The organism is Billgrantia sulfidoxydans (assembly GCF_017868775.1).
Taxonomy (GTDB): domain Bacteria; phylum Pseudomonadota; class Gammaproteobacteria; order Pseudomonadales; family Halomonadaceae; genus Halomonas; species Halomonas sulfidoxydans.
Map to the genome: position 1 here is coordinate 1,060,245 of NZ_CP053381.1, position 56,120 is coordinate 1,116,364.

Below are 56,120 nucleotides of genomic sequence, written 5' to 3' on the forward strand. Positions count from 1 at the left end.
GACCTCCGGAGAGAATTTTATTTTTCAACCCAGGTACAATATGGGGAGAGTCTGAAGATTTTATGATGGGAATGGCTTGCAATGAAATTCACTATGGGGCTAGCTGGTCGAAGGAGGCGCATGAACTACCTAGCGGTTTAGGTAATATTTATTTTGCAATAAATGCAAAAAGTTCGAACACTGGTTATATGATTATTGAGTATGAGTTTGATAATCATGAGCAAGGTGAGAGAGAGGTTGAAGAAGTTGAAGATGGAGCTCTTTAATCCATGCTTTCAGGGTAATTAAAATGATGTGTGCCAGGTGACAAATTAACAGTAGCTTTTCACGCTTTTTGTTGGTGACCTTATTATGCAGGGAAATCGTTTGACAACCAAGCTTGAGCTCGCTCGCCATGAGCTCCTTGACATGGGCCTGCGGGGTAATCCACTGCTTCATGTACCCAGCAACAAACGCTTTCTGGAAATCGTCGATGAGCGATCGACCGAGGTCGCCAACATTCTGGTCGAGGAGCGCAAGGCCATGCGCTTCCTTGCCCTGCCGGAGGCCTACACGCGGGACGAGGAAGGGGAGGATGCAGAAGCCGAGGGAGAAGATGCTGCTACGGAACCCCTCCCACCCCTGGAGGAATATCTCGAACAGGATAAAGGCGAAGACCGTTTCAGTGACCTCTACTTGCAGACCCGTCTGCCGGCCCGAGAGCTCGACACGCGGCTGATCAAGTTGGAGAACGAGGCCCATACCCTGCTGCAGGAGCAGGGCATCGAAGTGCTCTATCTGGCACTGGGGTTCCTGGAGTGGTACGAGGATGAAAACGCAAATACCCCACGCTTTGCGCCCTTGGTCCTTGTACCCGTGGAGCTGCAACGGGAATCTGCCCGCGCCGGTTTTACCTTGTCGTTCACCGACGCCGACATGGGCGGCAACCTGGCCTTGACCGCCCGGTTGAAGCAGGACTTCCGGCTGATCCTTCCCGACTTCGATGATGCCACACCGCTCATCGACTATTTCGGCCGTGTAGATGAGATGATTGCCGATCGCCCGCGCTGGCGAGTCCATGCCGACCAGATTCGACTGGGGCTCTTCTCGTTCGGCAAGTTCCAGATGTACACCGATCTTGACCCGGCCAATTGGCCGGAATCCCACGCTCTACTGACGCATCCCCAACTCGAAAAACTATTCGAGACGGGATACCGAGAGGATGCCGAACGCCTTGCGGCGTCTTCCGACCATGATCTGCTCAAGGCACCCGAGTCGCTACACCTGGTCAAAGATGCCGACTCCAGCCAGCTCGAGGCAATACTGGCGGTGATGGAGGGCGCCAGCCTGGTGGTACAGGGGCCGCCGGGGACCGGCAAGTCACAGACTATTACCAACCTGGTCGGCGAAGCCTTGGCGCGCGGCCAGAAGGTCCTGTTCGTGGCGCAGAAGATGGCCGCCCTGGAGGTCGTCAAATCACGCCTAGACGAATGCCATCTCGGCGATGCGGTTCTCGAGCTGCATAGCCACAAGAGCAACAAGAAGGCGGTCCTCGACTCGCTACGGCGGGTATTCGAGAATGGGCGCCCCAAGATTCCGGACCGTACCCACGAATATCAACGCCTTGGCGAGGTCCGTGAATCTCTGGATGCCTATGTGGAGGACCTCCGCACCCCTATCCTGTCCTCACAAACCGACTACGTGACCGCCCTGGGGCGAATGCTAGAGCTCCAGCGCGATGAGCGCCTGCAGGCATTGTCACGGATCGACTTTGAGCATCTTCGCAACTGGGGACCTCAGGACCTGGCCCTGGGGCAACGTGTCATGGACGCCATAAGTGACTACCTCGCAGAGTATGGTCCCCCTTCTGAAAACCCTTTCCATCTTTCCCGTCGTCATGCCTTGTCGCCGGGGGAAGAGCAGGAGCTACGCAAGCTTGTACATCGGGCATCTGATCGGCTAACGGCGCTGACCGACAACGCGGTCGCCTTGGCCACGGTCATGCAGCTTCCAATTCCCAAAGACTTTGACGACATCGCCATCCTGCAGCGTGCCGGTACACGGGCACTGCAGGCCCCCCACCTTGCCGGCGTGCGGGTCAACACCGAGGAGTGGCAGGCAAGACGGGACGAAGTACGCCATGCGATTGCCGCTGGTCAGGCTCTGGCGCGTACGCGTGATGCCATGCAGTCACGCTTCATTGACGCCGTGTATGACGCCGACCTGCTGCCGGTCCGTACGGGTCTCGCTGGGCGAGCCGACAAGTGGTGGCGGGTCTTTTCAGGCGAGTACCGACGGGCTACGGGAGCCCTGAAAGGTTACGCCCGTCATCGGCTGACGGGGACTCCGGTGGAGTGGCTAGCCTGGGTGGACGAGCTGCTGGAAGCCCAGCAGCACCGTCAGACCCTGAAGCGTCTCTCACTGACCTGCCATACCTTGTTCGGCGCACAGTGGCAGGGCGAGGAGAGCGACTGGCCCGTTCTCGCGCAGCTCGCCGACTGGATCATTGATCTGTACGAGGCAATCGGAAAAGGCGAGCTGCCGGCGGGGCTGGCGGCCTTTCTGGATGGCAACCCCGATCTTCGCGAACACAGCGAGCAGGTCGAGGCCCTGCAGGCCCAATCCGAGAGTGTCCAGGGATTACTCCAGGAATTGTGCCATCATATCCAATGGCAGGAGGAGGCATTGTCGATGGCTCTGGGCACCTGGCATCGCCGCTTGAACGAATGGCGAAATACCGAGCAGCTGTACTCGGTGGTGCGTTTCAATCAACTCAAAGAAGACCTCGAGAAAGCCGGGCTGGGGCACCTGGTCGAGACTCTGGCCGGCTGGCCGCACGCTCCACGTGTGCTCACCTCTTGGCTGGCGCTGAGCTACTACGGCGGCCTAGTCGATCATGCCTATGTCGAACGCCCGCGCCTTGGGCGCTTCGATCGACTGAGCCATGAACGCCTAATCCAGGAGTTCAATCAGTTGGACGAAGCCTGCTTTCGCTATGCGCAGGAATCGCTGGTCGAGCGATTGCACGATACCCTTCCGTCCTACCATGCGGCCGGAGAGATGGAAATACTACGCCGGGAATTCACCAAGAAGCGACGTCACCTGCCGATTAGGCGCTTATTGCGTGAGGCTGGCACGGTCATCCAGCAGGCCAAGCCCGTCTTCATGATGAGTCCGATGTCGGTAGCCGGTTACCTCGCCCAAGGCAACCTTGAATTCGACCTCGTGATCTTCGACGAGGCCAGCCAGATCCCAGCCCCTGAAGCTTTGGGGGCAATCCTGCGTAGTCGACAGGTGGTGGTGGTTGGTGACAGCAAGCAGATGCCACCTACTAATTTCTTTGGGCAGTCGGTAGAGCTCACCGACGAGGAGGCTGACGAGAGCGCTACCGCCGATGTTGAGAGCATTCTTGGCATGATGAAGGCCCGCGGCATGCCGGAACGTATGCTGCGCTGGCATTATCGCAGCCGACATCATTCGCTCATCGCGGTCTCCAATGCGCAATTCTATGATAACCAGTTGCTGATCTTTCCCAGCCCCGGCGTGCACCCTCATGCCCGCGGGCTAGGATTCCGCCACCTATCTGATACTCATTATGATCGTGGCGGGTCGCGTACCAACGGGGGCGAGGCCAGGGCAGTGGCCGAGGCTGTCATTGAGCATGCGCAGCGTCATCCTGAGTTGTCGCTAGGCGTTGTGGCCTTCAGCACCGCTCAGCGCGAGGCCATCCTGCTCGAGGTAGAGCGCTTACGGCGCGAGCATGATGAGTTAGAGGAATTCTTCCGTCATCACGATGGCGCAGACGAGTTTTTCATCAAGAACCTAGAGAACGTTCAGGGCGATGAGCGCGACGTAATCTTCATTAGTGTTGGCTATGGACGCACCGTGGCGGGCCGCCTGAGCCAGAACTTCGGCCCTCTCAACAAGCCTGGCGGTGAGCGAAGACTCAACGTGTTGATCTCCCGTGCGCGTCTGGCTATGGAAGTATTCGCCAACTTCCAAGCTGATGATCTCCGTGTGTCCGAGGATTCCCCTTTTGGTGTGCGTGCCTTCCAGGCATTCCTGAAGTACGCCGAGACGGGTGAGCTGCCAGCCTATGAATTTACCGCTAAGGAGCCAGATTCCCCCTTCGAAATCGAGGTCATGCGCGCCATCCAGGATCTGGGCTATGAAGTGCAGCCCCAAGTCGGCAGCCAAGGATTCTATATCGACCTGGCGGTAAGGGACCCGGAAGCGCCGGGCCGTTTCCTGCTGGCTGTGGAATGCGACGGCGCCAGCTATCATAGCAGTGCGGTGGCCAGGGATCGCGACCGGCTGCGACAAGCGGTTCTGGAGGGTCTTGGCTGGCGATTCCATAGGATTTGGAGCACAGAATGGTTCCGAAACGCGCCGGCCGAGACGCAGCGCCTGAAGGAGGCGATCGAAGCTGCCCGCCGCCACCACAAGGCTCTTGAAGCGGGGCGGCTGGAGGCAGCCGAGCAGGAAGCTGTAGAGGTCACCCGCCAAGGCATAGGAGAGTCAGAGGTCGCAAGCGTAACTTTGGAGCCGGCCTCGGCCAACATCGAGAGAGATGCGCCCTCACAAGAGCTGCCCAGCATCCCGATGTACTCTCCTGTAGACACGAGTACATTAGGGCTTTCATCAGCCGATTGGCAGTTTGAAGAGATCCCGAGCCATAGACTTCAGGAAGCCATTCACCAGGCAGTCGCTCATGAAGGGCCAATGCACCTCAAGATGCTGTTATCACGGCTGACCGATGCCACTGGGTTGCAACGCGCCGGCGCACGTATCCAACGGCGTGTTGAAGCCGAGAGCCGTACCCTGGAGCGCCAGGGACGCCTGCACCGTCACGGCGAATTTCTGGATACCCCGGAGCGGGAGGTGCCGCCCCAGCGTGACTGGAGCAACCTACCAGCCAGCCAGCGCAAGTTCGAGCTAGTGCCACCTAGCGAACTGGAGCAAGCCATCCTGCTCACAGTAAGAGACAGTTTCTCGATCGAGCCAATGGATGCCATGGGGGCCGCTATCAACCTGCTCGGCTTCAAACGCCTGACCCAGCCGATCCGCCAGCGGGTCGAAGCAGTACTCCATGACCTGCACGAACGTGGTTCGATCCAGGAACGCAACGGGCGATTACAGTTGGCCAAGCACGACGAGACGATATGATATATCTGGTCTTAGTGCGCTTCGATGTCTCTATCGGCCCCTGCCGGAAGAACCGTAGTGCGACTCTGGCTAAAGCGCACGCAGCTTTGGTTGAGATGCTTGGTAGCATGATGGAGCGTAGCTTCCCGGGTATAGCAGAAGCGCTCCTATGGGGGCATAAGCGGGGGCATGATAAACAGTCAAATTTCAAGAAGGCTATATTTATGAAAAATTTAAAGCCATTTTTCTCGAGTGAAGCTGGGCCCACCATCTTTAGTTACCTTCCGCTCTTCTCTGCTGCTGAGTTCACTGGTCCTGGTCGGTCAGCGCCTGAAATATGGTCTCGCTGGAAATTGACTGACCGGGCTATTCGCCATCCGCATGTCGGTAGGCACGGTGTCACAGCCTGACACTTCGGCCTTAAGCGTTGGTGAGTCGACGGTGGCCTCAGCCAGGCGCTCGCAGCCCGTCTGGCCAGCATTCAGCACCGTCCAATTGCGGGTTCGTCCAGCGTCCAATTGCGGGTTGACGGCTCGCCCGAGCCGTTTCGCCACCATCCTCCCAGCTCGCCACCGGATGCCATCAGCTGTCGTCATTTTGATACTCAAGTGCCTGAAATTCTCAAAGAGTGTGGATCGTTACCCGGTCCATGAACCCTCGTCCTCCCGAAGCTGTATAAGGGATACAGCGCATCGGCAACCAGTGGCCCCCATGACATGCGATTGATGCTGCGCTGCGCGGTTTCGCCGACTTGCGGTTCGCCAAGGCATCGAGTGGATACCGAGGCCGGGCGCGATTGCCTGGTTGCCAACGAAATCAAACTGGATGATTGGTCGTAATTGACCCTGCAAGGAGGGAGATGACATGCGAATGCTATCTATCGGGCTGTTGACCGGTGTGCTGGCCCTGGGACTCACTGGCTGCGGTACCACCACCGGCGAGCGAGCGCTGAGTGGCGCCGGCCTGGGGGCAGCTGCCGGTGCCGGCACCGCGGTCATGACAGGCGGCAGCGTGACCAGGGGGGCGGTGATTGGTGGTGGCCTGGGCGCTGCCGTCGGCGCGGCCACCAACCGCGACGACATCGACCTGGAACGCTGGCGTCGCTGATTGACGAGTAGGAGCGCTTCCCCGGAACCGAAAGCCTCATTCCATAATTGCCGGATGCGTCAGCTGCCTTGCTTCTGCTAACGCCACTCCAGGTCCACCGCGATGGGATCATGGTCCGAGGAGCGGAAGGAGTCGGGACGGAAGTGGGGCGCTGCGTTGTCCGGCCCGTCGTAGCCGAGGAATGCGGGCTCGTCGGCATTGATGGGCCACGGGCGCACTTCTTCCACTGCCGCGGCCAGCTCGGGGCTTGCCAGGGCATGGTCGAGATAGCCCGACTCACCACGGAACACGTAGCTGTAGCGGCGCTCTGGCGGCAGCTCGCGGGCTATCAGGTCGACCAGGCCCGCGTGGGCCAGGGTGCGGACCGGGTCTTCGGCGCCGTAGGCGTTGAGGTCGCCGGTCAGCAGTAGGCGTTCGTGCCCCTCGGCTTCCGCCAGGCGGGCGAGGAAGGCACTCATGGCCTCGGATTGTTCCACCCGGCGCTGGTTCCAGCAGCCCTGGCCGCGGTCGACATCGCCCCGGGGCGGGCAGCCGGACTTGGACTTGAAGTGGGCGGTAACGACGCCGAAGGCCGGGCCGCCGTCCATGCTGCGGAAGAAGGCCGCCAGCGGCGGGCGGTGATGGGCGGGGTCGTTGTCGGTATAGAGCTCGCTCATGGCCTCTAACCGGTCCGGCCGGTAGAGCAGGGCGAGCTTGATGGCATCGCTGCCGCGGTCGGCGTTACCGTCCACCGCACGATAGCGGATGCCGGTCCGTTCGCCGAGCTGCTCGACCAGGTCGGCCAGGGCGCGCGGGTCGTTCTCGACCTCCACCAGGGCCAGGATGTCGGCCTGCAGGCCCTCGACCGCAGCGGCGAGCTTGGCCCGCTGGCGCTCCAGCTCGGTAGCGTTGGCAGCACCGCGCTGGCCCAGGCTGATGAAATAGTTCTCGACGTTGAAGGTCGCCACCCGTAGCCGCGCTCCCGGCGCCGGCAGCGGCCCCGGGCGCGGGTTGGCGTCCTCGAAGCGCGGCTCTAGGGTCGGGTGCAGGCGGTAGGCGTCGAAGGCGTGAGTCAGTATCCCGGTCAGCCCCTCAACGGTGCTGCCGACACGGCGAGTGCCATTGGCATCCAGGTAGGGAATTGGGTCCGGAAAGGTGCGGTAGCTGCCGTCGTCCAGCGCGAGGGTATCCCGCTGCTGGGTCTCGCCGGGTGTGTTCGTGGGCCGAAACAGGCGGGTGGCGGCCAGCCTCAGGGAGCCGTAGCGGGCCAGCTCGTCGTTGCCGGTGACGGTCAGCGCCTGCGGAAACGTCAGAAGCAGTCCCTCCTTGCGTGACAGCTGCTCCTCGCTGAGCGGCCAGTCGACCGCAAGCGGCTCGGGCAGTTGGTCGTGGGCACAGGTCTCTATCCGCTCGACCCGCTGCAGTTGGATCTGGCCGCGGTACTCGCCGGTGCGGGCGTGGAGTTGCAGGTGTGTGCCGGGAGCGATGAGCGCCCCGTCGCTCGGCGTGGCGCCAGGCATATAGACGAACAGGCCAACGGGGCCATGCTTCGTTGCCTGCTGCAAGTAGAAACCGTTCAGCCGTTCGCGGCCGAGAAACTCGCCGGTCACCACGCCGTCGACGATCACCTCACGGTCGGCGGGCAGGGCCGTGCGTTCACCAATACCCTTGATGGCGGCGAGGTCGGTGCTGGAGGGATCGGGGCAACTGGCTGCCGCCGGTGCGGCCAGCAGCAGCGCCAGCAGCAGGGTCAGTGGGCCTGCCTGGCGGGTCACGCCAGGGTGTCGGCGCGTGCCGGGAGTGCGCGGCGGGGCGGCGAAGGTCATGCGTTCATTCCTCACCCGAGCAGCATCAGCACCACGCCATAGGCGGCCACGCCCGCGGCCACCGGCCAGCCCAGGGTGCGCTTGTACCACCACACGGCCAGGGTCGCCAGTACGCCGATGGCGGTGGCCAGCCAGGAGGTGGCGCCGGGCGTCACCGGCATCAGCGACACACCGAAGAGGGCGGCGATCATCAGTGGGCCGAGCAGGCTCAGCCATTGGGGCATGGCCTCGAGGCCGTCGTCGCCGCCCTGGCGCTCGAGACGGCGCTGCATCCACAGCAGTGGCAGCAGGCGTATCAACAGGGTACCCAGCGCCGAGGCCAGGACGGCGATCCACAGGGCGCTACTCATGCCGCTCTCCTTGCGCTGCGTGCTCTGTTTTTTCGCCGTGGCCGAACTTGACGAGCTGGAAGCACAGCGCGCCACAGACGGCGGCGAGGGGAATCGCCACGTTGGTCAGGCCGAGGAACGTCAGCAGCAGGGCGCTGAGGATGGTCAGGCTCAGGGCCAGGCTCCAGCGCCGCGAGGTGAAGCGCGGCGCCACCAGGACCAGGAAGAGCGCGGGCAGGGCGAAGGGCAGGATCTCACCCATCAGGGCCCAGCGGGCGACCAGTTCACCGCCGGCCAGGGCGCCCAGCGCCGTGCCGCCGATCCAACTGAGCCAGGCCAGCAGGGCGGCGCCGGTGTACCAGCCAAGGCGCTGGGCGGCGGGCAGTTGCGGCAGGCGGGCATGGGCCAGGGCGAAGATCTGGTCGGTGAGGCCGTGCATCAGCCAGGGCCACAGGCGGCTGGGCGTCAGCCAGGGGGCCAGGTTGGGGGCGTAGACCACATGGCGCAGGTTGATCAGCAGGGTCATGGCCACCACCAGCCATAGCGGCGCGCCGGCGGCCACCATGCCGACGAACAGGAACTGCGAGGCACCGGCATAGATCAGCGTCGAAATCGCCACGGCTTCCCAGGCGCTGAAGCCGGCCTGGGTCGCGATCAGGCCGAAGGAGATGGCCACCGGGACATAGCCGCCGAGCAGCGGGATGGCCTCGCTCATGCCGGTCAGCCAGGGGCGGGTGGGCGAAGAGGCGGCTTGCAGGCTCATGACGTGGATTCCTCGTGGTAGACGACGCTGAGCAGCAGCGTGGCCCAGGTGTCTCCGGTGCGGTAGAGGTGGGGGCGGTCCGCGGCGAAGGTGAAAGTCTCGCCGGCCGACAGGGTGCGGGTCTCGCCTTCCGGGCCGGCCTCCAGCGTGCCGCTGATCAGGGTCAGCGACTCCCGGGCACCGGGGGTGTGGGGCTCGGCAAGACGCAGGGTATGCGGCGCGCAGCGCATCCAGTAGGCGTCGACCTGAGGGCGATCCTTGCCCTGGTCGAGCAGGCGGACCTCCACGCCATCCTCGCCCAGGGGCACGGCGATGGGCGCCACCAGGGTGCCGAAGGGCACCTTCAACTGCACCGCCAGGCGCCAGATGGTATCCAGGGTGGGGTTGCCGTTGCCCTGCTCGAGGCGGCACAGGTTCGACTTGGCGATGCCGGCGGCGGCGGCCAATTGCGACAGCGACCAACCTTGCGCCTGGCGCAGGTCCTGAAGATGGCGGCCCAGGGTGCCGAGCGAGAGCTTGTCCAAGGGAGGTGGTCTCCAGCTGTTCCTTTTAATGAACGTTCTATAAAAGGAACGACTGGCTGTCAACCCTCACGCTCGGCTCTTGTCGCTTAGCACAGGTCGCTCGGCTCTGGTGTCGTGCGGAACCGTCAGACGAACTCCGAATCGTCGGTTCTCACGGTCACGCCACCCTCCTCGCCGGGCACCATGATCATGAACTCGCCGTTGCCGAGGTAGGTAGCGTCGTGGCCGTCATGGGTACGAAAGGCGGACGCGCCACCGGTGGCGCCGGCATGCTGCATTTCGCTGAGCTCGCGGGCGCTGGTGAAGATGTCGATCATGTACTCGCGGCCCTGGTCGTCGAAGGCCATCACGGTCCTCTCGCGCTGGGTCATGGCGTTATCCTCCCGGAAAGCTGCCTCCCTTACCCATAGCAACACGGCGCCGGCTTGGCGAGCGCCGCGTCACTTGCAGCAGCAGAGTGCTAGCGTGCCTTCCGGTCGGCCAGAAACGACACGGCGGCCCGCAGGCCGCCGTGTCGAGGGGTTGGCTGTCCTGCCGGATCAGAACTCGAGGCGGGCCTCCAGCATGTAGGCGCGCCCCGGCATCGGGACACGGCCCACCGGACTGACGTCGGTGCCGCGGAAGTAGGCGTCGTCATCGAGCAGGTTGGTGGCCGCGAGGCCCAGGTTCAGGGTGGTGTCGGCATCCAGGCGGAAATCGCGACCGATGCGGGCGTTGACCAGGGTGTAGGCGGGCAGCTCGCCGGCATCGCCGTTGACGGTTTCGTCCCGGGTATTGAGGGCGTCGCTGTAGCTCTCGCTGACCCGGTTGACGCTCACGCTCGCCAGCCACTGCTCCATCTCGTAGCGGGCATTGGCGCTGACGTGGTGCCTCGGCGCGTTGGGCAGATCGTTGCCGGCGTTGTCCCCGGTGAGCTGCTCGGTCGCGAGGTAGGTGTAGCCAAGGCCCAGCGACAGGCGGTCGGTGGCCTGCCAGTCGGTACCCAGCTCGATCCCCTGGTGGCGTGTCTCACCCAGGTTGACGAAGCGATCGCCTGCCTTGTTGAACTGGATCTGGTCTTCGTAATCGATGCGGAACAGGGTCGCCGAGGTGGTCAGGCGCGGCGTCACGTCGACGCGTGCACCCAGCTCGTAGTTCCAGGCGGTCTCGTTGGCCACGTCGCCCTCCAGCGTGGCCTGGGCGATCTGCACCGGCACCAGCGATTTCTGGGCGTTGGCGAACAGGAAGAGCTCGTCGGTGGCGGCGAAGCCCACCGTCAGGCCCGGCAGGATCTCGTCGGTATCGTTGGTCGAGGCGGTATCGTTCACTTCGTCCCGGAAGTCCATGCGCACGTCTTCGTAGCGTACCCCGGGGGTGATCTCCAGACGGCCATCCATCAGGCTCAGGGTATCGCTGGCGTAGAGCGCCACGGCGTCGGTTTCCAGGTCCCAGCGGCGCACCTCGGTGTAGCTGTCGTCGCTCAGGTTGCGGCGATTGACGTCGAAATCGACGTCCTCGTTCACGTAGCGGGCGCCCAGGGTTACGGTGTGGATGCCCTCGCGCACGGTCAGGCGCGGCTCGGTGCCCCAGACGCGGAAGATCCGCGGTGAATCGGCCACGTGGCTCGATTCGGCCTCGGGGTCGGACCAGGCGCCGCCGCTGACCAGGTCCTGACCGAAGAAGAAGGTGCGATCCGCGCGGTGGGCGAAGTTGCGCCAGGTGAACTCGACGTCGTCGCTGGGGTTGAACGTCCACGCCAGCGTGCCGCGCAGCATGTCCGCTTCATAGGCTTCGTAGGGGCGCTGGGAGTCGGTGCGGTCGCGCTCATAGGCCTGGGGGCTGAGCGCGCCGGGCAGGTCGGCGTCCACCTCGTAGTACTGCAGGCTCGCGTCCAGCGTGTGGCGGTCGTCGATGTAGTACTCGGCGTCGAGCTGGAAGTTCTGGACGTCGGTATCGGCGTGCTCGCGGAAGCCTTCGCCACCCTGGAGGTTGGCCTGGAACTGCAGCGCCAGGTCGTTGCTGACGAAGCCGCCGACGCGGTAATAGGTGTCATGGAAGACGTTGCCGGTCTCCTCGGCAATGGTCACCCGCTCCGACAGGGTCTGCGTGACTTCCCCTGGGATCGGCTTGGTCAGGAAGTTGACCACCCCGCCGACGTTGTTGGGGCCGTAGTGGACCGCCGCCCCGCCCCGCACCACGTCGATGGTGTCGATGCTCTGCAGCGTCACCGGGAACAGCGAGACCCCCACGTTGCTGTAGGGGCCGATGGCGATCGGGTAGCCGTCCAGCATCATCTTGAGACGCTCGCTGCGCAGCGGATTGAGGCCGCGCAGGCCGATGTTGGGCAGCACGCCGGTGCCGGTCTCGTCGAGTACCTGAACGCCAGGCACCGAGCGCATCGCGTCCTCGAGGTTCAGGGCGCCGCTGTCGTGAAGTTGTTCCGGTTCGATGACGGTGCGGGCACCTGGGTAGACGCGCACTGCGTCTTCGGTGGGGTTGCCGAGCCAGTCGCCCTGGACGACCAGCGTGTCGAGCTCGGCGGCATCCTGGGCCAGGGCGCCGGCGCCGACCAGGGCGGAGGCAAGGCCAACGGCGGCGGCAAGGGGAGTCCTGCGGGAAAAGCCTGCGCGGGAGGAGCTGACGAAGCGGGAGTCTGTCATGTCGAGTCCGTTTTTTAGAAATCTAAATGAAAAAGCGTCTCAATACTATATGAGGCAAAGCATGTTGTACAGACTCGCGTGGGCGTCTCGGCCTTCGCTACAGCGTCGGCGGGGCGAGTGAGGAGAGCGCCACGAAGTAGGGCGCGGAGGATGCCGCCGCATTGCCCAGGGTCGCTGAGGCGTCATCGACGATACGCGCCCGGATGCGGAAGACGTCGAGCAGCAGGCGTTCGGTCAGCACCTCGGCGGGCGGCCCCGCCTGAACCAGCTGGCCCGAGCGCATGGCGACCAGGCGGTGGCCCACCTGGGCCGCCTGGTTGAGGTCGTGCAGCGACATGATCACCGTGAGCCCCTGCTCGCGGTTGAGTGCCTGCAGCAGCTCCAGGATCTCCAACTGGTGGCCCAGGTCCAGGTAGGTGGTGGGTTCGTCCAGGATCAGCAGGTCGGACTGCTGGGCCAGGCACAGGGCAATCCAGGCACGCTGGCGCTCGCCGCCGGACAGGGCCGACAGCGGGCGAGCCTCGTAACCGGCCAGGCCCGTGACCCGTATCGCCCAGCGTACCTGGGCGTGGTCATGCTCGGTGAGCGGGGCAAACAGGCGCTGGTGGGGAAAGCGGCCGTAGCGAACCAACTGTTCGACGCTGAGCCCCTCCGGGGCCTGGGGATGCTGGGGCAGCATGGCCAGGCGCCGGGCCAGGTGGCGGCGTGGCCAGGCCGTGACCGGGCGACCGTCGAGCAGCGCCTCACCGGCCTGGGGGCGCATCAGCCCGGCAAGCGCACGCAGCAGGGTACTCTTGCCACAGCCGTTGGGGCCGATCAGGCAGTGAATGCGCGCCGGTTCGAAATCCAGCGTCATGTCCGGCACGATGACCTTGTCGGCGTAGCCCAGGCGCAGGTTGCGCGTCGCGAGCCGCGGGGCCTCGGCGTCGGTACGGAGCGTCATCGTCTAGGGCCTCCTGGCCAGCAGAGCGAGGAAGAAGGGCACGCCGAGCAGCGAGGTGACCACGCCGATGGGCAGTTCGGCGGGCACCAGCACGACGCGTCCGATCAGGTCGGAGGCGAGCACCAGCAGGGCACCGCACAAGGGGCTGACGATCAGCTGGCGCCCGAGCGAGGGGCCGACCAGCAGCCGCGCCACGTGCGCGACGATCAGGCCGACGAAGCCCACGGGGCCGGCGATGCCGACGGCGCTGGCGGCGAACAGCACCGCCACCAGCAGCAGCGCGAAGCGCGAACGCTCGACGCCGAGCCCGCGGGTGGCGGCGACGTCGTCGCCGAGCTGTAGCAGGTTGCCGCCCCGCACCAGCGGCGGTAGCAGGATGAGGCTGACCGCCGTCCACGGCAGCAGCGCGGCGAGATGCTCCCAGTCGCGGCCATACAGGCTGCCCGAGAGCCAGGCCAGTACCGTCTCGGTGGTGGCCTGGGCCCAGCCGGCCAGGACCCCGGTGGTCAGGGCGCTCAGCAGGCCCGCCACGGCGATGCCGCACAGGACCAGCCGCACCGGGGTCGAGCCGCGGTTCCAGCTCAGGCGGTAGACCGCCGCCGCCGCCGCCAGCCCGCCGCCGCAAGCGATCAGCGGCAGCCAGTCGAGGCTCAGGGCCGCCCGCAGATAGGGATTGCCGTCGCCGGCGAGGCGCTCCGCGGCGGCGAAGGCCAGCACCGCCGCGAGGCTCGCGCCGGCATTGATGCCCATCACTCCCGAATCGGCCAGGGGATTGCGCATGACGGCCTGGAGCAGTGACCCGGCAATGGCGAAGTGCACCCCGATCAGCGCCCCCAGCAACAGGCGCGGTAGGCGCAGGTTCCAGATGATGTCCTGGGCCACCGGGTCGCCGGCCGCCGGGCCGCTGGCGCCGATCAGCGCCAGCCACACGCGGCCGGGCGACAGGGTGACGGCGCCGAACAGCAGGTTGGCGAGTGCCCCCAGGATCACCAGGCCCATCAGCACGACGACCAGAAGCCCCAGGCGGTCCCGTGCGGGCGAGTCGGCGGTGTGGTAGGGCTGCGGAGGTGTCCCGGCATGAGCGGAGAGGGTCATGGCGTTCTCGAGCGAATCAGGGCGATGAACAGGGGGCCACCGATCAGCGCGGTGAACAGTCCCAGCGGCAGTTCCTGTGGCGCCGCCAGGGTGCGGGCGAGCAGATCGCTCAGGGTGACCAGCAAGGCGCCGGTCAAGGCCACCAGGGGCAGCGCCTGGCGCTGGTCGACTCCGGCCACCAGGCGCACCAGGTGGGGGGCGATCAGGCCGATGAATCCCACCGGGCCGGCGACCGCCACCGAGGCTGCGGTCAGCGCCACGGCGAGCGTTACGAAGCCCAGGCGCAGCAGGGTGACGGCGCCGCCCAGGGAGCGCGCCACGCTATCTTCCAGGTGCATCAGGTTGAGCCAGCGGCCGGTGGCGAGCGACAGCACGAGGCCGCCAGCGGCCCAGGGCAGGATCTGGCCGACATGGGCCCAGCCGCGCCCCTGCAGGCCACCGGCCAGCCAGCCGTAGAGCTGCTGTGCCTGGGCACCGGAGAACAACAGGAAGGCCGTGACCAGGGCCGACGCCAGGGCGGTGACCGCCATGCCGGCCAGGGCCAGCATCAGCGGCGAGAAGCCGCTGCGTGCCGCCAGCAGGAAGGTCAGGGCGGCGGCGCCCGCGCCGCCGAGCATGCCGATGGCGGGGAGCCAGGTGGCGTCCACCCGCCAGCCGACTTGTGCCATGACCACCGCCATCGAGGCCCCGGCAACGACGCCGGTGATACCGGGTGACGCCAGGGGATTGCGGGTCACCGTCTGCATCAGCTGGCCGGCGAGACCCAGGCTCGCGCCTACCAGCAGGCCGGCGACGAAGCGGGGCAGGCGCAGCTCCATGACCAGGACCGCGGCCATGCCATCGACCCGGCCGGCCAGCACCTCGAGCAGTTCGTGGGGCGACAGCGGCACGCCGCCGACCGACAAGGCCAGCGCCCCGGTAGCGGCGATGGCCACGCCGAGCAGGGTGCAGCCAAGGGCGAGGCTCGGGCGGCTTGGCCCCGGGGCCAAGCCCGTACTGGGCGAGGGCAGTGGGGCGGTGCTCATGGATAGGGGCGACTGGCAATGGAGGGGGGGAGCTCGGGGCGCTCGAAGGCCTCGGGATAGAGCCGCCAGGCCATCTCGTCGAGAATCAGGCGGCGAGCGATGGGACCGCCGCCCTCCTTCCAGTGAGGGCCGACCTCGTAGACCCGATCGTTCTTCACCGCCTCGAGATAGGGCCACACCGGATTGTTGGCGAAGGCCCGCTCGCTGCCGGTGTTGAACAGGAAGATGACGTCGGGATCCAGGGCCAGCAGCTGCTCCAGGTTTATCGCATAGCCGAAGGGGATGGTCTGGCCCGGCGTCGGCGACGGGCCGGCGGCGTTGGTCGCCTTCAGGCGTTCGAGCAGCGCGGCGCTCAGGAAGTGATCGTAGTAGGCGAAGGGTGACTCGCCGGCGCCGGCCAGCAGGATGGCACTGACGCCCCCGGGGGCCTGCTCGCCGAGCTCGGCGAGGCGCGCGTCGAAGGCCTGGTTCAGCGCATCGCCCTCGGCTCGCATGCCGAGTACGGCGGCGATGCCCGCCACCGCTCGCCGGCTGTCCTCCAGGCCGACCACGTCGAAGGCGTAGAACGGGGCGATGGCCTCGAGCTGGCGGGCGTGGGGCTCGGTGTAGCGGTGAATGCCGACGATCAGGTCGGGGTCGAGCTCGGCGAGCAGCTCCAGGTTGGTGCTGGCGCGCTGGCCGAGGCTTCGAGTGCCGGCCAGCGGGTTGTCAGGAGTGCCGGCCAGCGGATCCTCTGAAGCGCCGTCCAGCGGGGCGCCAAGATAGCTGGGCAGCGGTTCGCTGCCGAAGGTCGAGGCGCCGACCGGCGAGATGCCGAGCGCCACCAGGGTATCGGCGGCGAACGTCGAGATGGCCGCCACCCGCTCGACCGACATGGTGTCGATCGGGGTACCCCGGTCGTCGTGCAGGGCATCGGAAGCAGCGGGCGCCGGCTGTTCCTCGGCCAGGGCCGCTTGACCCGTGCCGATGGCCACGGCGAGCCCCAGGGCGATGACGACCCCGAGCCGCACGCGACACAGGCGGGAGAGAAACTCGCAGGGCATGCGTCGTCTTCCTTCCAACAGGCATGGAGCATGGAGCGCAATATGGCGGGGAATTGTAATTCAAACATGAATGGTTTGCATTGGTATTTGTAAAATCCCCGGCCACATGCCTGCGACCCGGGACAGAGCGTGACGAATGGGACTGGCTGCCGTCAGGGCTTGTCGTCCATCGGCGGGCTCCCGATGGCCGCGGCCGGCGCCGCTGGGTCGGGGTCGAAGGAGCGGCGCAGGTCGCGTAGGCGCCGGAACAGGATGCCGCGGTCCTCGCCGACCAGGAAGCTCGCCACTCCCCGTTCCCGCCAGTAGCGGTGCTGGCCCTCTGCCCGGGGAATCGCACAGAACCGGCGCTGCGCGCGAGCGCAGGCCCGGGCCACCCTATCCAGTGCCTGGCGCACACTGTCGTGCCCCGTATCCGGGGCCACCCCCAGATCGTGGGCCAGGTCCATGGCCCCCTCGAGCACCCAGTCCACCCCGGCTACCTCGACGATGGCATCGATGTTCTCCACTCCGGGGGTCGATTCGATCATCACCACCACCAGGATCTCGTCGTTGGCACGCTTCAGGTAGTCGCCGAGCGGCAGCCGCCCGAAGCCGGTGGTTCTGCCCCCGGTGACGCCGCGTCGGCCGAGGGGCTGAAAGCGGGCCGCCGCGACCGCCTCGCGGGCCTGGTCGGCGCTCTCGACCCGCGGCACCACCACCCCCATGGCGCCGGCGTCCAGGGCGCGCTGGATCGCCCCCGCGTCGACCCCGGGCACCCGCACCAGCGGCGTGATGCCGGCACACTCGGCGGCACGGATCATATGCTCCACGGACTCCGGATTGACGCTCAGGTGCTCCATGTCGAGCACCACGAAGTCATAGCCCGCGTAGCCCAGCATCTCGACGAGCCAGGGCGTCGGCACCGAGTTGAGCATGCCGTAGACGCACTCCCCTTGTTCGAGACGACGCTTGAGCGGATTGGCGCCGAGCATCACGCGCCCTCCTCGTCGTCGATCGATTCATCGTCGATAAAGCGCATGATCGGTGCCGGATGGCACAGGAAGTGCTGGTGGGAGATGTTCCAGGCGTAGGCGCCGGCCAGAGTGAACAGCAGCATGTCGCCAATGGCCAGGCGCTCGACCTCGACCTGGCGCGCCAGCACGTCCTTGGGCGTGCACAGCTGGCCGACGACGCTGACTTTGGCGTTGGTCAGCCCCTCCGCGCCGTCGAGTCCGGGCAGGCGCACGAAGGGGTGGTCGTGGTTCTGTGCCGCCGGGGTGCGGAAATGATGGGTGCCGCCACGGCACACCGCGAACCACTGGCCGTGGTTGCGCTTCAGGTCCATCACCTCCATCAGGTAGTAGCCGCAGGGGGCGGTCAGGTAGCGGCCACATTCGAAGCGGATGCGATAGCGCTGCAGGCGCGGCTCGGCGAGACGCCGCGCGAGCCCGCGGCAGAAGCCCTCCCAGTCGAATTGCCGGCCGGGCTCGCGGTAGTTGATGCCGATGCCGCCGCCGACGTTGATCTGGTCGATGTCCAGGCGGTGCTGCTCGCGCCAGTGCTCGACCTGGCGAAACAGGTCGCCGAGGAGCCTGAGCTGGGCGTCGGCATCGAGCTGGTGGGAGATCAGATGGAAATGGAAGCCGCGCAGTTCGATCCTGGGATGGCGGGCGAGGAAGGCGAGACAGGTCTCCAGGTCCTCGGGATCGATGCCGAAGGGGGTGGGCACGCCACCCATGGTCAGGGGCGTGGAGGGCAGGTTGTCGGTCGCCAGGTTCATGCGCAGCAGCACCCCCTGGCGTCGCTCGCTCCGTTCCAGCAGGTGGGCCAGGCGCTCGAGCTCGGTCAAGCTCTCCACGTGGATGAGTTCGACGCCGAGCTCGAGGGCGAGAGAGAGTTCCGAGACCAGCTTGCCCGGGCCGCCGAACAGCAGGGGGGCCTCGGGGAAGCGCTCGCGGATCAGCGCCAGCTCACCGCCGGAAGCGGCTTCGAAGCCGGCCACCCGGCCCGCCAGGGCGTCCAGGATCGGTGCCTCGGCATTGGCCTTGACGGCGTAGAACATCTCGCAGCGCTCGGGCAGTGCCGCCACCACACGCTCGACGTGGCGACGCAAGGCCGGAAGGTCGTACAGATAGGCGCACAGGGGATCGACGCTCGCCGCCTGCAGGCGAGCCGCTTCCCGGGCCATGGAGTCGAGTCGGAGTTGCATTGCTTGCTCCTGAAGCAGGGAGTCCCGGGTCACTGGGTGTCGCGTGGTTGAGCGAAAGGGCTGGCCAGCGGCACGTACTCGGAAGCGCGGTCGGCGCGCTTGAGGACCCGGTTGAGCAGGTTGGTCTTGTTGGGCCAGGGCTCGCCCTCGAGCCATCGCTCGATCAGCCGTGCAGAGAAGGCGTTGCCGTGACGCTGCTGGTAGCGCACCAGGCTCGACTCGAGGCAGCGCCATAGCCGCGGCTCGAGCCCGGCATCGTCGCGCGCCAGGAAAAACACCGCCTGGGCGAGGTTGTTGATCAGCAGGCAGTAGCCGATGCGCTTGATCCCCAGCTCCTCGGGGTAGCGTACCGAGGCCCTGGCGCGCTCGGTGAGGCTGGTCAGACGCTCATCGGGCCACGGCTCGGGCAGCAGCTTGGTGCCTTCCAGGTCGCGGATATAGATATGGCTGGGCAAGCCGTGGCGCAGCCCCACCACGACGTTCTGCAGATGCGGCTCGAACACCACGCCGAGCCGGCACAGGGCGAACAGCATGGGGTGGACCAGGTGCTCGACGTAGGCCTCGAACCAGTGCAGTGCCGCCTCTTCCCGCGACAGGCCGCGATGACGGGCCAGGCGCATGACCTCGCGCTCCAGCGGTGAACCTCCCGAGGCGGTATCGGCGAACAGCGCCGCTGCCAGCAGCGGTGTCTCGCCCTCCCCCCAGGCCGGGGTCTGGCGCAGGATCAGGCCAAAGGCCTCCTGCAAGGCGATGCGCGCCTCCCGCGGCTGGTCGCGGAAGTCGGCGGTGACGAAACCGGGCTCGGTCATCAACGTCAGCGCCGGGAAGGTCTCGCCCAAGGCGCCGGCCTCGGCATCGAGCAGGCGGCTCAAGCCGACGGCGCTCTCGAGTTCGTACCAGGCATTCTTGCGCACGCAGTTGGTCAGGCGTACGTGCAGCGAGCACTTCAGGAAGCGATCGCGGCCGGGCTGGAACAGGGTGCGCACCGAGGCGGTGGGATACCAGGGCTCGCCGGCCGGCCCCAGGTCGAGCAGGCGGCCGCTGTCGAGCGCCTGGCGCACCACGTCCAGGCTGCGAATATGCTCCACCTGCCAGGGGTGCACCGGCAGCGCCCGATAACCGGGCGGCAAGGGAAGGTCGGGTAGCTGACGCTCCAGCTGCGCATAAGCGTCTTCAGCGAGATGGGAGGCCTGGGCGAGATCGCTTGCCGCCGCGGCGAAGTAGTGCAGCGGGAAGGCTGCGCCGAGCTCGGGCGAGTAGCGCCGGATGGCGTCGAGCGCGACCCCCTCGCGGCTCTTGGGGGTGGGGTGAAAGGCGTGGCCGAAGGTCAGCGACTGCTCCGAACGCAGGTACGCCACCTCGCCCTGGCCCCAGTCGTCGTCACTGGCGGCGGCGATGAACTCCCCCATCAGCTCGACGCTGTTGCCGATCTGGGCCAGCAGCTCCTCGTTGAACGGCTGATCGAAGCGCAGGGCCAGCTCGCAGAGCAGCATCCGTGCCAGGTGCTGCCAGTCCAGTGCCTGCCAGGGCTTGCCGAAGCAGGCGCCGAAGGGCTCGGAGCGGTAGGCATGGTTGAGGGTGATCGAGGGGCGCTCGACCGCGATCAGCAGCAGCTGGCCGCTGAGCGGCAGCGAGACCTGCAGCACATGGCCGCCCCTGAGGCGCCGGTGTTGCTGGATCACCTGCGGCCAGGCGCGGGCACCGAAGGGGCTGTCCCAGGTGAGCTCGCCGGCCGGCGCGGCGACCTCGCGGCAGTAGGCGTTGAGCAGCGCCCAGATCGAGCGGGTGCTGGCCTGGTCGTGCCTGTCCTGGAGCTTGAAGGCCCGGTGCAGGGCGATGGCGGAAGAACCAAGGGTCATGTTCGCGTCCTTTGCGAGGAAGTGGAGAGAGAGTGGGTGAGGCCCGGCGCCAGGCTCAGGCCGAGTGCGGCCAGCACCCAGGCCGAGGCCAGCAGCGGGCTGGCCAGGCCGAAGCGCGAGGCCAGGACGCCGGCGCCGAGGCCGGCCGCGACGCCGGCCCACTTGGCGGCGGCGTCGAGGCGCCCGAACAGGCGGCCGGCCCGCTGCCGGCTCGCGCCGCTCATCAGCCGATGGAGCGCGACGAAGGCGGCGGTCATGGCGAGCCCCATCGCCAGCCGTGCCAGCCACATGCCGGCCTGGGCCTGCCAGTCGCTGCCCGCGAGGCCGTACTGCGCCCAGCAGGCGAGCGCCATGACGGCGAAGGCGAGCGTCAGGGTGCGCCGCGGGCAGTGGCCGGCCAGCGCCTTGCCCAGCGGCGCGGAGAACGCGAGGTACACCAGGTGAGGCAGGCTGAACAGGGTGGCCAGCGTAACCGTGGAGAGCCCGGCGAAGCGGCCCTGGAGGTCGGCGATGAAGTAGGGGTAGGTGACCACGCAGGCGAAGGAGAAGCCGAATTGCAGCCACAACAGGAGCCCGGGATGCACCGCTTCGCTGGCGCTCGGCGGCTCGTGGTGCCTGTCGCCGCTCGCCGAATCCGCGGCCTGCACCGCCTCACGGGGCGAGCCGGAGGCCGGGACGGTGGCCACCAGGGCCGCCGCCGCCAGCGGCAGCAGGGTGAGCCAGGCGTACAGGGTCAGCGGGGAAATCCCGCCGATCAGGTAGCCGAACAGGATCGGGGCGACGACCAGGGCGGCCCGTGCCGAGGCCTGCATGGCGGTGAGCGCCCGGGCCAGGCGCTCCCCCTGGAGTTCGCCGGCGAGCCAGGTATTGGAGGCGGCAAAGGTGCCGCCGAGCAGCCCCTGCACGGTCAGGGCCAGGGCAAAGCCGCCCACCGAGGTGGCCTGGCTCGCCAGCAGGAAGCCCAGGGCCAGGCCGACCTGGGCGCGCAGCAGGGAGCGTCGGGCGCCGTAGCGGTCGGCGAAGCGCCCCCACCAGGGCGCCGCCAGGGCGGAAAACACCGTCGGCAGCACATACAGCCAGCCGACCAGATGAAGCTGCGTGGAGGCGAACTCCTCGCTCAACAGGATGGCGAAGAAGGGCGGCATGCCCAGTGCCGCCAGGGACGCCACGAAGTGGCACAGCATGACGCCCCGCACCCGCCGTCTTTCGTCCCGACTCATGGCGTCGCCTCGAGCCGGGCAACCGACGATGCCTGCTCGAACTCGGTGCCGAGGCTCACCTGTTTCAGGAAGTTCGGCGCCGTCCTGCCGTAGAACTTGTTGATGTCCGAGGCTCCGGTGCTCGCCTTGCTGGCCAGGGTGCCGGCGGTCAGCAGGTACTTGGCGTCGAGGAAATCGCGTTCCATCAACTGCATCACGGGCGATCCGTCTTCTTCCGGCATGGCGGCCAGGCTCTGGGCCATGGCTCGGCGCACTTCGCCATACAGCTCGGCTCGTTCGCCGTGGCCGCGCGCGGCCAGGTGCTCGATCAGCGGCGCGACGTTGAGTTGCAGGGTGATGGTGACGAACATCTGCTCGAGCGCCTGGGGCGACTCGCACCAGATGCGCGGGTCCTCGAGCGTCTCCACCAGGCGATACAGCGCCGGCCAGCGGGTTTCGAGCCTGGCGCGGTCCAGGCGCGGCGCGTCGTTATCCTTGAGCAACAGGCGCATCTCGCCGCCCTGGCGCAGCAGCAGCATCGAGTTCTGCTGATTGGACTCCAGTGCCACGCCATAGCGCAGCCACAGGGGCAGATGGATGTCGAAGGTGAGCCGCAGGTAGGCCCACAGGAAGGCGCGGACATCGGCGTCGAAGAAACGCTCGGCCAGCTCCTCGTAGACCACGGCACCGCTGGGGCAGGCCGCGACGAGCCCCGCCACCGAGACCAGGGTGGCGTCCTCGACCGCCGGCGGGTAGCGGCGCAGGATGAAGCCGAGGAAGGGGCGACCCGCGACATGGCCGCCCTGGTGCTCATCGGTGAGAAGCAGGCGCCCGGCGAGCCGCTCATCCTGCTCGGCGATGGCGCCGAGTAGACGCTGGACGCGGTGGCCGTCGCCGATGGTGCTGGGCTTGATGGTGCGGATGTTGCGGCTGCCCAGGGTGCGGATGGTCAGCGGCAGCTTGATATGGGTAGCGGGCCGCGCGGTGAGCATCAGGCTGCGCACCGAGAGGGTGGGTTGGACCTCGACGGCTGCCAGGGGGGCCTTGATCACGGTCTCGGCCAGGCCCGCCTCCTCGAGCATGGCGTCGAGCCCCGATGCCCACAGGAAGGGGTGCACGGGCAACAGCCGATAGTCATGGGCCAGGCGAGTGTCGAGCCCCACCCGCTCGACGCTCGGCCACCAGTCGGGCAGCGCCGTATCGCTCAGGTGGAAGAGTGCCTTCGGCACCGCCAGCCAGCGCAGCGCGAAGCGCGGCTGGAATTCGGGAGCGAAGCGCCGGAGCGCCGCCCCATCGAAGCCCAGCTTGGCCCTGGCGGTGGGGTAGTAGGGGTGATCCTGGAACGATGCCAGGCGGTCGTAGTGGGCGAAGCGGGCCGACCACTCGGCGGGGTGGCTGCCGTTCGCATCCTGGGCCGCGCAGCGGGCAAAGTAGTCACCCTGGGCCTCGCGGCAGGCGAGCCGGTGGATCTCGGCCTGGCGGCATTCGTCGGCGAAGGCGAAGTAGTAGTCGCGCGCCTCCGGCGCCAGGCCCTCGCCGAGCCAGGTGACAAGACTCGCCGCATCCGTCAGCTCCCTCGCCGCCCCAGCCTCGGACATCGCGCTGGCCGCCACCACCGGCCCCGGGCGATAGCGCCACGGCTGCATGAAGCGTTCCGGCGCCACCGGCAACCACAGGGTGCCCGAGGCCAGCGTCGTGACTTCGAGCCAGGGCCCCGGCGTGAGGGGGCCGATATCCAGGCGGGACAGCGCCGGAGGCACCCCGTCCAGCACCCGTGCCTGTCGCGTGATGCCTTGAACGTCCTCGCGCAGCAGGGCGTCGATGACACGGGCCAGGAGGTAGCCGCGCGCCTCGTCGGTCTCGGTCGCCGGGCTCGCTTCGCGGGTCATGGCTGAACCTCCCAGCTCAGCGAGGCCAGCGTCGCCGCCACGCGCTCCTTGAGCTGAATGGCGCTGTCACCGGCGGCGCGCAGCACGCCGAGATAGTCCTTGTTGGAGTGGCTCAGGGTCAGCCGCTCGCCGGCCTGGCGCAGGGGGTGGAAGTCGACGAAGCCGTCCTCCCAGCGGCGGCGAAACGCTTCGGGGACCTGCACCAGTTGACCGGAGCGGGTGGCCCTGACGTACTCGATGTGCAACCCCTTGCTGGCGATATCGAGCCGGGGCAGGGCCTCACCCAGGTGGAGGCGCAGGATGGTGCGGAACAGCTCGATGCCAAGCGCTTCATCGAGGAGGAATTCGCGGCCATCGCCGATGGTGCGGTAGTTGATCTCGATCAGTCGCGGGCCCGTCGGGGTCAGCACGAACTCGCTATGGCAGGAGCCGAAGCCGATGCCGAAGCGACGAATCTGATCGGTGACGTCGTCGATCACCGAGGGGGCGAGGTCGGGCCCCCAGTGGGCGGCCAGCTCGATGAAATGCGGCGGTGGCGACAGCTCGACACGAAAGCCGCCGAGGACCTCGAGGCGCTCGCCGTCGCCCAGGGTTTCCAGGGTATAGAGTTCGCCCTCCAGGTACTCCTCGACCAGCAGTGCCTGGCCGGGCTGGCGCTGCCACAGGCCTTCGCAGCAGGCGATCAGCGCCTCGCGGGTGTCGGCCCGGCTGACGTCCAGGCTTGCCACGCCCTCGCGCGGCTTGACCACGCAGGGTAGGGGGCAGCTCGGAAGGATCTCGCCGAGCTCCTCCGGCGTGGTCACCAGGCGGTGCCAGCAGGAGGACAGCGCCAGTTCGTCGAGACGCTGGCGCATCGCCGCCTTGTTCTTGGCCGCGAAGCAGACTCGCCAATCCTTGCCCGGCAAGCCGAAGTAGTCCGCCACCAGGGCCGTGGCGGCCTGCAGGTGATCGCTGTGGGAGAACACCGCCAGCGGCGCGATGCCGGCCTCCTGCAGCGCTTCGAGAATGGCAATGGGGCTGAACACGTCACAGCCGAGCACCGCTTCGGGGTAAGCGGCGAGGTTTTCCTGGGCGAAGTGGCGACGGTGGTCGTTGGGCAGGTCGGTGACGATCACCGGGTCGAGACCCAGTTCCCGTGCCGCAGGCAGGAAGCCCTCGTTGAGGACCTCCGTGACCACGTGGGCCACGAAGACGATGGGTTGTGGCATGGCGTCGGTTCCTTGTAACGCGAGGGTCGATAGCGCAGCGCCTGGCCCTGTCGGGAGCAGAGCGTCCTCATGGGCCGGCGGGGGACATGCTAGAGCAAATGGTAAAACAGAATCAATATCATTTACATTAATAATAGTTGGCAGTGCTCATGAGCGCCCGCCCAACGCCACCGGGCCGCATCATCTAGGCTGTAGGCGTGTCGGGTCATTTCGAAGTCAAGGGAGGCATATGCGGAAGGACAAGCGTGGGCAGGGAAAGGGGATCTGGCTGCTCTGGGTGGTGGTCGCGCTGTGCTATGCAGTGCCCTACACGCTGCTCGCCGGCGTGACGCGGTGGTACGGCAGCTTCCTGTTCTGGGCGTTGGCAGGGCTCGCCGTGATCGCGCTGAACGTCTTTCTCACCCGCGACTTCAAGGACCGCTGAAATGACCGTTTCCCTCGTGTGGTGGGCGATTGCGGGCTACCTGGCGATCGCCATCGTCATCGCCATCCTGTCGCGCCAGGGCAGGACGCAGGACATGTCGGGCTACTTTCTCGGCAACCGCCAGATGAGCGGCTTCGTCTCCGCGCTCAGCTACAGCGCCACCACCTACAGCGCCTTCATGATGGTGGGGCTGGCGGGGCTGACCTACGCCGGCGGCGTCGGCGCGCTGGGGTTCGAGATCGTCTATTTCGCCGGGGTCTCGCTGGTGGCGGTGTTCGGGCCGCGCTTCTGGGCCGTGGGCAAGGCGTTCGGCGTCGTCACGCCGAGCGAGATGCTGGGCCGGCGCTACGACAGCCGGGCCGTGGCGATCGTGGTGGCACTCTCCAACTGCCTGTTCCTCATTCCCTATGCGGCGGTGCAGCTCGCCGGCATCGGCTACCTGCTGCAGGGCACCACCGACGGCGCGGTGCCGTTCACCGCCGGGGTGGTGCTGGCCACGGCGCTGGCGCTGTTCTTCTCCTACGTCGCCGGCATCCGCTCGGTCATGTGGACCGACTCGCTGCAGGCGATCATGATGATCGTCGCCGCCACCCTGGTGACCTACCTGGTCATCCAGGGGCTGGGCGGCTTTCGTGTGCTGTTCGATACGCTGGCCACGGAGCGTCCCGAGATGCTGGTGGTGCCGGGCGAGGGGCTGTTCACCTTCACCACCTTCCTCGGCCTGACCATTCCCTGGTTCTTCTTCAGTCTCTCCAACCCCCAGGTCAGCCAGCGCCTGTTCATGCCGGCCTCGCTCGCGGCGATGCGCCGGATGCTGCTCGGCTTCCTGGTCTTCGGCTTCGTCTACACCCTGGTCTCGGTGCTGTGGGGGCTCTCCGCCGTGGTCGCCTTCCCGGGGCTGGACAACGCCGACCTGGCCACGCCTGCGCTGCTCACCTCCGGCCACGTGCCGCCGCTGCTGGGGGCGATGGTGATGATCGGCATCCTGGCAGCGGCCGTCTCGACCATCGATTCGATCATGCTGACGCTCTCCTCGATGGTGGCCCGCGACGTCTACGGCAACCTCAGGCCGGGCAGCAGCGAGGCGCGCCAGCTCGCGGTCGGCAAGTGGGTCATTCCGGTCATCGCGCTGCTGGCACTGGGCTTTGCCGAGCTGCAGCTGAGCCTGATCGCGGTGCTTTCGGTGGCGGCGTCGGCGGGGCTGGTCGCCGTGGTGCCGGCCATCGTCGGCGCCTTCTACTGGCGCCGGGGCACGGCGGCCGGCGTGCTGGCCAGCGTCATCGTCGCCAGTGCCTTCGTGCTGTTCGTCTATGCCGGCGGCAACCGCTTCCTGGGGCTGCCGGCGGGGGTGTGGGGAATCGTCGTGGCCAGCCTGGTCTTCCTCGGCGTCAGCCTGGCGAGCCGGCCGCCTCATGCGGCGACGGAGGCCTTCCTGGCAGCGGCCTCCGGCGAGCGGGAAGAGCCGGGGCGGGTGGTCGCGGGCCGCCGCGAGCGCTAGCCTGACAGGAGACGCAAGCACATCGACCAAGCAAACGGAAGGCGACATGGGCGAGACCTACCGCGACGGGCCGATCATCCGCTCGCTGCTGGATACCGACTGGTACAAGCTGACCATGATGCAGGGCGTGCATCACCAGTACCCGAACGCCAGCGTCACCTGGGAGTTCCGCTGTCGGGACGCCGAGCCCCTGGAGCGCTACATCCCCGAGATCCGCGAGCAGATCGACCGCCTGGCCACGTTGCAGCTGTCCCGTGAGGAGTCGGCCTACCTGGCGAGCTTCCCTTACATGTCGCCCGACTTCATCCGCTTCCTGGAGCTGTTCCGCTTCCGCCCGGAGTACGTGAAGGTCGGCATGCAGGGCAGCGAGCTGTGCATCGTCATCGACGGGCCCTGGTCGCACAGCATCCTGTTCGAGATCGTGATCCTCGCCATCATCAGCGAGGTGCGCAATCGAACCCTCTATCCCGAGGTCGAGATCGATCAGGCCGTGGCGCAGCTACGCCACAAGCTCGCGGCGCTGCGCGAGGCCTATACGCCCGAACAGCTGGCCGGCTTCAACCTGGCCGACTTCGGTACGCGACGGCGGCTCTCCCAACCGGTGCAGGAGGCGATCGTCGAAGTCATGGAGGCGGAGTTCCCGGGCCACTTCGTCGGCACCAGCAACGTCGACATCGCGCGTCGCCACGATATCAGCCCGATGGGCACCATGGCCCACGAGTGGGTGATGGCGCATCAGCAGTTGGGGAGCCGCCTGGTGGACAGCCAGCGTGCCGCGCTGGAGGCCTGGGTGCAGGAGTATCGCGGTTATCTCGGCATCGCGCTGACCGATACCGTCACCCTCGATGCCTTCCTGCGCGATTTCGACCTCTACTTCGCCAAGCTCTTCGATGGGCTACGCCACGACAGCGGCGACCCGCTGTGGTTCGCCGAGAAGTGCATTCGCCACTATGAGTCGTTGGGCATCGATCCGATGACCAAGACGCTGATCTTCAGCGACAGCCTGACCTTCGACAAGGCCATGCACATCAAGACGGCGCTGGAGGGGCGGATCCGCACCAGCTTCGGCATCGGCACCCACCTGACCTGCGACGTGCCGGGAGTGAAGCCGATGAATATCGTGATCAAGATGGTCTCGTGCAACGGCCAGCCGGTGGCCAAGATCTCGGATTCGCCGGGCAAGACCATGTCGCGCGACGAGAGCTACGTGAGCTATCTCAAGCACGTCTTCGGCGTGAAGGGGTAACGACGCCTCGGGGCCGGGGCGAAGCGCGTCAGAGGGAAGGGAGGCAGGCCGCAGACCGACCTGCCCGAGCGGAGCGGACGTCAGCCGGCCCGCTTGTTGACGTCCTGCTTGGCCAGCTTGCTCAGCTTGTCGTCGGTGGATTTCTCCTCCTTCAGCGTCTCGGCGAGGATCTCCTTGGCCTTGGTGTGGCCCAGTTGCTCGGCCAGTTCGCAGAGGGTGCCGTAGGCGGCGATCTCGAAATGCTCTACCTTCTGGGCCGCGGCGATCAGGCCGGCATCGCGAACCGGGCCCTTCTCCGTGGCGTCGATCAGTTCCTCGCCCTCCTGGATCAGGCTCTCCATCGCATGGCTCTTGATGCGCTTGACGCGAATGTCGGGGATGGAGTCAGCGGCCTGCTCGATGCGCTCCAACTGGCCCTGTGTCTCTTCGAGGTGATGCTGGAAGGCCTCGACCAGCTTCTCGTTGTCGGCGGCGCGAGCCATCTTGGGCAGCGCGCGGGTGATCTGCTTCTCGGCGCTGTTGGTTTCGGAAAGCAGGCGCACGAACAGTTCCTGGGCGTTCTTGATGACCATGATGAGGTTCCTCCTCCTAGCTGGGTTCCAGATCCATCTACCTTCACGGCTTCTCTAACGTAGCAGTCACCCGCCCGTCCGTTCTTTGCAGGATGGCGACGATATGTGTAGGAGTGAAAGCGAGCGCTCCTGTTGGCATGCGCCCCGCCGCTCGAATCCGGCCGGTATCGCGTTGCGTGGCCGTCATGAGCGATAGCGCAGCCTCCTCCTGGCTTCTATAACTGTGGCAAGACGGATGATTTGGTGGCGAAAGGAGTCGTTATGGAAGCGATCTGGACACTGGGTAGCCGCGGCGTGGCCGAGCATCCTTCCCTGGCAGAGGATGCCGAGGTGGATGTTGCCATCGTCGGGGCGGGCATCACCGGGCTCACCGCGGCGCTGCCGCTGGCCGAGGCCGGTCTCAGGGTCATGGTGCTCGAGGCGGGGAGGGTGGGGGGCGGCGCCACGGGCGGCTCCACCGGCAATCTCTACGCCACGCTGGCCTCGGGGCAGGCGCCGTTGCGCCATAAATGGGGCGATGACGTGGCCGCCGACGTGGTGCGGGCCAGGGCCGAGGCGGTCGACCACGTCGAGGCGCTGGTGCAGCGCTTCGCCATCGACTGCCAGTTCCGGCGCCAGCCGGCCTATCGCCTGGTAAGCGACGAGCGCCAGCATGCCGATCACGACCTGAACGAAGAGCTCGATGCGCTGATCAGCGCCGGGCTCGACGTCGAGATGGTGGACAGCGCCGGCCTGCCCTTCGACAGTTGGGGCATCCGTATCGCCCAGCAGGCCCAGTTCAACCCGCTGCACTATGTCCAGGGGCTGGCCTGCGCGCTGCTCGGCGAAGGCGTGGTGATTCACCAACATGCCCCCGTGCGCGAGATCGACCCTGGCAGGGGGGTGGTGCGAACCGATGAGGCCAGCGTCACCGCTAAGCACATCGTGCAGGCGACCCATACGCCCAAGGGCATCAGCCTGGTCCAGGCGGGCATGCCGGTATCGCGTGAGTACGCGGTCAGCGCGCGACTGAGAAGCGGCGAGTACCCCGAGGGCATCCACTGGGTGCTCGACCCCTTCCACTCGCTGCGCAGCTACCGTCACGGCGACGATCGCTACCTGATGGTCATTGGCGAGAAGCACCCGACCGGCGAGCACCGCGGCGACCATTACCAGTTGTTGCGCGAATACCTGGCGGCACGCTTCGACGTGGCGGCTTTCACCCACCACTGGTCGGCCCAGCAGTACACCTCTCCGGACGGATTGCCTTACATCGGCCGCATGCATGGCCACGGCAATCTCTACATGGCCACCGGCTTCGCCGCCGACGGCCTGGTGTGGGGCACCGTGGCCGGCACGCTCATCGCCGACCAGATTCTCGACCGCGACAACCCCTGGCAGGCACGCTTCGGCGCGCGGCGCATCACCCCGGGAAAATCGGCGCTGCAGTATGCCAAGGAAAATGCCACCGTCACCAAGCACATGGTCAAGGACTACCTGGGCACCGAGAAACTCGATGGCTTCGACGCCATCGCGCCGGGGCACGGCCGGGTTGCCACCGTGGAAGGCGAGAAGCTCGCCATCCATCGTACCGAGGCCGGCGAACTCAAGGTGCTCTCCGCGGTGTGTCCGCACATGAAGTGCATCGTGCACTGGAACGCCAGCGAATCGACCTGGGACTGCCCCTGCCACGGTAGCCGATTCGACACCGAAGGCGAGGTGATCGAAGGTCCTTCCCTCCATCCATTGGCCAAGCTCGAAGGACACCGCTAGGGCGCAGGCGGGGGGGCAGCCCGGGCTACTAGCGAAGAGGCGGAAATGTCAGCAGCGATTCCCGTCGCGCGGCTGAGGCCAGCCACAGCAATGCCACCGCCAGCAGCAGCTCGGCCAGGTCGCCGCCGTAGTACATGAGCTGGGCGGCGGCTTGGATCTCTTCCGCGGGGTGGCCGGCACCGCGCGGCCACAGGTAGCCGTACATGAGCTTGCCCAGCAAGGCGTGGGCGGCCATGGAAACGAACAGCACGCCCAGGCGCAAGCGCAGGCCGAGCCGGTGCGGCGAGGCGTCCGGGCCCGCCAGTACGGCCCAGCAGAACAGGTAGCCCGCCGCCAGGAAGTGCAGATGGACCCAGCCATGCAGCAGGCCGCTGTGCCGCGAGGCGGCATACAGCGGGGTGAAGTAGAGCAGGGCCATGCCGCCGACGTTGAGCAGCAAGGCGGCAATCGGGTGCGACACGATCCGCAGCGGCAGGCTCCGGAGAGCGCCAACGAGCCGGCGCGCCGCGGCGGTCGGCAGGCTCCTGAGGGTCAGCGTCACCGGGGCGGCCAGTGCCCAGGCCAGCGGCGCCAGCATGCCGATCAGCAGGTGCTGGGCCATGTGGCCGCGCAGGTCGTGATGCGCCCAGGCCGTGACCGGCGGGGCCACGGCCACGGCGAGCAGCAGGCTGCCCAGAGCGAAGAGGGCGCAGCGCCAGCCGCTCCAGCCGTTGCCGCGACGCTGCTGGCGTCCGGCCGCGCCAAGATAGCCCAGGGTCGCCAGGCCGAGCAGGCCAAGCGGGAACCATGCCAACAGCGCCGAGGCGCCGCCAGCGGCAACGCTGCCGTGCATGGCTCAGCCCCGCTCTAGCCGCCTGGCTCGGCGGTAGAGGGCCAGGCCCACCAGCAGCAGCGCCAGGGCGGAGAGGTTCCAGCTCAGGTCATAGGCGAGCAGGTCGACGCCGTAGCGGATCTGGTGGATGCCCAGCAGCTTGTGGCTGACGATGCCGTCGAACAGCTGGAAGCCGCCCATGCCGAGGAAGGCGCCGGCCCAGGCCCAGCGCGCCACCAGCCGGCGGCGCTGGGTCTGCTCGATCAGCAGGAAGGCGCCGATCGCGATGGCGAGCAGCTCGGCCGCGTGTAGCAGGCCGTCCGACAGAATGCCGACGGCCGGCGTCGCGCGGTCGAAGAAGTGATGCCACTGCAGCAACTGGTGGAAGACGATCTCGTCGACGGCGGCCATCACGCCGGCGCCGGCCATCGCGGCAAGCCAGAGTGTTCGGCGTGAATCCTGTGCGGCGGCCGGGGTGGGGCGGGGTGAGGTCATGGCATCCGTGCTCTGGTGGGTCTGCCCTCAAGCTAGGCCCGCACTGGCATAAAGACAAACCGCCCGCCGACTTCACTCCCTGGCGGGCGGGAAGCCGACCTCGAATCCGCGCGCATCGAGGTAGCGAATGTCGCGGGGTCGCCCCGCCTCGTCGAAGTCGACCAGGCCGAGGCCGCAGCCGTTCCACAGCCGCTCGCCGGCCCGGGCGCGATCGGGGTCGCGGGGGTGAATCGCCAGGCGGCGGCGCTTGGTGAACCAGTTGAGCGGCGAGCGCGGGGCGTAGAGCCAGCGGTTGAGCCGGTCGAACCAGTCCAGCAGGGTGACGGGAAAGGCGTTCTTGATGCCGCTGGCGGTGATCTGCCACAGCCGTGGGCCTTGCTCGCGGTGCCGCAGGTGGATGTCGTAGGCGAACGAGTAGTGCACGTCGCCGGAGAGAATCACGTAGTTGCCCGGCGTGCGCGAGTGGCGAAAGATGTTGAGCATGACGCTGGCGGCGCCGCGATGGGCCATCCAGTTCTCGGCATCCACCAGCAGGGGCTTGCCCGCCAGGGCGAAGAGCCGCTGCACCGCCTCGATGAGCTTGACGCCGAACATGGGGGCCGGCGAGACGATGATGGCCGCGGGCGCGTCGAGCATGGCCTCCTGCAGTTCGATCAGCGCCTCCCAGTCCATCAGGCCCGAGGGGCGGGTCGGGTGGCGCTCGCTGCGCCAGCGCCGCGTGCGGGTATCCAGCACGATCAGGGGAGGCGGCCCGGGGATGCGGTACTCCCAGCCCTGGAAGCGCTGCAGCCGCTGCAGCAGGGCGTCGTGCGCCTGTCTTGGCAGCTGGCCCTCCTGCCGCTGCGCCTCGGTCATCAGTTCCGCCGCCTGTGCGCACAGGCCATCCAGGCGCTCGGGATCGTTGCCCCAGCCTTGGCAGAGCAGGTAGGCCAGCAGGGCATTGCCGATGATGCGTCGCGAGAAGGGGTGGCCGTAGGCGACCTGCTCCCAGTCGGCGGTCAGGTTCCAGTCGTCGGTCACGTCGTGATCGTCGAAGATCATCAGGCTGGGCAGGTGGGCCAGCAGGCGGGAGCAGGCGGGCAAGCCTTCGACGAAGCGCTCGAGGATGGCCTGTTCGGCCAGGAAGCGCTGGGGCCATTCGGCGTCCAGCGCAGGAGGGGAGATTTCGATCAGCCGCCACGGCACCGGCGACCAGACCAGCAGGTACATGGCCATCACCTCGGCGAAGGTGATCAGGTGATTGTGTGCATTGGCCGTGGTGAACACCGGCTTGCGTACGCCGCCGAAGAAGCGTTCGCGCAGGGCGCTGCCGCTCTCGGTGTCCGGCAGCAGCGCCTCGCGCCGGTAATAGGTGGCCGCGTCGCGATAGAGTGCCTGGCTGTCGGGCACCGTGGCGCCCTCCAGCGCCTCGTCGAACAGGCCCAGCCGTGCGATCAGGGCGTGGATCGCCACCAGCGTGGGGCCGGCCACGTCGTCGGCGTAGACCTGGTCGCCCGTCATCAGCAGCCAGGCCGGCCACTCCTGTGGCGCCCGGCGCCGCTCGGCGAGCCAGGCATCGGCGCCCACCAGGCCGTCGGGGCCGTCATGGTGGGGCTTGCGGCAGGAGCCGTGCAGCAGGCGGTGGTGGCGTTCGGCCAGCACGAAGCTCGGGTAGTGCGTGCCCGCGTGGAGCAGGTGCGGTGCCCAGTCGGCGATGCCGCGCTCCTCGGCTTCGCTGCGCACCTTCAGGTCATAGTCGACGAGCGTGCCGGTGGGCAGCGGCGTGGCGAGGGGAACGTCGATCAGGTGCAGCCAGGCATGCTGACCGACCGGGATGCGCTCGAGCCGCTCGTCGCCCAGCCGCAGGCGACGCGGCGGGTGGCTCTCGGGGTGCAGCATGAGCGTGAGTTCGAGCGGCCGCGTGGCCACCAGCCACAGCACCAGGCGCTCGGCCGACAGGCGTCGCAGCAAGGGGCCGGCCAGGACGTCGGGCAGGGGCGGGGCGTCGTCGGTCATCGGGCTCTCCTGTCTGGCGGCGCTCGCGCCATCGCTGGCGCATGACACTCCAAGTGAGTAGGCTGGGCTGCGATTCGTTCAATTCCTGCTGATGGAGACGGCAACATGCTCGTCATGATTCTGGGGCTTGTGCTCTTCCTGGGCACCCACTCCGTACGCATCTTCGCCGACGACTGGCGCAGCAAGCAGATCCAGCGCCTGGGCGAGATGCGCTGGAAGGGCTTGTTCTCGCTCGTCTCCATCGTGGGGCTGGCACTGGCCATCTGGGGCTTCGGGCGCATGCGCCTCGATCCCACCTGGGTCTGGTTCCCGCCGGTGGGAATGCGCCACGCGGTGGCGCTGCTGATGCTCCCCGCCTTCCTCCTGCTGGTGGCGGCCTACGTTCCCCATAACCACATCAAGGCCAAACTGGGCCATCCCATGGTACTGGCGGTCAAGGTGTGGGCGTTTGCCCACCTGCTGGCCAACGGGCGCCTCGGCGACATCGTCTTCTTCGGTGCCTTCCTGCTCTGGGCCGTGCTCGACTTCCGTTCTGCCCGGCGGCGCCAGCCCGCCCCGGCCGTGAGCCCGCGCGCCTCCGGCACCCTCATCACGCTGGGCGTCGGGCTGGTCGCGTACTACCTGTTCGCCTTCCATCTGCATGTGTGGGTCACCGGTGTACCGGTGATGTAGCGGCTGGCGCCCGGCGGCATTGACATGGGTCAAGGCGCTGCCGGCGATATTGATCGACCCTGATGGGACGTTGCCGGCCACCGGCATCACGACCATGAGGAAACCCCATGCCTGCCATGATGAAAGCCGCGATCTTCGTCGAGCCGGGGCGCATCGAGATCGACGACAAGCCCATCCCGGACATCGGCCCCAACGACGCCCTGATCCGTGTCACCACCACCACCATCTGCGGCACCGACGTGCACATCCTCAAGGGCGAGTACCCGGTCGAAAAGGGGCTCACCATCGGCCACGAGCCGGTCGGCGTGATCGAGAAGCTGGGCGCCAACGTACAGGGCTACCGCGAGGGCCAGCGGGTCATCGCCGGCGCCATCTGCCCGAGCTTCACCTCCTACGCCTGCCAGGACGGCTGCAGCGCCCAGGACGGCGGCCACCACGCCCACGGCTACAAGCCGATGGGCGGCTGGCGCTTCGGCAACACCATCGACGGCGCCCAGGCCGAGTACCTGAGGGTGCCCGACGCCCAGGCCAACCTGGCGCCGGTGCCCGACGGCCTGACCGACGAGCAGGTGCTGATGTGTCCCGACATCATGTCGACCGGCTTCGCCGGCGCCGAGTCCGCCGGCATCAAGATCGGCGACAGCGTGGCGGTGTTCGCCCAGGGGCCGATCGGTCTGTGCGCCACGGCCGGGGCCCGGCTGCGCGGTGCTGGGTTGATCATCGCCGTGGACGGCGTCGATGAGCGCCTGGCCATGGCGCGGCAGATGGGCGCGGACGTCACCCTCGACTTCCGCAAGGTCGACGTGGTCGAGGAGATCCTGCGCCTGACCGGCGGGCGCGGCGTGGACGCCTCCATCGAGGCGCTGGGGTTGCAGTCCACCTTCGAGGCGGCGCTGCGGGTGATCAAGCCGGGCGGCACCCTGTCGAGCCTGGGGGTCTACTCCGGCGACCTGACGATCCCGCTCGGGGCGTTCTGCGCCGGCCTCGGCGATCACAAGATCGTCACCTCGCTGTGCCCCGGCGGCAAGGAGCGTATGCGCCGGCTGATGCAGGTGATCGAGACCGGGCGGCTGGACCTCGGCCCCATGGTCACGCATCGCTACGCGCTGGAGAACATCGTCGAGGCGTACGACCTCTTCTCGCACCAGCGCGACGGCGTGCTGAAGGTGGCGATCCAGGCGAGCTGAGGGCGCATCGCGCCGCGCCAGCAGGGGCGAAACAGCGTTGAAACGGCGTGCGGATTTTTCCTGACAGGCTGCTACTCTTTGTTACACAGGGATTGAACGGTCATTCAATGTTCATCCCTTCGTCATGGAGTCGCGCGATAAGGGTCGGGGGCCAGGTCCCGCTGGCCCCTGTCACCTTGTGCAGGACCCTCATGGAGAACCCCTCATGTCGTTCACACGTCGCCGTTTCCTCAAGGGCACCCTGGCTGCCGGCGCCGCCGCCAGCGTGCCGTCGTTCTACATCAACAAGGTACTGGCCCAGGAGCAGACCCTGCGCATCTATGCGTGGGCGGGCTATTTCACCGACGAGATGCTGGCCGACTTCACCGAGAAGACCGGCATCCGCGCGACCTTTACCCCCTACGGCACCAACGACGAGCTGATGAACTCGCTGCGGGCCACCGACGGCACCGGCTTTGACGTGATCATGCCTACCGTGGACCGGGTGCCGGGCTACCTGGACTACGACCTGGTGCAGCCGCTCGACGAGTCGCGCATCAACTGGTCCGGCGCGCTCGACAGCGCCATCGAGGGCTCCGAGGTGGGCGGCGTGGTCGACGGCAAGCGCTACTTTGCCCCCAGCGACTGGGGCACCGAGGCGATCACCTGGCACCGTCGCGACGCCAAGGTCGACCGCGCCAACCTCAGCTACGCCGACCTGTGGAACCCCGAGCACGGCCAGGGCGTGACGGTGCGCGGGCACTCGGCGCTGGTGGGTATCGGCCTGTGGCTCGAGCGCGAGGGCCGGCTGCCGCATCCGCTGCTCGACTCCTACAAGAGCGAGGAGGCCATGCGCGCCAACTTCGACGTCATCCTCGAGGAGGCGATCAAGCACAAGCACATGCTGGTGCAGTTCTGGGACACCGAGAACGACGCCCAGGCGGCCTTCCGCACCAACGGCGCCATCATCGGCCAGACCTGGGATTCCACCGCCTTCCGCCTGCAGCAGGAGGGCGAGGACATCGCCTACGGCGCACCCAAGGAGGGCGCCCTGGCGTGGATGGAGGGCTTCGTGATCCCCAAGAACGCTCAGAACCCGGACGCCGTCTACGAGCTGATCAACTGGTACTACACGCCGGAGGCGGGTGCCCTGTTCGTCAAGGCGACCGGCTACAACTCCACCTCCAAGGGCGCTACCGAACTGCTGCCCGACGAGACGCGCCAGTTCTTCACCGACTCCTACACCGAGGAAGACCTGGCTAACCTGTGGTGGTGGCCGATCCAGGAGCCGTGGTACGTGGCGCTACGCAATGAATACCAGGATCGCTACCTATCGGCATAAAGCGACGGATAAAGAGAATAAGAGGGAAGAGGGGCGCGCAGCGCCGCTCTTCCCGCTTCGTTTTAGCCGCGTAGCGGCGATCTTGCGTATGAGGTTTTGATGGACGGTAGCGTCAGACTGGACGAGGTGGTGATGCGCTTCGGCGACTTCACCGCCATCGAGAAGACCTCGCTTGCGATAGGCTCGGGCGAATTCTTCAGCTTTCTCGGCCCCTCGGGCTGCGGCAAGACCACCCTGCTCAACCTCATCAGTGGCTTCCTGGTGCCCAGCGAGGGGCAGGTGTTCATCGGCGGCGAGCCCATGGCGGGCGTGCCGGTCAACCGCAGGCCCACGGCGATGATCTTCCAGAACCTGGCGCTGTTTCCCTTGATGACGGTATTCGAGAACATCGAGTTCGGCCTCGAAGTGCGCGGCGTCGACAAGCGCAAGCGCCGCGAGGTGTCCGAACGGCTGCTGGCGCTAGTGGCGCTGGAGGGCAGCGGCCCGAAGAGGGTGACCGAGCTCTCGGGCGGGCAGAAGCAGCGCGTGGCCATCGCCCGGGCGCTGGCGGTGGAGCCGCGGGTGCTGCTGCTCGACGAGCCGCTTTCGGCACTCGACCTCAAGCTGCGCCAGCACATGCGCGCCGAGCTCAAGGCGATCCAGCGCAAGACCGGTATTACTTTTATCTATATCACCCACGACCAGGGCGAGGCGCTGACCATGTCCGACCGGGTCGCGGTGATGTCGGCGGGGCGTATTCAGCAGGTCGCCGACCCCATGACGCTCTACCGCGAGCCGGCCACCGGCTTCGTTGCCGCCTTCGTCGGCGAGAACAACCGCCTCGAGGCGCGGGTGATCGACCGCGAGAACGAGCGGGTTCGCCTCGATGGCGGTGCCCTGGGCGAGCTGGCCGGCCGGGCCGGGCCCGGTGTGCGCCTGGCCAACGGCGAGGCCGCGGCGCTTTACGTGCGCCCCGAGCACCTGCGCCCGGTAGCGGCAGGGGCCGCGGGCCCCCGTTTCGACACCGAGATCGAGGCGGTGCACTTCGAGGGCGCCTGGGTGATGCTCGAGACTCGGCTGATGGCCTCGGGCGAGAAGCTGCGCGTGCAGCTCGGCCACGAGGTCTCGCGCGGCCAGGGCGAGGCGCTCGCCGCGGGCCAGCGCATGGCCTTTGCCTACGACCCCGGCGACGCCGTGGTACTGCCCGACGACGGCAGCCCGGTGGTGGACGAGGAGACCGGCGAGGTGGTGGAGGGCGATCGCGCGCAGGCGGGAGGCGCCCATGTTTAGGCAGCTGCAGGCGCGCTTCGGCGGGCCGCTGGCGATGGCCATCGTCACCCTGCTGGGGATCTGGCTGATCGTGATGGTCACCCTGCCGCAGCTGCAGATGATCGAGTATTCGCTCAAGCCCAACCTGCTGCCGGCCCAGGTCGGCGGGCCCGACGACCGGCTGACCCTGGCCAACTATGCCACCCTGTTCAACAACGACATCCACCGTGGAATCTTCTTCAAGACCATCTGGTCGAGCGTGCTGGTCACGCTGCTCACGCTCGCGGTGAGCTACCCGCTGGCCTGGTACCTGGCCAAGGTCGCCACCCCGCGCCAGGCGGCGCTGTGCATCCTGTTGCTGATCGTACCGTTCTGGATCAACGAGATCCTGCGCACCTACTCCTGGTTCATCATCCTGGCGTTTCGCGGCCCGCTCAATGAAGTGCTGATGATGCTGGGGCTGATCGAGCGGCCGATTCGCTTCCTCAGCGGCAACGGCGGGGTGATGGTCGGCATGGTCTATGCCTACATCCTGTTCATGGTGTTCCCGGTCTACAACGCCATCGAGAGCCTCGACGACAATCAGGTGCGCGCGGCCCGGGATCTCGGCGCCGGCACCCTGCGCACCCATCGGCGCATCGTCATTCCCCACGCCAAGCCGGGCATCGCCACCGGCTGCATCATGACCTTCATGCTCGCCGCGGGCAGCTACGCGGTGCCGGCGCTGCTCGGCTCGCCGGGCAGCCGCTGGTTCACCCAGATCATCTACAACTGGTTCTTCGAGGGCGGCAACTGGAACCAGGGCGCGGCCTACGCCTTCCTGCTGCTGGTGCTGTGCATCGGCTTCATGTCGCTGGTCATGAAAATCTTCAAGGTGGGCCTGGGGGACATCGGGCGATGAACTCGCAACGCTTCCTGGCCCTCGGCCTGCGCTTCTACGTGGTGGTCTTCTTCGCCTACCTGTTCCTGCCGCTGCTCGTCATGGCGGCCGCCACCTTCAACGACAGCCGCTTTCCCACGGTGACGCCGTGGGACGGCACCACGCTGCGCTGGTTCGGCGAGCTGGCGGCGGACGGCGGGATGTGGCAGGCGCTCGGCAACAGCCTGGTCGTGGCGGCCGGCGTGCTGGTCGTCGCCGTGCCCATCGGCATCGCCACCGCGCTGTTCCTCAACACCGTGTCGAGCCGCGCCAAGCCGTTCCTCTATGCGCTGATCCTGTCGCCGCTGCTCACCCCCGGGGTGATCATCGGTATCTCGACGCTGATCTTCTGGCGCCAGTTCGGCGTCAGCGGCGGCATCTTCCTCACCGTGCTGGGGCAGGCGACCTTCATCGCCGCCTACGTCATGCTGATGGTCACCGCACGGCTGCAGCGCTTCGATCGCACCCTGGAGCGCGCGGCGCTGGACCTCGGCGCCAGCCCCTGGCAGGCATTCCGCCGCATTCTGCTGCCCTACCTCAAGCCGGCGCTCTACTCGGCGGCCGTGATCGCCTTCCTGCAGTCCTTCGAGAACTACAACACCACCCTGTTCGTGGTCGGCTACGACACCACGCTGACGGTCTACATCGCCTCCAAGGTGCGCACCGGGCTCACCCCGGCGGTGAACGCCCTGGGGCTGGTCCTGATTCTCGTCACGGTGGCGTTCGCAGTGGTCTACGAGCTCAAGCGGCGGCGGGAGGCGGCGCGGGTGGTGAAAGGCGTCTAGTCCTGGCCTGACGGCACTCCGGCAAGCGGCCGCGCCGGCAGCCAGACCCGGGCGCACAGGCCGCCGAGGGTAGAGGCTTCCAGCGCCAGCCGGCCGCCGTGCAAGGCCACCAGGTCGGCGACGATGGCCAGCCCCAGCCCGTTGCCGGAGCGCTGCTCGTCCAGGCGGGCGCCGCGCGCCATGGCGGTCTCGCGCTGGGCTGCGTTCATGCCGGGTCCGTCGTCCTCCACGCAGAGCCAGGCCCCGTCGTCCCCGCTGTGTCCGTGCAGGCGGACTCGGCCATTCGCCCAGCGCAGGGCGTTGTCCAGCAGGTTGCCGACGAGTTCCTGCAGGTCCTGGGGCGCCATGCGCACGTGCAGGCCGGCCTCCAGCTCATGCTCCAGGGCCACGCCGCGGCGCCCGGCGAGCCGCCCCAGGCCCTCGAGGATGGGCGCGAGGGCCTCGGCGGCGTCGATCCGGGGAGCCAGGCCGGCGTCGCCCGCCGCGGTGGCCCGGGCCAGGTGGTGACGCACGGCGGTGTCGATGCGGGCGAGCTCGTCGCGAATCCGGCTGCGGCGCGGCTCCTCGACACCATCGGCCAGGGTGGTCAGCACGCTCACCGGGGTCTTCAATGCATGCGCCAGGTTCCCGGCGGCGTGGCGGGCGTGCTCCATCAGCCGCCGGTCGCGGGCCAGCACGGCGTTCATGGCTTCGGCCAGGCGTGCCAGCTCGGCGGGCAGGCGGGCATCGAGGCGTTCGGCGTCGCCGTTCTCGACCTGCGCCAGGTCGCCCTGCAATCGCCGCAGCGGCGCCAGGCCCCAGCGCACCTGCAGCGCCAGCATGACCAACACCAGCAGGCCCAGGCCGGCGAGCGACAGCGCCACCAGCCGGGTGAAGCGGTCCAGCTCGAGCTCCAGCGTCTCCCGCGGTGCCGCCACGCTGACGTGCAGCGGCGACTCCAGCGGGGCCAGGTGGATGTCCCGCTCGACGACCCGCAGCGGGGTGTCGCGAGGTCCCGCCAGGTCACGCCGGGTCACCTCGGGTCTCTCCTGTACGGGCAGGCGCTGGTCCCACAGCGAGCGTGAGGTGAGCACCCGCTCGCCGCCGTCGCTGACCTGCCAGTACCAGCCGGAGAAGACCCGTTCGAAGCGCGGGTCGCCGAGGTCGCGCTCCTGTACCAGCTGCTGCGCCACGTCGTCCCAGGCGACACCGGCGATCACCACGTTGAGCAGCGCCTCCAACTGGCGGTCGAAGGCGCCGGTGGCGGTGGCGCGAAAGTGCTGGGCGAGGCCGAGGCCGGCCAGCGGCAGGGTAAGCGCCAGCATCAGCAGGGTGGCCAGTATCAGCCGGCTGGCCAGCGACAGCCGCTGCAGTCGTTTCATGAGGCCTCGGTGCTGCCGATGAGGCGGTAACCCTGGCCGCGGCGGGTTTCGATGCGCTCGGCGCCCAGCTTGCGCCTCAGGCGGCTGATCTGGACGTCGATGACGTTGGAGTCGGGTTCGTGGTCGCGATCGTAGACATGCTCGGCCAGCTCGCTACGGCTGACCACCCGCGGGGCGGCGTGGGCCAAGTAGGCGAGCAGGCGCGACTCCTGGGCGGTGAGGCTCACCGGGCGACCGGCCAGGGTGACGCTGCCGGTATGGGTGTCGAAGGCCAGCTCGCCGATGCGCAGCACCGGATGGGCGTGGCCGTGGCTGCGGCGCACCAGGGCGCGCAGGCGGAACAGCACCTCGGCGGTCTCGAACGGCTTGGTGACGTAGTCGTCGGCGCCGGCGGAGAAGCCGGTGGCCTTGTCGGCCCAGCGGGTACGCGCGGTCAGCACCAGCACCGGCAATTCGATGGCGTCCTTGCGCCACTCGGCGAGCCAACGGCTGCCGTCGCCATCGGGCAGCCCGAGGTCGAGGATCACGGCGTCGTACACCTCCGTGCGCACCAGGAAATCGGCCTCGCCGCCGCAGCCGGTCCGCTCGACCAGCACCCCGGCCTCGTGCAGTGCCTCCGCCAGCGCCGTGGCCAGTGCGTCGTCATCTTCCACCAGGAGCACCTTCATCGCGCCTCCTCCTTGCGCCGCATGCCGTCGATGTTGACGCCCTCCATGCCGATCAGCTCGCCGCTCGCGGCATCGAACTCGAACTCCACTACCTGACCCTGGGGGCCGAGCATCTCCACCTCGTAGATTGTCCGGCCATCATCGCGCTCCAGCTCGACTTCGAGCACCTGGCCCTCGTAGCGCGCCTCGAGCCAGTCGAGGATCTGCGGCAGCGCGACCAGCCGGCCGCTGCGGACGGCCTCGTGCAGGTCGTGCCAGTGCCTGTCGGCGAACGCCGGGGCGGCGGCCAGCAGCGACAGCCACAGGGCCGCCAGGGCGCGGCGGGCGAAGGCGCGGCGCGACAGGTATTTGCGTGGAGACGGGAGTGAAGGCTTCATGAAGCAAGAGTGCCGGGCCCGACATGAATACAGCATGAACGGGGCTGTCAGCATGGGGCAAGGTGGCCGGTGCTAAAACCTGATCTGTGTCCAGAAACGTGACACTTGCCACAAGCCACAGAGGAAAGACCCATGAAACGCAACATACTCGCAGCCGGTTCGCTGGCTACCCTGATGCTCGCCTTCACCTCGGCACAGGCTTCCGACGGTCGCCTGGCGACGGATCGCCTCGACGAGGTGCTGGAGCAGGTCACGGCCTTCGGCTTTCAGCACATCCAGGAGATCGAGGCCAAGGGGCGCGACAGCGTCGAGGTCGAAGGCTGGCTCGACGACGAATGGCAGGCCGAGGTGCGCCTGTCGCTGGAGAACGGCGAATCCCTCGAAGAGGAGCGCAAGCGCCGCGACGGCGGGGCCTGGGGCATGAGCGAAGAGGACATCCGCCTGGCCATGGAAGCCGCCGTGGCCGAGGGACTGGCCGAGTTCGAGGAGATCCAGGTCGACCGCGACGGACGCATCGAGATCGAGGGCCGCGACGCCGACGGCCGCGAGATCGAGGTGCGGACTCGCCAGGGAGAGAGCGGGGCGACCGACGTGGAACGCGACTGAGCAGCCAGCGAATTCACCTCAAGCCCTTCGCCTGTCCGCCCATTGTAAGGCCCGCCGCGCCCTGCGCGGCGGGCCTTACGCTTGACCAGCGCACGGTAAGGCTCAACGATCGCCGTCGTGGGCATCGAGCTGGGCCATGAGGCTCGGCTCGAGGCGTCGGCAGTGCTGGGTGATGTCCAGGCGAACGTCGATCACGGAGCTCTCCACCCCCAGTACGCCGAGCAGGGTATGAAACAGATGATCATGGCTCACGGTACGCTCGGACTGGCGCGCCAGGCAGTCGCTGTCGAGCCCGGCGCCGCGGTCGAAGCTTGGTGACGACCACCAGATCATGGGGACGCGAGTCTGCTCGTCCGGTGCGATGGCGTACGGCAGGCCATGCAGAAAGATCCCACCCTCACCGAGCGACTCGCCGTGATCCGAAACGTAGAGCAGCGCCGCGTCCAGTGAGGGCCGGCGCTCGAGCGCCTCGATCATGGCATCCAGTACGTTGTCCGTGTAGCGCACGGCATTGTCGTAGCTGTTCACGATGGATTCTCGCGTGCATCTCGCCAGGTCGGCCTCCTCGCAGGTCGGTGTGAAGACGCGTTGCGCCTCAGGGTAGCGTTGGGAGTAGCTCGGACCATGGTTGCCGAGCATGTGTAGCACGACCACCGTGTCCTCCTCGATGCTGGCCGCCTGGCGCTCGAGTTCATCGACGAGAACCTCGTCCAGGCAGGTACCGTCGCGACATTTCTCGGGATAATCCTTGGGAGAGAGCGTGCGGCGTTCCACGCCGTCGCAGACCCCCTTGCACCCCGACTGGTTGTCGATCCACAACACGCGGAAGCCGGCATGGCGCAGCACGTCCAGCAGCGACTCGTGGCTGAGAATATCGCGCTCGTCGTAATCGCGCCGGCCGCGTCGGGCGAACATGCAGGGCAGCGATACCGCCGTGCTGGTGCCGCAGCTCGAAACCCGCGGGAAGTTGACCAGCTCGCGCTCTGCCAGCTTCGGGGTGGTCTGGCGAGCATAGCCGGAGAGCCCCCAGTTGGCCGCACGCACGGTCTCGCCTACCACTAGCACCATCAGACGCGGCGCCCCGGTCGCGCTTGGCTGGCGGCGGGCGTCCTCGCCGATGGGAAGACGCTCGCTGGGCAGCGGGTCGTCGGCTGCGAGAACCTGCCCGGTTGAGACGATGGCGTTGCCCGGCGTAACCAGGAAGCGCAGCTCATGATGGTTGCGCATCAACGGAGACAAGCTCTGGAACGAGAGCAGCAGTGCCACGACCAAGACGACGACGGCACCGGCCAGCCACAGCAGCGACATGCCCAGGCCGCGTCGCCAGGAGCGGTGGCGCAATGGCCAGAGCCACAGCAGCGCAAGCGGCAGCGCCGCGTAGAGCACCAGGTATCTGGCAAGACCCGGGGTCAGCAGTTCGGTGGCCTCGCGGGTATCGGTCTGGACGACATTGTCGATCATGTGGGTGTCGAAGTAGACCCCGTAGTGACCGGTGAAATAGCTGACGCCGGCGGCCAGCAGCAGCAGCGCCGAGAGCAAAGGCTTGGCGGTGACGCGGTTGATGAACGGCAGAAAGACCACGCAGTGCAGCAGGGTCAGGATCACGCCGTAGCCGATCATATGGCCCCACTCAACCAGACTGCCGGGTGGCTCGGCGGCGAGCGTCTCCGCCCAGAACCGCTGGTTGTAGAAGAAGGTGAAGGCCAGGCAGACCATCAAGGTAAGCGCCTGGGGCGACAGGGCAGGGAGCCGCCAAGGTCGGCATCGGCGCTCGGTGTGGACGAGTGGGGGGCGTTCTGGCATGGATGAATCGTCACGGGAAGTCGATTCACCCAGCCTTGCTTGGCAACCTTAACGCTCGCTTATGGCGCCATCACTTGGTGCGTGGCAGTGTAGCCAGGGCACGCAGCCCCCCTCCGGGCGCCTCCTGCAGCTGCAGCCGCCCGCCGTGACGGGCCAGCAGGCGCTCGACGATGGATAGGCCCAGGCCAGCGCCGGCGCCCGGGCCGGCGCGATGGAAGCGCTCGGTAACGCGCTGGCGCTCGGCGGCGGGAATGCCAGGCCCTTGGTCGTCAACGCGCAGTGTCATTCGGTCATCGTCCGCGTCCAGCGCGACGGTGATGACACTGCCGTCAGGGGAGTGGCGCAGTGCATTGCCGACCAGGTTCTGTAGCAGCGTCGCGATGGCTCCGGGTTCGGTTCGCAGCGTCCAATCGGTAGCCTCGTCGGCCTCGAGGTCCAGCCTCTGGCGTCGCTCGGCGGCGAGCGGCGTCAGCTCGGCCAACGCCTCACGCACTTCGAGGAGCAGGTCGATCTCGTGCCGCTTGGGTTCTGCCTCCTCCGGGTCCAGGCGGGCGAGCGTCAGCAGCTGCGCCACCAGGCGGGTGGTCCGTGCCACGCCGGTGCGCAGCTCCTCGAGCGCTTCGCGACGATCTTCGGGGCTCTCCGCGGCGAGGGCATTCTGGGCATGCAGATCGAGCACTGCCAGCGGGGTGCGCAGCTCGTGGGCGGCGTCAGCGATGAAGCGCTTCTCGCGCACCCGGAGCTCGCGGATCCGCTCGAGCAGGCGGTTCAGCGCGCCGACGATGGTCGCCAGCTCACGCGGCAGCGGCTGCAGCGCCAGCGGCTGCAGGGTGTGCGGGTCGCGGTGACGGATCGCCTCGGCCAGGCGCGACAGCGGGCGCAGCCCCCGGCCGGTAGCCCACCACAGCAGCAGCGCCAACAGCGGCAGGCCGAACAGGTCCGGCAGCAGGGTGCGCAGGGCGACGGCGCGGGTCAGCTCGCCGCGCACGTCGCTGCGCTCGGCGACCATCACCCGGCGCGGCGAATCGGTCACGTCAAGCACGTAAATGCGCCAGTCATGCCCGGCCATGCGGTTGTCGGTGTAGCCCGGTGGGCGGTCGGTGAACGGCTGCTCCGGGGCGCTGGCGGAGCGCAGCAGCAGGCGCTCCCCCTCCCACAGCTGGAAGGCCAGCTTGCTCTCGTAGCGGTGCCCGGCGAGGCGCTTGTCCGACTGCTCGGCACGCAGCAGTGCGCTCTCGAGGCTTTCGAGCAGAGCTTCACGCTCTCCGCTCGGCAGCGGTGACTGGGCCAGGCCCTCCAGCAGGCGGGCATTCTGCGCCAGGCTGGCGTCGTAGAGCTCCTCGATCTCGTGGGCGGCGTAGCGATAGCTGACCAGCCCGATAGCCAGCATGCTGGTGGAGAACACCAGCAAAACCAGAACCAGGGTGCGGCGGCGGATCGAGGTCATGGGGCGTCGGCCTCATCCAGCACGTAGCCGATCCCCCGCACCGTGCGGATCAGGTCCGGGAACAGCTTACGGCGCAGGTGGTGGACATGAACCTCGATGGCATTGCTCTCGACGTCCGCTTCCCAGCCGTAGACCAGCCGGGTCAGGGTATCGCGGGTGAAGACGCGCCCCGGGTGGCTCATGAACTCGTGCAGCAGGGTGAACTCGCGACGCGACAGCACCACCGGCCGGCCGCGGTAGCTGACACCGAGGGTGGCCGGATCGAGGCGGATGTCGCGACACTCCAGCACGGGGCTCGCCTGGCCCTGGCTGCGGCGCAGCAGCGCGCGCAGGCGCGCCTTGAGCTCGGCTACCTCGAAGGGCTTGATCAGATAATCGTCAGCGCCGGCGTCCAGGCCGGCGATGCGGTCGTCGACGGCATCCCGGGCGGTGAGCACCAGCACTGGCACCCGGTTGCCCCGTCGGCGAGCGCTCTCCAGTACCCGCATACCGTCCAGCCCGGGCAGGCCCAGGTCGAGAATCACGGCATCGAACGGTTCGTCGCCGTGCAGCGCGTTCAGGGCCGCGGTACCGTCGGCCAGATGATCGACGGTGTAGTGCTCGGGCTTGAGAGCCAGGCGGATGCCCGAGGCCAGGCTCGGGTCATCCTCCACCAGCAGGATGCGCATGCAGGCGATCTCGTCTTCGGTCGTCGTGGCCCGGGTGTGCCGGGGCTGCATGTCCATGCGCTTCGCGGCTCGGCTGCGGCGCGGGTCGCGCGGCTTCCTGGCGATGCGACACACGCTCGGCCACCGTCTCCGGGTCTGGTTGGAAAAGTACCAGATCCGCGGGGCCCTCGGGAGCGAATCTGCGTGACCCAGGCACGTTGAGCAGTGCCACCACGGGCACCGCCAGGGCGGCTGCCATGTGCATGGGGCCCGTATCCGGCGTGACGAGCCGTGGGAGCTGAGAGAGCACGGCCGCGAACTCGCGCAGTGGCAGTGGCGGCAGGAGGCGGCCGTGAACGCCGCAGGCAGATGCCAGGGCGGGAAGGTGGCGTGCCTCCTCTGGCCCCAGCAGGACCAGATAGGGCTGGCAGCGTGCCTCGAGCGCCCGCAACAGGGCCTGCCAGAAGGGGAGAGGCAGGCGCTTGTCGAGGTGGCCGCCAACGAAGATGCCGATGGCGCTGGGCGGCAGCGACTGCCTCGCCAGCAGCGCCAGTGCGGCGTCATGCTCCTGCGGGGACAGCACCAGCCAGGGGCGCGGCTCGCAGGCCAGGCCCAGGGGCGCCGCCAGGCTGTTGGCCAGTGCATGGGCGCGGGCCGGGGCAGGCCCCGCCACCCAGTCATAGGTGGCTTGCAGCCGACCGCATTGCCCCATCGTCTGCCGTGCGCCGCAAAGCTGGACGAATAGCCAACTGGTGAGGGAGCCCTCGCCGACCTGAACGGCCAGGTCGTACTCACGCCGCCGCAGTTCGATCAGCAGCCGCCACAGACGCCAGGGGCGCAGTACCATGCTGCGGCTCAGGGAGTAGTAATGCGCCAGCGGCATACCGACGAACAGCGTCTGGGTCGCGTCCGTCCCCAGGTAGTCGAGCTCGATCTCAGACCGCTGCTGTGTCAACGCCTGGATCAGGCGAGCACCGATGACGGCATTGCCGATCCGAAAGTTGGGACGCACCAGCAGGATTCGCCGTGCTCCCAGCAGGGTTTCGGGTGTGGCGGGCCGTCCGGCTCGGGCATGTTTCGTCAATGCTCGGTAGAGCCAGGCCTTGGCGCCACGCTCCAGGCGCTTTCCCAGCTTGCGCATGGCCGGGTGGCGGCGGATCGAAGTCAGCAGGAACATGCAGGCGCTCCTTGATGGGGTGACGCCTGCACTTTCCCCGCTCGGTCTTATCGCAGCCTTAAGCGATCGCCACTCAGGCCATGCGCTTGAGGCTTCGCTCGCCTAGCCACCACTGATGGGCGAGGGCGGCGATCACATGCCCGCCGATCAGCAGCCACATCAAGTTGGCGAGTACTTCATGAGTTTCCTCGAAGGCCTCTTCGATCCACTCGATCTCTGGGCCAGCCGGAATCAGCGGCAGGCCGAAGAAGGCCACGCCGTGGCCGCTGCCCCAGGCGGTGAGCACGCCGCTCACCGGAATCGCCAGCAGGAGCAGATAGAGCGCCAGGTGGCCGAGGCGGGCGGCACGGCGCCAGTGCGCCGGTGGCGCCACCCGGCCGTGGTTATGCCAGCGCCAGGCCAGGCGGAAGACGAGCAGCACGAGCAGCGCTATGCCGAGGCTCTTGTGCAGGCCCATCAGGTTGGCCTTGCCGAGTTCCTCAAGCGCTTCCATCCACCAGTCGCTGGCAAGCAGGAACAGCACCAGCACGGCCATGGACCAGTGCAGGACGCGGGAGACGAGACCATAGCGGTTTTCGGTATCGAGCCAGTTCATCGGGTCACTCCTTGAAGGGGTACGTGACCGTTTTACCCGGCGCTACCTTGCGGGAGCCTTAAGGCTTCGTTCATGTCGCGTTCATCCGGCGCCAGCGCTCAGCGCTGACCGCCCCAGACACTCTCCAGCACCTCGAGTGCGGCGGCGATGGCCGGTTCCTCGCTGCGCTCGCGTCGCCACACGAAGCACAGCGCACAGGGCAGGCGCAGCCCCTCGACCACCACCAGGCCGCGTTCCTGGCGCTCGGCCATGGCCAAGGCGTCGCGGGCCAGGCTCAGGCCCACGCCGGCGCGCACCAGGTCGAGCATGCACGCCTCCTGGTCCACCTGGGCCACGCCGTTGGGCGTGACGCCGAGCGGGTCGAGCACGCCATGCAGCAGCCGGTAATGGGCCGAAAGCGTCGGTGTGACGATCCACGGCAGGGCGGCCAGGCTCGCCCAGTTGCTGGCGGCCACTCGGCTGCCCCAGCCGGGCGGTGCCACCAAGTGATAATCGAAGTGGGTCAGCTCACGATAATCGATCTCCGGCGCCTCCGGGCCGGGGCCTTCACCGGGCGGCGCGAGGAAGAAGCCCACATCGAGTTCCTCGCGGCGAATCCACTCCAGCACGCTGCCGCTCATGCCGTGCTGCAGCTCGGTCTCGAGCTGTGGGGCGCGCTCCACCAGGCGATGCAGGAAGGCACCCAGACGAATGAACTCAGGATCGACGATGGTGCCGATGCGCAGCCTGCCGTGAAGGGTGCTGTGCAGGGCGCGGGCGCTCTGCTCGAAGGCGGCCATGGCCGCCAGTGCCCGCTCCGCCGCGGGCAGCAGGGCGTGGCCGTCGGCGGTCAGCGCCAGGCCCTGGGGGCGGCGACGAAACAGCGTCAGCCCCAGCGCCTCCTGCAGGTGCTTGAGCTTGAGACTGACGGCGGGCTGGGTCAGGTGCAGGCGCTCGGCGGCGCGGGAGACGCTGCCTTCTCGGGCCACGGTGACGAAGGCGCGCAGGGTGGGAAGATCGTGCATGGCGGCTGCCGCTGAGAATATAAGTAGAGCTTATATCTGGCTTTTGGATTTCTCAATTGATTGTGGCGCACGACACGGTAGGCTTGATGATCAAAGTACCGCCTGTGCTGAATGAAAGCCGCGCACGACGCGACAGCCAGCGACATCAGCCAACGACAAGACGAGAACCCTCATGACGCAGCACACGATCACGCATTATATCAACGGGCAAATGACGGCCGGCGAAGCGGGTCGCCATCAGGACGTCTACAACCCGGCCACCGGCCAGGTCTCGGGTCGGGTGGCGCTGGCCTCCCGCGGCGATGTGGCGACCGCCGTGGCCGCGGCCAAGGCCGCCTTCCCGGCCTGGGCCGACACGCCGCCGATCCGCCGCGCGCGGGTACTGTTCAAGTTCCTCGAGCTGCTCAACGCCCACAAGGACGAGCTGGCCCGCGCCATCACGCTGGAGCACGGCAAGGTCTTCACCGATGCCCAGGGCGAGGTGGCCCGCGGCATCGACATCGTCGAGTTCGCCTGCGGCATCCCGCAGCTGCTCAAGGGCGACTACACCGAGCAGGTGAGCGGCGGCATCGACAACTGGACCGTGCGCCAGCCGCTGGGCGTGGTGGCCGGCATCACGCCGTTCAACTTCCCGGCCATGGTGCCGATGTGGATGTTCCCGGTGGCCATCGCCGCGGGCAACACCTTCATCCTCAAACCCAGCCCCACCGACCCCAGCGCCTCGCTGCTGATCGCCGATCTGCTCAAGCAGGCCGGCCTGCCCGACGGCGTGTTCAACGTGGTGCAGGGCGACAAGGAGTCGGTCGAGGCGCTGATCGAGCACCCCGACGTGCAGGCACTCTCCTTCGTCGGCTCCACGCCCATCGCCAACCGCATCTACGAAAACGGTGCACGCCACGGCAAGCGCGTGCAGGCCCTGGGCGGGGCCAAGAACCATATGGTCGTCATGCCCGACGCCGACCTGGACAAGGCCGTCGATGCCCTGATCGGCGCCGCCTACGGCAGTGCCGGCGAGCGCTGCATGGCGATCAGCGTGGCGGTGCTGGTGGGCGACGTGGCCGACAAGATCGTCCCACGCCTGGCCGAGCGTGCCAGGGCGCTGAAGGTCAAGAACGGCCTCGAACTCGACGCCGAGATGGGCCCCATCGTCACCGCCCAGGCCCACCAGCGCATCACCGGCTACATCGAGAAGGGCGTGGCCGAAGGCGCCGAGCTGGTGATCGACGGCCGCGAGTTCGACGCCACCACGACAGGCGACGGCTGCAGCGAAGGCTTCTGGATGGGCGGTTCGCTGTTCGACCACGTCACCCCGGAGATGACGATCTACAAGGAGGAGATCTTCGGCCCGGTGCTGGCCTGCGTGCGGGTGCCCGACGTGGCCACCGCCATCCAACTGATCAACGATCACGAATTCGGCAATGGCGTGAGCTGCTTCACCGAGAGCGGCAGCGTGGCGCGCGAGTTCGGCCGCCGCATCCAGGTCGGCATGGTCGGCATCAACGTACCGATCCCGGTGCCCATGGCGTGGCACGGCTTCGGCGGCTGGAAGCGCTCGCTGTTCGGCGACACCCACGCCTATGGAGAGGAGGGCGTGCGCTTCTATACCAAGCAGAAATCGATCATGCAGCGCTGGTCCGACTCGATCAACGCCGGCGCCGAGTTCGCCATGCCGACCCATAAGTGAGCCGGTCGGGAGAATCCTCATGGCAGAGCAGGAATTCGACTACATCGTGGTGGGCGCCGGCACTGCCGGCTGCCTGCTGGCCAACCGCCTCAGCGCCGACCCGGCCAACCGGGTGCTGCTGATCGAGGCGGGCGGGCGCGACAACTACCACTGGGTGCACATCCCGGTGGGCTACCTCTACTGCATCAACAACCCGCGCATCGACTGGTGCTTCAAGACCGAGCCCGACGAGGGGCTCAACGGGCGCTCGCTGATCTACCCGCGCGGCAAGACCCTGGGCGGCTGCTCCAGCATCAACGGCATGCTTTACATGCGCGGCCAGGCCCGCGACTACGACGGCTGGGCCGAGCAGGTGGGCGACGACGACTGGCGCTGGGAGAACTGCCTGCCCGACTTCATGAAGCACGAGGACCACTACCGCCTGGACGAGGGCGGCGACGCCGATGCCGCCCACCGCGACTTTCACGGCCACGGCGGCGAATGGCGCATCGAGAAGCAGCGTCTCAAGTGGGAAGTGCTCGACGACTTCGCCGAAGCCGCGGTGCAGGCGGGCATCCCGCGTACGCGAGACTTCAACCGCGGCGACAACGAGGGCGTCGACTATTTCGAGGTCAACCAGCGCTCGGGCTGGCGCTGGAACGCGGCCAAGGCCTTCTTGCGCCCGGTGTGCGAGAAGCGCAGCAACTTCACGCTATGGCACTCCGCCCAGGTGCATCGACTGCTGTTCGAGGAAGGCAGCGGCGGCAAGCCCCGCGCCAGCGGGGTCGAGCTCGAACGTGACGGTGCCGTTACCCAGGTCAAGGCCAGGCGCGAGGTGATCCTGGCCGCCGGCGCCATCGGCTCGCCTCAGCTGCTGCAGCTCTCCGGCATCGGCCCGGCGGGGCTGCTCGCCGAGCACGACATCCCGCTGGTGCACGAGCTTCCCGGCGTCGGCGAGAACCTGCAGGATCACCTGCAGATCCGCTCGGTCTACAGGGTCACCGGCGCCAAGACCCTCAACACCCTGGCCGCCTCGTGGCTGGGCAAGGCGGCCATCGGCGTCGAATACCTGCTGCGCCGCACCGGGCCCATGAGCATGGCGCCCTCGCAGTTGTGCATCTTCACCCGCAGCAGCGACGAGTACACACACCCCAACATCGAGTACCACGTCCAGCCGTTGAGCCTGGAGGCCTTCGGCCAGCCGCTGCACGACTACCCGGCGATCACCGCCAGCGTGTGCAACCTCAACCCCACCAGCCGCGGCAGCGTGCGCATCAAGAGCCGCGACCCGCGCCAGGCCCCGGCCATCGCGCCCAACTACCTCAGTACCGAAGAGGATCGCAAGGTGGCGGCAGACTCGCTGCGGGTCACCCGGCGCATCGCCGAGCAGCCGGCCTTCGCCAAGTACCGCCCCGAGGAGGTCAAGCCCGGCGTGCAATACCAGAGCGACGACGAGCTGGCACGGCTGGCCGGCGACATCGGCACCACCATCTTTCATCCGGTGGGCACGGCCAGGATGGGGCGCGACGACGACCCCATGGCGGTGGTGGACTCGCACCTGCGCGTGCGCGGCATCGAGGGGCTGCGGGTGGTGGATGCCAGCATCATGCCCACCATCACCAGCGGCAACACCAACTCGCCGACACTGATGATTGCCGAGAAGGCAGCGGGCTGGATTCTCACGGGCGGGTGAGGAAGGGGGTAGGTAAAAATTACGTCATCGACGCAAAATAGTATTTGACGTGGGTGCCTGAACAGAGCAAGATGCGTGCAGTTGGTTAGCAAGTCGAACATCGCAGGTGGTCATCGAAACGCTCATGGCGTCTTGATTTCCCGGTGAAAAGTTTCTTGTTTTACCCACTGCAACTCGGGTATTTCCCGGAAAATCAATGCTATTAGAGGAATTCGATAATGGCTACCGGTACTGTCAAGTGGTTCAACGACACCAAGGGCTTCGGCTTCATCTCTCCGGACGACAACGGCGACGACCTGTTCGCTCACTTCTCCGAGATCCAGGCTGACGGCTTCAAGACTCTGCAGGACGGTCAGAAGGTCTCCTTCGACGTCACTCAGGGCAAGAAAGGCCTCCAGGCTTCCAACATCAAGGTCATCGGCTAAGCTTCAGCTTGCCCTGATCTGATGTGCCACCTCGGTGGCGAAAAGGCCCGCGCAAGCGGGCCTTTTGCATTTCTGCACGCCTGGGTCATATTCAATTTGGATCTTAATGGATTTCTAAAAATAACTTTTTAGAATATGAGGCTGCCGTCACAATGGACTCAGCTCCCTGTGAACGGAACCCTCGACCATGCCGCTGGATGCCTGGATCTCCCTCGCCGTCGTCCTTGTCGTTTTCCCCCTGATGGCCTTCTCCCGCCTCGGCCCCGACATCGTCCTGCTGGGGGCGGTCATCCTGCTGCTGACCCTCGGCGTGATCGATCCGGCCCAGGCCCTGGGCGGCTTCTCCAGCACCGGCCTGTTCACCGTGGCCTTCATGTACGTGCTGGTGGCCAGTATCCGCGAGACCGGCGGCATCGACCTGATCATTCGTCACGTGCTCGGCCGGCCCCGTAGCGAGGGTCGCGCCATGGCGCGGCTGCTGCTGCCAGTGGCGAGCCTGAGCGGTTTCCTCAACAACACGCCCGTGGTCGCCACCTTCATCCCCGCGGTGCTGAGCTGGAGCCGACGCCTGCAGCTGTCTGCCCATCGCCTGCTGATGCCGCTCAGCTTCGCTTCCATTCTAGGTGGCACCATTACCCTGTTCGGTACCAGCACCAACCTGGTGGTGCATGGGTTACTGGTCGAACGCCGCCCCGACCTGGACATGGGGCTGTTCGACATCGCCTGGGTCGGGGTGCCGGTGGCGGTGGCCGGGTTGCTCTACCTGCTGCTGATGGCGCCGCGCCTGCTACCGGCGCGACGCGACGTGGCCAGCCCCTTCGCCAACCCGCGCGAGTACACCATCGAGATGGAGGTCGATCCCGCCGGGCCGCTGGTCAACCGCAGCGTGGAGGAGGCCGGGCTGCGCCACCTGCAGGAACTGTTCCTGGTAGAGATCGAGCGCGACGGCAACGTGGTCAGCGTGGTGGGCCCCGGGGAGCGACTCAAGGGTGGCGACCGGCTGGTGTTCGCCGGGACCAGCGAAGGAGCGGTGGAGCTGCAGCAGATGCGTGGCCTGGTGCCGTCGCGGCATGGCGAGTCGAGCCTGGAGAAGGAGTTCAAGGAGCGCCGCCTGGTGGAGGCGGTGGTGTCGGATCAATGCCAGTTTGTCGGCCAGCGCATTCGCGACGGCCACTTCCGCACCCTCTACGGCGCTGCCGTGCTGGCGGTATGTCGCGGCGGCGAGCGGGTCGCCGGCAACCTGGGGCAGGTGCGCCTGCAGCCCGCCGACGTGTTGCTGCTGGAGGTGCGCCCCCCGTTCATCGAGCGCCATCGGCAGTCTCGCGATTTCCTGCTGATCAGCCAGGTCAACGGCCAGGCGCGTCCCAACCACGAGAAGGCCTGGCTCGCCTGGAGCATTCTCGCCGCAGTGGTCGCGCTCGCCACCCTCGGCGTGATGAGCATGATGAACGCCGCCATGCTGGGCGCGGCAGCGGCGCTCATCACCGGCTGCTGCTCGGTGGGTGCGGCCAAGCGGGGACTCGATACCCAGGTATTGCTGACCATCGCCGCCTCCTTCGGCCTGGGTGCCGCGCTGGAGCACTCCGGCGCGGCGCAGGCCCTGGCCAGCGGCGTGTTGGGGCTGGCGGGCAGTTCCCCCTGGGCGCTGCTGGTGGCGGTCTACGTGCTGGTGAGCCTGCTCACCTCGGTCATTACCAATAATGCCGCGGCGGTCATCACCTTCCCGGTGGTCATGGCCGGCGCCGAGGCGCTCGGCGTCAATCCGATGCCCTACGTGGTGGCGGTGATGTTTGCCGCCTCGGCCAGCTTCCTCACGCCGATCGGCTACCAGACCAACCTGATGGTGCTCGGCCCCGGCGGCTACCGCTTCGGCGACTTCCTGCGCGTGGGAGGGCTGCTCAACCTGACCACCGCGGCGGTGGCGCTGGTGCTGATTCCCCTGGTGTGGCCTTTCTGAGGCGCGTCGCTCTCGCCGTCGTCATGGCTTTGCGGTAGGGTGTCGGCTTTGCAGACTGCGACGAAGGAAGCCAGCCATGAGCCACCCCGGCGAACTGATCATCGAGCCGAAGAGCGGTCGCGCGGCCGATGCCTGTGTCTTCATCCTGCACGGCCTGGGCGCCGATGGGCATGACTTCGAGCCCCTGGTGCCGGCGCTGCCGCTGAGAGCAGGACTCGACGTTCGCTTCATCCTGCCCCATGCGCCGCGGCTGCCGGTGACGATCAACGGCGGCATGGTGATGCCAGCGTGGTACGACATCCACGAGATGAGCCTCGACCGGCGCGTCGACACGGCGCAGCTGGTGGCCTCCGCCGAGCGCATCCAGGCGCTGATGCAGGAGCAGATCGGCCACGGCATCGACAGCCGGCGTATCATCCTCGCCGGTTTCTCCCAGGGTGGGGCGGTGGCCTATCAGGCCGCGCTTTCGTTCGACGCCCCGCTGGGCGGGCTGCTGGCCATGTCCACCTACTTCGCCACCGCCGAGACCGTCGCGCTGGCCGAGGCCAACCGCGAACTGCCGATCGAAATTCACCACGGCACCTTCGACCCGGTGGTACCCGAGTCGCTGGGCAAGGCGGCCTACCAGCGCCTGCAGGCGTTGGGTTACGCGGTGCACTACCAGACCTATCCCATGGCCCACGCGGTGTGCCCGCAGCAGGTGGGTGACATCGCCGACTGGCTGAACGCACGGCTGGGCTGAATGCGGTGAGCGACGCCACGGCCGAGGCCTCCCTGATACGGACCTGCCTGCGCAGCAGCCGGCCGAACTTCCTGGTCCTGGCGCCGCTGTGCGCGGGCCTGGCGATGACCGCGGCCTGGGCAGAAGGCCTGGCGTTCGCCCCGCTCGATGCGCTGCTGGTACTGTTCGGCGCGCTGCTGGCCCATGCCGCGGTGAACCTGTTCAATGAGCACCACGACTTTCACTCCGGCCTCGATGCGCTGACCGAGCGCACACCGTTCTCCGGCGGCAGCGGCGCGCTGCCCGAGCGG

General features: G+C 67.4%; 49 protein-coding genes (2 of these 49 cut by a window edge). 20 read left to right on the plus strand and 29 right to left on the minus strand.

Translation table 11 applies throughout. The annotated features are described in order from the left end of the window. The 3 genes from HNO51_RS05090 to HNO51_RS05100 all read left to right on the plus strand — a co-directional run. On the plus strand, positions 1–266 hold the 3' portion of the coding sequence (locus tag HNO51_RS05090; RefSeq protein WP_209538640.1) for a hypothetical protein. It extends 283 nt beyond the left edge of the window; the window shows 266 of its 549 coding nt (coding positions 284–549); its start codon lies off the left edge, out of view; it ends in the stop codon at positions 264–266. Positions 267–366: 100 nt separating this feature from the next. Beyond that, entirely contained in the window at positions 367–5,145 is a 4,779-nt protein-coding gene (locus HNO51_RS05095) for a DUF3320 domain-containing protein (RefSeq protein ID WP_209538641.1), read from the plus strand. Positions 5,146–5,994: 849 nt separating this feature from the next. Next, the gene (locus HNO51_RS05100; RefSeq protein ID WP_197450935.1) at positions 5,995–6,231 is read left to right on the plus strand and encodes a hypothetical protein; all 237 of its coding nucleotides are present in this window, start codon (positions 5,995–5,997) and stop codon (positions 6,229–6,231) included. Between the two features lie 77 nt (positions 6,232–6,308). Here the strand turns inward: HNO51_RS05100 and HNO51_RS05105 are convergent, their stop codons facing one another. From HNO51_RS05105 to HNO51_RS05180, 16 genes are all read right to left on the minus strand, one after another. Further along, positions 6,309–8,036, minus strand: a complete 1,728-nt coding sequence (locus tag HNO51_RS05105; protein ID WP_209538642.1) for an ExeM/NucH family extracellular endonuclease — start codon at positions 8,034–8,036, stop codon at positions 6,309–6,311. An 11-nt stretch (positions 8,037–8,047) separates the two neighbouring features. Next, on the minus strand, positions 8,048–8,386 hold the full coding sequence (locus tag HNO51_RS05110; RefSeq protein ID WP_209538643.1) for an AzlD domain-containing protein: 339 nt from the start codon (positions 8,384–8,386) through the stop codon (positions 8,048–8,050). Beyond that, the gene (locus HNO51_RS05115) at positions 8,379–9,128 is read right to left on the minus strand and encodes an AzlC family ABC transporter permease (protein ID WP_209538644.1); all 750 of its coding nucleotides are present in this window, start codon (positions 9,126–9,128) and stop codon (positions 8,379–8,381) included. Before HNO51_RS05115 ends, HNO51_RS05110 begins: the two co-directional genes overlap by 8 nt. Then, on the minus strand, positions 9,125–9,652 hold the full coding sequence (locus tag HNO51_RS05120; protein ID WP_209538645.1) for a helix-turn-helix domain-containing protein: 528 nt from the start codon (positions 9,650–9,652) through the stop codon (positions 9,125–9,127). The genes HNO51_RS05115 and HNO51_RS05120 overlap by 4 nt, the downstream gene beginning before the upstream one ends. 125 nt (positions 9,653–9,777) lie before the next feature. Further along, positions 9,778–10,023, minus strand: coding sequence for a hypothetical protein (locus tag HNO51_RS05125; RefSeq protein ID WP_197449958.1), 246 nt, complete (start codon positions 10,021–10,023; stop codon positions 9,778–9,780). 168 nt (positions 10,024–10,191) lie between these two features. Continuing rightward, positions 10,192–12,291, minus strand: a complete 2,100-nt coding sequence (locus tag HNO51_RS05130) for a TonB-dependent receptor family protein (RefSeq protein WP_209538646.1) — start codon at positions 12,289–12,291, stop codon at positions 10,192–10,194. Between the two features lie 97 nt (positions 12,292–12,388). Beyond that, on the minus strand, positions 12,389–13,234 hold the full coding sequence (locus HNO51_RS05135; RefSeq protein ID WP_209538647.1) for an ABC transporter ATP-binding protein: 846 nt from the start codon (positions 13,232–13,234) through the stop codon (positions 12,389–12,391). Between the two features lie 3 nt (positions 13,235–13,237). After that, the gene (locus HNO51_RS05140; RefSeq protein ID WP_209538648.1) at positions 13,238–14,329 is read right to left on the minus strand and encodes a FecCD family ABC transporter permease; all 1,092 of its coding nucleotides are present in this window, start codon (positions 14,327–14,329) and stop codon (positions 13,238–13,240) included. Further along, positions 14,326–15,354, minus strand: a complete 1,029-nt coding sequence (locus HNO51_RS05145; RefSeq protein ID WP_209538649.1) for a FecCD family ABC transporter permease — start codon at positions 15,352–15,354, stop codon at positions 14,326–14,328. Before HNO51_RS05145 ends, HNO51_RS05140 begins: the two co-directional genes overlap by 4 nt. Then, on the minus strand, positions 15,351–16,397 hold the full coding sequence (locus HNO51_RS05150) for an ABC transporter substrate-binding protein (RefSeq protein WP_234283569.1): 1,047 nt from the start codon (positions 16,395–16,397) through the stop codon (positions 15,351–15,353). Before HNO51_RS05150 ends, HNO51_RS05145 begins: the two co-directional genes overlap by 4 nt. 152 nt (positions 16,398–16,549) lie before the next feature. Beyond that, complete coding sequence (locus HNO51_RS05155; protein ID WP_209538650.1) at positions 16,550–17,368, minus strand: HpcH/HpaI aldolase family protein; 819 nt, start codon at positions 17,366–17,368, stop codon at positions 16,550–16,552. Next, positions 17,368–18,585 (minus strand): type III PLP-dependent enzyme, encoded by a 1,218-nt coding sequence (locus tag HNO51_RS05160; RefSeq protein ID WP_197449964.1) that lies wholly within the window; start codon positions 18,583–18,585, stop codon positions 17,368–17,370. Before HNO51_RS05160 ends, HNO51_RS05155 begins: the two co-directional genes overlap by 1 nt. Positions 18,586–18,614: 29 nt before the next feature. Further along, on the minus strand, positions 18,615–20,444 hold the full coding sequence (locus tag HNO51_RS05165; RefSeq protein ID WP_209538651.1) for an IucA/IucC family protein: 1,830 nt from the start codon (positions 20,442–20,444) through the stop codon (positions 18,615–18,617). Further along, the gene (locus HNO51_RS05170) at positions 20,441–21,664 is read right to left on the minus strand and encodes an MFS transporter (RefSeq protein WP_209538652.1); all 1,224 of its coding nucleotides are present in this window, start codon (positions 21,662–21,664) and stop codon (positions 20,441–20,443) included. The genes HNO51_RS05165 and HNO51_RS05170 overlap by 4 nt, the downstream gene beginning before the upstream one ends. Then, positions 21,661–23,532 (minus strand): IucA/IucC family protein, encoded by a 1,872-nt coding sequence (locus HNO51_RS05175; protein WP_209538653.1) that lies wholly within the window; start codon positions 23,530–23,532, stop codon positions 21,661–21,663. Before HNO51_RS05175 ends, HNO51_RS05170 begins: the two co-directional genes overlap by 4 nt. Next, positions 23,529–24,740 (minus strand): ATP-grasp domain-containing protein, encoded by a 1,212-nt coding sequence (locus HNO51_RS05180; protein WP_209538654.1) that lies wholly within the window; start codon positions 24,738–24,740, stop codon positions 23,529–23,531. Before HNO51_RS05180 ends, HNO51_RS05175 begins: the two co-directional genes overlap by 4 nt. 229 nt (positions 24,741–24,969) lie before the next feature. Between HNO51_RS05180 and HNO51_RS05185 the strand changes: the two genes are divergently transcribed. From HNO51_RS05185 to pncB, 3 genes are read left to right on the plus strand one after another with little or no spacing between them, the layout of a single operon-like run. Further along, positions 24,970–25,164, plus strand: a complete 195-nt coding sequence (locus HNO51_RS05185; protein WP_197449969.1) for a hypothetical protein — start codon at positions 24,970–24,972, stop codon at positions 25,162–25,164. Between the two features lies 1 nt (position 25,165). Next, positions 25,166–26,662 carry a sodium:solute symporter family protein gene (locus tag HNO51_RS05190; protein ID WP_209538655.1) on the plus strand — a complete coding sequence of 499 codons (1,497 nt, stop codon included), beginning with the start codon at positions 25,166–25,168 and terminating at the stop codon, positions 26,660–26,662. 46 nt (positions 26,663–26,708) lie between these two features. Further along, entirely contained in the window at positions 26,709–27,908 is a 1,200-nt protein-coding gene (gene pncB / locus HNO51_RS05195; RefSeq protein WP_197449971.1) for a nicotinate phosphoribosyltransferase, read from the plus strand. Positions 27,909–27,988: 80 nt separating this feature from the next. Here pncB and HNO51_RS05200 read toward each other — a convergent pair whose 3' ends face one another. Beyond that, positions 27,989–28,480, minus strand: a complete 492-nt coding sequence (locus HNO51_RS05200) for a YciE/YciF ferroxidase family protein (protein ID WP_197449972.1) — start codon at positions 28,478–28,480, stop codon at positions 27,989–27,991. A gap of 261 nt (positions 28,481–28,741) precedes the next feature. Here HNO51_RS05200 and HNO51_RS05205 point away from each other — a divergent pair, with 261 nt between their 5' ends. Beyond that, positions 28,742–30,232: an FAD-dependent oxidoreductase gene (locus tag HNO51_RS05205; RefSeq protein WP_209538656.1), complete on the plus strand. Its 1,491-nt coding sequence runs from the start codon at positions 28,742–28,744 to the stop codon at positions 30,230–30,232. A gap of 28 nt (positions 30,233–30,260) precedes the next feature. Here HNO51_RS05205 and HNO51_RS05210 read toward each other — a convergent pair whose 3' ends face one another. The 3 genes from HNO51_RS05210 to HNO51_RS05220 all read right to left on the minus strand — a co-directional run bounded on the left by HNO51_RS05210 (position 30,261) and on the right by HNO51_RS05220 (position 33,533). After that, positions 30,261–31,064: a cytochrome c oxidase assembly protein gene (locus HNO51_RS05210; protein WP_209538657.1), complete on the minus strand. Its 804-nt coding sequence runs from the start codon at positions 31,062–31,064 to the stop codon at positions 30,261–30,263. 3 nt (positions 31,065–31,067) lie between these two features. Continuing rightward, on the minus strand, positions 31,068–31,538 hold the full coding sequence (locus HNO51_RS05215; RefSeq protein ID WP_209538658.1) for a DUF2243 domain-containing protein: 471 nt from the start codon (positions 31,536–31,538) through the stop codon (positions 31,068–31,070). Positions 31,539–31,610: 72 nt separating this feature from the next. After that, positions 31,611–33,533 carry a metallophosphoesterase family protein gene (locus tag HNO51_RS05220; protein ID WP_209538659.1) on the minus strand — a complete coding sequence of 641 codons (1,923 nt, stop codon included), beginning with the start codon at positions 33,531–33,533 and terminating at the stop codon, positions 31,611–31,613. Between the two features lie 105 nt (positions 33,534–33,638). Here HNO51_RS05220 and HNO51_RS05225 point away from each other — a divergent pair, with 105 nt between their 5' ends. The 6 genes from HNO51_RS05225 (at position 33,639) to HNO51_RS05250 (ending at position 39,665) form a co-directional block, all read left to right on the plus strand. Further along, entirely contained in the window at positions 33,639–34,205 is a 567-nt protein-coding gene (locus HNO51_RS05225) for an NnrU family protein (protein ID WP_197449979.1), read from the plus strand. 107 nt (positions 34,206–34,312) lie between these two features. Beyond that, positions 34,313–35,392, plus strand: a complete 1,080-nt coding sequence (locus tag HNO51_RS05230; RefSeq protein ID WP_197449980.1) for an NAD(P)-dependent alcohol dehydrogenase — start codon at positions 34,313–34,315, stop codon at positions 35,390–35,392. A 205-nt stretch (positions 35,393–35,597) separates the two neighbouring features. Then, positions 35,598–36,713 carry a substrate-binding domain-containing protein gene (locus HNO51_RS05235; RefSeq protein WP_197449981.1) on the plus strand — a complete coding sequence of 372 codons (1,116 nt, stop codon included), beginning with the start codon at positions 35,598–35,600 and terminating at the stop codon, positions 36,711–36,713. Positions 36,714–36,812: 99 nt separating this feature from the next. Next, positions 36,813–37,982 carry an ABC transporter ATP-binding protein gene (locus HNO51_RS05240; RefSeq protein ID WP_197449982.1) on the plus strand — a complete coding sequence of 390 codons (1,170 nt, stop codon included), beginning with the start codon at positions 36,813–36,815 and terminating at the stop codon, positions 37,980–37,982. Then, positions 37,975–38,862: an ABC transporter permease gene (locus HNO51_RS05245; RefSeq protein WP_197449983.1), complete on the plus strand. Its 888-nt coding sequence runs from the start codon at positions 37,975–37,977 to the stop codon at positions 38,860–38,862. The genes HNO51_RS05240 and HNO51_RS05245 overlap by 8 nt, the downstream gene beginning before the upstream one ends. Further along, the gene (locus HNO51_RS05250) at positions 38,859–39,665 is read left to right on the plus strand and encodes an ABC transporter permease (RefSeq protein ID WP_197449984.1); all 807 of its coding nucleotides are present in this window, start codon (positions 38,859–38,861) and stop codon (positions 39,663–39,665) included. The genes HNO51_RS05245 and HNO51_RS05250 overlap by 4 nt, the downstream gene beginning before the upstream one ends. Here HNO51_RS05250 and HNO51_RS05255 read toward each other — a convergent pair. From HNO51_RS05255 to HNO51_RS05265, 3 genes are read right to left on the minus strand one after another with little or no spacing between them, the layout of a single operon-like run. Continuing rightward, positions 39,662–41,026, minus strand: coding sequence for a sensor histidine kinase (locus tag HNO51_RS05255; RefSeq protein ID WP_197449985.1), 1,365 nt, complete (start codon positions 41,024–41,026; stop codon positions 39,662–39,664). The genes HNO51_RS05250 and HNO51_RS05255 overlap by 4 nt on opposite strands. Continuing rightward, entirely contained in the window at positions 41,023–41,694 is a 672-nt protein-coding gene (locus tag HNO51_RS05260; protein ID WP_197449986.1) for a response regulator transcription factor, read from the minus strand. The genes HNO51_RS05255 and HNO51_RS05260 overlap by 4 nt, the downstream gene beginning before the upstream one ends. Next, a complete protein-coding gene (locus HNO51_RS05265) occupies positions 41,691–42,071 on the minus strand; it encodes a PepSY domain-containing protein (protein WP_209538660.1) in 381 nt (126 codons plus the stop codon). The genes HNO51_RS05260 and HNO51_RS05265 overlap by 4 nt, the downstream gene beginning before the upstream one ends. A 132-nt stretch (positions 42,072–42,203) precedes the next feature. Here HNO51_RS05265 and HNO51_RS05270 point away from each other — a divergent pair, with 132 nt between their 5' ends. After that, complete coding sequence (locus HNO51_RS05270) at positions 42,204–42,677, plus strand: PepSY domain-containing protein (protein ID WP_197449988.1); 474 nt, start codon at positions 42,204–42,206, stop codon at positions 42,675–42,677. Between the two features lie 102 nt (positions 42,678–42,779). On the opposite strand, the gene HNO51_RS05275 is transcribed toward HNO51_RS05270, so the two are convergent. The 6 genes from HNO51_RS05275 to HNO51_RS05300 form a co-directional block, all read right to left on the minus strand. After that, positions 42,780–44,480, minus strand: a complete 1,701-nt coding sequence (locus tag HNO51_RS05275; protein WP_209538661.1) for a phosphoethanolamine transferase — start codon at positions 44,478–44,480, stop codon at positions 42,780–42,782. A gap of 70 nt (positions 44,481–44,550) precedes the next feature. Then, on the minus strand, positions 44,551–45,927 hold the full coding sequence (locus tag HNO51_RS05280) for an ATP-binding protein (protein WP_209538662.1): 1,377 nt from the start codon (positions 45,925–45,927) through the stop codon (positions 44,551–44,553). After that, on the minus strand, positions 45,924–46,595 hold the full coding sequence (locus tag HNO51_RS05285) for a response regulator (RefSeq protein ID WP_209538663.1): 672 nt from the start codon (positions 46,593–46,595) through the stop codon (positions 45,924–45,926). Before HNO51_RS05285 ends, HNO51_RS05280 begins: the two co-directional genes overlap by 4 nt. After that, positions 46,570–47,751: a glycosyltransferase family 9 protein gene (locus tag HNO51_RS05290; RefSeq protein WP_209538664.1), complete on the minus strand. Its 1,182-nt coding sequence runs from the start codon at positions 47,749–47,751 to the stop codon at positions 46,570–46,572. The genes HNO51_RS05285 and HNO51_RS05290 overlap by 26 nt, the downstream gene beginning before the upstream one ends. A gap of 73 nt (positions 47,752–47,824) precedes the next feature. Beyond that, positions 47,825–48,346: a cytochrome b gene (locus HNO51_RS05295; protein WP_197449993.1), complete on the minus strand. Its 522-nt coding sequence runs from the start codon at positions 48,344–48,346 to the stop codon at positions 47,825–47,827. Between the two features lie 98 nt (positions 48,347–48,444). Then, a complete protein-coding gene (locus HNO51_RS05300) occupies positions 48,445–49,350 on the minus strand; it encodes a LysR family transcriptional regulator (protein ID WP_209538665.1) in 906 nt (301 codons plus the stop codon). A gap of 172 nt (positions 49,351–49,522) precedes the next feature. Between HNO51_RS05300 and HNO51_RS05305 the strand changes: the two genes are divergently transcribed. The 6 genes from HNO51_RS05305 to HNO51_RS05330 form a co-directional block, all read left to right on the plus strand. Beyond that, on the plus strand, positions 49,523–51,034 hold the full coding sequence (locus tag HNO51_RS05305; RefSeq protein WP_209538666.1) for a CoA-acylating methylmalonate-semialdehyde dehydrogenase: 1,512 nt from the start codon (positions 49,523–49,525) through the stop codon (positions 51,032–51,034). Between the two features lie 19 nt (positions 51,035–51,053). After that, the gene (locus HNO51_RS05310; RefSeq protein ID WP_197449996.1) at positions 51,054–52,706 is read left to right on the plus strand and encodes a GMC family oxidoreductase; all 1,653 of its coding nucleotides are present in this window, start codon (positions 51,054–51,056) and stop codon (positions 52,704–52,706) included. Positions 52,707–52,924: 218 nt separating this feature from the next. Then, positions 52,925–53,131: a cold-shock protein gene (locus tag HNO51_RS05315; protein ID WP_010629501.1), complete on the plus strand. Its 207-nt coding sequence runs from the start codon at positions 52,925–52,927 to the stop codon at positions 53,129–53,131. Between the two features lie 187 nt (positions 53,132–53,318). Further along, entirely contained in the window at positions 53,319–55,088 is a 1,770-nt protein-coding gene (locus HNO51_RS05320; RefSeq protein WP_197449997.1) for an SLC13 family permease, read from the plus strand. 76 nt (positions 55,089–55,164) lie between these two features. Then, complete coding sequence (locus HNO51_RS05325; RefSeq protein ID WP_209538667.1) at positions 55,165–55,830, plus strand: alpha/beta hydrolase; 666 nt, start codon at positions 55,165–55,167, stop codon at positions 55,828–55,830. A 5-nt stretch (positions 55,831–55,835) separates the two neighbouring features. Beyond that, positions 55,836–56,120, plus strand: the 5' end (the start) of a protein-coding gene (locus HNO51_RS05330) for a prenyltransferase (protein ID WP_197449999.1). It continues 648 nt past the right edge of the window; the window shows 285 of its 933 coding nt (coding positions 1–285); it begins with the start codon at positions 55,836–55,838; its stop codon lies beyond the right edge, outside the window.

What these genes read in the sequence shown, in the direction of transcription:
- HNO51_RS05100 (WP_197450935.1), top strand. Translation starts at nt 5,995, where the DNA reads ATGCTATCTATCGGGCTGTTGACCGGTGTGCTGGCCCTGGGACTCACT.
- HNO51_RS05105 (WP_209538642.1), bottom strand. Translation starts at nt 8,036, where the DNA reads ATGACCTTCGCCGCCCCGCCGCGCACTCCCGGCACGCGCCGACACCCT.
- HNO51_RS05110 (WP_209538643.1), bottom strand. Translation starts at nt 8,386, where the DNA reads ATGAGTAGCGCCCTGTGGATCGCCGTCCTGGCCTCGGCGCTGGGTACC.
- HNO51_RS05115 (WP_209538644.1), bottom strand. Translation starts at nt 9,128, where the DNA reads ATGAGCCTGCAAGCCGCCTCTTCGCCCACCCGCCCCTGGCTGACCGGC.
- HNO51_RS05125 (WP_197449958.1), bottom strand. Translation starts at nt 10,023, where the DNA reads ATGACCCAGCGCGAGAGGACCGTGATGGCCTTCGACGACCAGGGCCGC.
- HNO51_RS05130 (WP_209538646.1), bottom strand. Translation starts at nt 12,291, where the DNA reads ATGACAGACTCCCGCTTCGTCAGCTCCTCCCGCGCAGGCTTTTCCCGC.
- HNO51_RS05135 (WP_209538647.1), bottom strand. Translation starts at nt 13,234, where the DNA reads ATGACGCTCCGTACCGACGCCGAGGCCCCGCGGCTCGCGACGCGCAAC.
- HNO51_RS05140 (WP_209538648.1), bottom strand. Translation starts at nt 14,329, where the DNA reads ATGACCCTCTCCGCTCATGCCGGGACACCTCCGCAGCCCTACCACACC.
- HNO51_RS05145 (WP_209538649.1), bottom strand. Translation starts at nt 15,354, where the DNA reads ATGAGCACCGCCCCACTGCCCTCGCCCAGTACGGGCTTGGCCCCGGGG.
- HNO51_RS05150 (WP_234283569.1), bottom strand. Translation starts at nt 16,397, where the DNA reads ATGCCCTGCGAGTTTCTCTCCCGCCTGTGTCGCGTGCGGCTCGGGGTC.
- HNO51_RS05155 (WP_209538650.1), bottom strand. Translation starts at nt 17,368, where the DNA reads ATGCTCGGCGCCAATCCGCTCAAGCGTCGTCTCGAACAAGGGGAGTGC.
- HNO51_RS05160 (WP_197449964.1), bottom strand. Translation starts at nt 18,585, where the DNA reads ATGCAACTCCGACTCGACTCCATGGCCCGGGAAGCGGCTCGCCTGCAG.
- HNO51_RS05165 (WP_209538651.1), bottom strand. Translation starts at nt 20,444, where the DNA reads ATGACCCTTGGTTCTTCCGCCATCGCCCTGCACCGGGCCTTCAAGCTC.
- HNO51_RS05170 (WP_209538652.1), bottom strand. Translation starts at nt 21,664, where the DNA reads ATGAGTCGGGACGAAAGACGGCGGGTGCGGGGCGTCATGCTGTGCCAC.
- HNO51_RS05175 (WP_209538653.1), bottom strand. Translation starts at nt 23,532, where the DNA reads ATGACCCGCGAAGCGAGCCCGGCGACCGAGACCGACGAGGCGCGCGGC.
- HNO51_RS05180 (WP_209538654.1), bottom strand. Translation starts at nt 24,740, where the DNA reads ATGCCACAACCCATCGTCTTCGTGGCCCACGTGGTCACGGAGGTCCTC.
- HNO51_RS05185 (WP_197449969.1), top strand. Translation starts at nt 24,970, where the DNA reads ATGCGGAAGGACAAGCGTGGGCAGGGAAAGGGGATCTGGCTGCTCTGG.
- HNO51_RS05190 (WP_209538655.1), top strand. Translation starts at nt 25,166, where the DNA reads ATGACCGTTTCCCTCGTGTGGTGGGCGATTGCGGGCTACCTGGCGATC.
- pncB (WP_197449971.1), top strand. Translation starts at nt 26,709, where the DNA reads ATGGGCGAGACCTACCGCGACGGGCCGATCATCCGCTCGCTGCTGGAT.
- HNO51_RS05200 (WP_197449972.1), bottom strand. Translation starts at nt 28,480, where the DNA reads ATGGTCATCAAGAACGCCCAGGAACTGTTCGTGCGCCTGCTTTCCGAA.
- HNO51_RS05205 (WP_209538656.1), top strand. Translation starts at nt 28,742, where the DNA reads ATGGAAGCGATCTGGACACTGGGTAGCCGCGGCGTGGCCGAGCATCCT.
- HNO51_RS05210 (WP_209538657.1), bottom strand. Translation starts at nt 31,064, where the DNA reads ATGCACGGCAGCGTTGCCGCTGGCGGCGCCTCGGCGCTGTTGGCATGG.
- HNO51_RS05215 (WP_209538658.1), bottom strand. Translation starts at nt 31,538, where the DNA reads ATGACCTCACCCCGCCCCACCCCGGCCGCCGCACAGGATTCACGCCGA.
- HNO51_RS05220 (WP_209538659.1), bottom strand. Translation starts at nt 33,533, where the DNA reads ATGACCGACGACGCCCCGCCCCTGCCCGACGTCCTGGCCGGCCCCTTG.
- HNO51_RS05225 (WP_197449979.1), top strand. Translation starts at nt 33,639, where the DNA reads ATGCTCGTCATGATTCTGGGGCTTGTGCTCTTCCTGGGCACCCACTCC.
- HNO51_RS05230 (WP_197449980.1), top strand. Translation starts at nt 34,313, where the DNA reads ATGCCTGCCATGATGAAAGCCGCGATCTTCGTCGAGCCGGGGCGCATC.
- HNO51_RS05235 (WP_197449981.1), top strand. Translation starts at nt 35,598, where the DNA reads ATGTCGTTCACACGTCGCCGTTTCCTCAAGGGCACCCTGGCTGCCGGC.
- HNO51_RS05240 (WP_197449982.1), top strand. Translation starts at nt 36,813, where the DNA reads ATGGACGGTAGCGTCAGACTGGACGAGGTGGTGATGCGCTTCGGCGAC.
- HNO51_RS05245 (WP_197449983.1), top strand. Translation starts at nt 37,975, where the DNA reads ATGTTTAGGCAGCTGCAGGCGCGCTTCGGCGGGCCGCTGGCGATGGCC.
- HNO51_RS05250 (WP_197449984.1), top strand. Translation starts at nt 38,859, where the DNA reads ATGAACTCGCAACGCTTCCTGGCCCTCGGCCTGCGCTTCTACGTGGTG.
- HNO51_RS05255 (WP_197449985.1), bottom strand. Translation starts at nt 41,026, where the DNA reads ATGAAACGACTGCAGCGGCTGTCGCTGGCCAGCCGGCTGATACTGGCC.
- HNO51_RS05260 (WP_197449986.1), bottom strand. Translation starts at nt 41,694, where the DNA reads ATGAAGGTGCTCCTGGTGGAAGATGACGACGCACTGGCCACGGCGCTG.
- HNO51_RS05265 (WP_209538660.1), bottom strand. Translation starts at nt 42,071, where the DNA reads ATGAAGCCTTCACTCCCGTCTCCACGCAAATACCTGTCGCGCCGCGCC.
- HNO51_RS05270 (WP_197449988.1), top strand. Translation starts at nt 42,204, where the DNA reads ATGAAACGCAACATACTCGCAGCCGGTTCGCTGGCTACCCTGATGCTC.
- HNO51_RS05275 (WP_209538661.1), bottom strand. Translation starts at nt 44,480, where the DNA reads ATGCCAGAACGCCCCCCACTCGTCCACACCGAGCGCCGATGCCGACCT.
- HNO51_RS05280 (WP_209538662.1), bottom strand. Translation starts at nt 45,927, where the DNA reads ATGACCTCGATCCGCCGCCGCACCCTGGTTCTGGTTTTGCTGGTGTTC.
- HNO51_RS05285 (WP_209538663.1), bottom strand. Translation starts at nt 46,595, where the DNA reads ATGCGCATCCTGCTGGTGGAGGATGACCCGAGCCTGGCCTCGGGCATC.
- HNO51_RS05290 (WP_209538664.1), bottom strand. Translation starts at nt 47,751, where the DNA reads ATGTTCCTGCTGACTTCGATCCGCCGCCACCCGGCCATGCGCAAGCTG.
- HNO51_RS05295 (WP_197449993.1), bottom strand. Translation starts at nt 48,346, where the DNA reads ATGAACTGGCTCGATACCGAAAACCGCTATGGTCTCGTCTCCCGCGTC.
- HNO51_RS05300 (WP_209538665.1), bottom strand. Translation starts at nt 49,350, where the DNA reads ATGCACGATCTTCCCACCCTGCGCGCCTTCGTCACCGTGGCCCGAGAA.
- HNO51_RS05305 (WP_209538666.1), top strand. Translation starts at nt 49,523, where the DNA reads ATGACGCAGCACACGATCACGCATTATATCAACGGGCAAATGACGGCC.
- HNO51_RS05310 (WP_197449996.1), top strand. Translation starts at nt 51,054, where the DNA reads ATGGCAGAGCAGGAATTCGACTACATCGTGGTGGGCGCCGGCACTGCC.
- HNO51_RS05315 (WP_010629501.1), top strand. Translation starts at nt 52,925, where the DNA reads ATGGCTACCGGTACTGTCAAGTGGTTCAACGACACCAAGGGCTTCGGC.
- HNO51_RS05320 (WP_197449997.1), top strand. Translation starts at nt 53,319, where the DNA reads ATGCCGCTGGATGCCTGGATCTCCCTCGCCGTCGTCCTTGTCGTTTTC.
- HNO51_RS05325 (WP_209538667.1), top strand. Translation starts at nt 55,165, where the DNA reads ATGAGCCACCCCGGCGAACTGATCATCGAGCCGAAGAGCGGTCGCGCG.